The 55458-nt window shown below is 62.6% G+C and carries 57 protein-coding genes (1 of these 57 only partly in view); 16 read left to right on the top strand and 41 right to left on the bottom strand.

All coding sequences use genetic code 11. The annotated features are described in order from the left end of the window. Positions 1–316 precede the first annotated feature (316 nt). The 3 genes from B5520_RS04585 to B5520_RS04595 form a co-directional block, all read right to left on the bottom strand. Positions 317–1462: an ABC transporter permease gene (locus B5520_RS04585; protein ID WP_176156783.1), complete on the bottom strand. Its 1146-nt coding sequence runs from the start codon at positions 1460–1462 to the stop codon at positions 317–319. A gap of 118 nt (positions 1463–1580) precedes the next feature. After that, a complete protein-coding gene (locus B5520_RS04590) occupies positions 1581–3005 on the bottom strand; it encodes an ATP-binding cassette domain-containing protein (RefSeq protein ID WP_139386203.1) in 1425 nt (474 codons plus the stop codon). Next, positions 3005–4108 (bottom strand): sugar ABC transporter substrate-binding protein, encoded by a 1104-nt coding sequence (locus tag B5520_RS04595; protein ID WP_176156784.1) that lies wholly within the window; start codon positions 4106–4108, stop codon positions 3005–3007. The genes B5520_RS04590 and B5520_RS04595 overlap by 1 nt, the downstream gene beginning before the upstream one ends. Before the next feature lie 1549 nt (positions 4109–5657). Here B5520_RS04595 and B5520_RS04600 point away from each other — a divergent pair. Both B5520_RS04600 and B5520_RS04605 read left to right on the top strand, forming a co-directional pair. Continuing rightward, on the top strand, positions 5658–7355 hold the full coding sequence (locus B5520_RS04600; protein WP_079596378.1) for a CocE/NonD family hydrolase: 1698 nt from the start codon (positions 5658–5660) through the stop codon (positions 7353–7355). Between the two features lie 215 nt (positions 7356–7570). Next, positions 7571–8287, top strand: coding sequence for an NADPH-dependent F420 reductase (locus B5520_RS04605; RefSeq protein WP_079595916.1), 717 nt, complete (start codon positions 7571–7573; stop codon positions 8285–8287). 215 nt (positions 8288–8502) lie between these two features. Here B5520_RS04605 and B5520_RS22330 read toward each other — a convergent pair whose 3' ends face one another. Together B5520_RS22330 and B5520_RS04610 are read right to left on the bottom strand one after the other, a co-directional pair. Then, positions 8503–8757, bottom strand: a complete 255-nt coding sequence (locus tag B5520_RS22330) for a DUF4192 family protein (protein WP_139386204.1) — start codon at positions 8755–8757, stop codon at positions 8503–8505. Next, positions 8691–8996 (bottom strand): hypothetical protein, encoded by a 306-nt coding sequence (locus tag B5520_RS04610; protein WP_079595917.1) that lies wholly within the window; start codon positions 8994–8996, stop codon positions 8691–8693. The genes B5520_RS22330 and B5520_RS04610 overlap by 67 nt, the downstream gene beginning before the upstream one ends. Positions 8997–9214: 218 nt before the next feature. Between B5520_RS04610 and B5520_RS04615 the strand changes: the two genes are divergently transcribed. Beyond that, entirely contained in the window at positions 9215–9517 is a 303-nt protein-coding gene (locus B5520_RS04615; protein ID WP_254865469.1) for a hypothetical protein, read from the top strand. Between the two features lie 53 nt (positions 9518–9570). Here the strand turns inward: B5520_RS04615 and B5520_RS04620 are convergent, their stop codons facing one another. From B5520_RS04620 to B5520_RS22965, 9 genes are all read right to left on the bottom strand, one after another. Next, the gene (locus tag B5520_RS04620; RefSeq protein WP_079595918.1) at positions 9571–10026 is read right to left on the bottom strand and encodes a hypothetical protein; all 456 of its coding nucleotides are present in this window, start codon (positions 10024–10026) and stop codon (positions 9571–9573) included. 289 nt (positions 10027–10315) lie between these two features. Next, positions 10316–10735, bottom strand: coding sequence for a hypothetical protein (locus tag B5520_RS04625; RefSeq protein WP_079595919.1), 420 nt, complete (start codon positions 10733–10735; stop codon positions 10316–10318). 317 nt (positions 10736–11052) lie between these two features. Next, complete coding sequence (locus B5520_RS04630) at positions 11053–11658, bottom strand: hypothetical protein (protein ID WP_079595920.1); 606 nt, start codon at positions 11656–11658, stop codon at positions 11053–11055. A gap of 800 nt (positions 11659–12458) precedes the next feature. After that, positions 12459–12656, bottom strand: coding sequence for a hypothetical protein (locus B5520_RS04635; RefSeq protein WP_079595921.1), 198 nt, complete (start codon positions 12654–12656; stop codon positions 12459–12461). After that, complete coding sequence (locus tag B5520_RS04640; RefSeq protein WP_079595922.1) at positions 12656–13027, bottom strand: hypothetical protein; 372 nt, start codon at positions 13025–13027, stop codon at positions 12656–12658. Before B5520_RS04640 ends, B5520_RS04635 begins: the two co-directional genes overlap by 1 nt. Before the next feature lie 10 nt (positions 13028–13037). After that, a complete protein-coding gene (locus B5520_RS04645; protein ID WP_079595923.1) occupies positions 13038–13505 on the bottom strand; it encodes a hypothetical protein in 468 nt (155 codons plus the stop codon). 192 nt (positions 13506–13697) lie between these two features. Further along, the gene (locus tag B5520_RS04650) at positions 13698–14243 is read right to left on the bottom strand and encodes an AMIN-like domain-containing (lipo)protein (RefSeq protein ID WP_079595924.1); all 546 of its coding nucleotides are present in this window, start codon (positions 14241–14243) and stop codon (positions 13698–13700) included. 270 nt (positions 14244–14513) lie between these two features. Next, a complete protein-coding gene (locus B5520_RS23145) occupies positions 14514–14636 on the bottom strand; it encodes a hypothetical protein (RefSeq protein ID WP_303048412.1) in 123 nt (40 codons plus the stop codon). A gap of 45 nt (positions 14637–14681) precedes the next feature. Further along, complete coding sequence (locus B5520_RS22965) at positions 14682–14948, bottom strand: hypothetical protein (RefSeq protein ID WP_254865470.1); 267 nt, start codon at positions 14946–14948, stop codon at positions 14682–14684. Between the two features lie 124 nt (positions 14949–15072). Between B5520_RS22965 and B5520_RS22685 the strand changes: the two genes are divergently transcribed. Next, positions 15073–15228, top strand: coding sequence for a hypothetical protein (locus B5520_RS22685; RefSeq protein WP_176156785.1), 156 nt, complete (start codon positions 15073–15075; stop codon positions 15226–15228). A gap of 44 nt (positions 15229–15272) precedes the next feature. Here the strand turns inward: B5520_RS22685 and B5520_RS04660 are convergent, their stop codons facing one another. Together B5520_RS04660 and B5520_RS04665 are read right to left on the bottom strand one after the other, a co-directional pair. Then, positions 15273–15671 (bottom strand): nuclear transport factor 2 family protein, encoded by a 399-nt coding sequence (locus tag B5520_RS04660; RefSeq protein ID WP_079595925.1) that lies wholly within the window; start codon positions 15669–15671, stop codon positions 15273–15275. Between the two features lie 36 nt (positions 15672–15707). Continuing rightward, complete coding sequence (locus tag B5520_RS04665; RefSeq protein WP_079595926.1) at positions 15708–16199, bottom strand: cupin domain-containing protein; 492 nt, start codon at positions 16197–16199, stop codon at positions 15708–15710. Positions 16200–16302: 103 nt separating this feature from the next. On the opposite strand from B5520_RS04665, the gene B5520_RS04670 reads away from it, so the two are divergent. Then, positions 16303–16701 carry a DUF4259 domain-containing protein gene (locus tag B5520_RS04670; protein WP_079595927.1) on the top strand — a complete coding sequence of 133 codons (399 nt, stop codon included), beginning with the start codon at positions 16303–16305 and terminating at the stop codon, positions 16699–16701. Between the two features lie 27 nt (positions 16702–16728). Here the strand turns inward: B5520_RS04670 and B5520_RS22690 are convergent, their stop codons facing one another. From B5520_RS22690 to B5520_RS04680, 3 genes are all read right to left on the bottom strand, one after another. Further along, complete coding sequence (locus B5520_RS22690) at positions 16729–16899, bottom strand: hypothetical protein (RefSeq protein WP_176156786.1); 171 nt, start codon at positions 16897–16899, stop codon at positions 16729–16731. A gap of 216 nt (positions 16900–17115) precedes the next feature. Then, positions 17116–17532, bottom strand: a complete 417-nt coding sequence (locus B5520_RS04675) for a CBS domain-containing protein (protein WP_079595928.1) — start codon at positions 17530–17532, stop codon at positions 17116–17118. Positions 17533–17623: 91 nt separating this feature from the next. Next, complete coding sequence (locus B5520_RS04680; RefSeq protein WP_079595929.1) at positions 17624–17947, bottom strand: hypothetical protein; 324 nt, start codon at positions 17945–17947, stop codon at positions 17624–17626. Between the two features lie 419 nt (positions 17948–18366). Here B5520_RS04680 and B5520_RS04685 point away from each other — a divergent pair, with 419 nt between their 5' ends. Genes B5520_RS04685 through B5520_RS04695 form a run of 3 tightly spaced genes read left to right on the top strand, consistent with a single transcriptional unit; the run spans position 18367 to position 20806 of the window. Beyond that, positions 18367–18678: a BatC protein gene (locus B5520_RS04685; RefSeq protein WP_079595930.1), complete on the top strand. Its 312-nt coding sequence runs from the start codon at positions 18367–18369 to the stop codon at positions 18676–18678. Between the two features lie 42 nt (positions 18679–18720). Continuing rightward, positions 18721–19887 carry a cupin domain-containing protein gene (locus B5520_RS04690; protein ID WP_217700315.1) on the top strand — a complete coding sequence of 389 codons (1167 nt, stop codon included), beginning with the start codon at positions 18721–18723 and terminating at the stop codon, positions 19885–19887. A gap of 22 nt (positions 19888–19909) precedes the next feature. Beyond that, positions 19910–20806, top strand: coding sequence for a sucrase ferredoxin (locus B5520_RS04695; RefSeq protein ID WP_079596380.1), 897 nt, complete (start codon positions 19910–19912; stop codon positions 20804–20806). 190 nt (positions 20807–20996) lie between these two features. On the opposite strand, the gene B5520_RS04705 is transcribed toward B5520_RS04695, so the two are convergent. From B5520_RS04705 to B5520_RS04715, 3 genes are all read right to left on the bottom strand, one after another. Further along, the gene (locus tag B5520_RS04705) at positions 20997–22331 is read right to left on the bottom strand and encodes an MFS transporter (protein WP_079595933.1); all 1335 of its coding nucleotides are present in this window, start codon (positions 22329–22331) and stop codon (positions 20997–20999) included. A gap of 94 nt (positions 22332–22425) precedes the next feature. Beyond that, positions 22426–23442 (bottom strand): PDR/VanB family oxidoreductase, encoded by a 1017-nt coding sequence (locus tag B5520_RS04710; RefSeq protein ID WP_079595934.1) that lies wholly within the window; start codon positions 23440–23442, stop codon positions 22426–22428. A gap of 27 nt (positions 23443–23469) precedes the next feature. Next, positions 23470–24564, bottom strand: a complete 1095-nt coding sequence (locus B5520_RS04715) for an aromatic ring-hydroxylating dioxygenase subunit alpha (protein WP_079595935.1) — start codon at positions 24562–24564, stop codon at positions 23470–23472. Positions 24565–24724: 160 nt separating this feature from the next. Between B5520_RS04715 and B5520_RS04720 the strand changes: the two genes are divergently transcribed. Then, positions 24725–25324 carry a PadR family transcriptional regulator gene (locus B5520_RS04720; RefSeq protein ID WP_079595936.1) on the top strand — a complete coding sequence of 200 codons (600 nt, stop codon included), beginning with the start codon at positions 24725–24727 and terminating at the stop codon, positions 25322–25324. Positions 25325–25443: 119 nt separating this feature from the next. On the opposite strand, the gene B5520_RS04725 is transcribed toward B5520_RS04720, so the two are convergent. The 3 genes from B5520_RS04725 to B5520_RS04730 all read right to left on the bottom strand — a co-directional run bounded on the left by B5520_RS04725 (position 25444) and on the right by B5520_RS04730 (position 27343). Further along, on the bottom strand, positions 25444–26484 hold the full coding sequence (locus tag B5520_RS04725) for an AAA family ATPase (protein WP_079595937.1): 1041 nt from the start codon (positions 26482–26484) through the stop codon (positions 25444–25446). A gap of 62 nt (positions 26485–26546) precedes the next feature. Beyond that, positions 26547–26702 (bottom strand): hypothetical protein, encoded by a 156-nt coding sequence (locus tag B5520_RS22695; RefSeq protein ID WP_176156787.1) that lies wholly within the window; start codon positions 26700–26702, stop codon positions 26547–26549. Then, a complete protein-coding gene (locus B5520_RS04730) occupies positions 26699–27343 on the bottom strand; it encodes a hypothetical protein (RefSeq protein ID WP_079595938.1) in 645 nt (214 codons plus the stop codon). The genes B5520_RS22695 and B5520_RS04730 overlap by 4 nt, the downstream gene beginning before the upstream one ends. A 972-nt stretch (positions 27344–28315) precedes the next feature. On the opposite strand from B5520_RS04730, the gene B5520_RS04735 reads away from it, so the two are divergent. Further along, positions 28316–28921, top strand: a complete 606-nt coding sequence (locus B5520_RS04735) for a carboxymuconolactone decarboxylase family protein (protein ID WP_079595939.1) — start codon at positions 28316–28318, stop codon at positions 28919–28921. A 227-nt stretch (positions 28922–29148) separates the two neighbouring features. Here B5520_RS04735 and B5520_RS23220 read toward each other — a convergent pair whose 3' ends face one another. After that, entirely contained in the window at positions 29149–29679 is a 531-nt protein-coding gene (locus B5520_RS23220; protein ID WP_368483717.1) for a DM13 domain-containing protein, read from the bottom strand. A gap of 254 nt (positions 29680–29933) precedes the next feature. Here B5520_RS23220 and B5520_RS04745 point away from each other — a divergent pair, with 254 nt between their 5' ends. Further along, complete coding sequence (locus B5520_RS04745; protein WP_217700305.1) at positions 29934–30593, top strand: hypothetical protein; 660 nt, start codon at positions 29934–29936, stop codon at positions 30591–30593. 147 nt (positions 30594–30740) lie between these two features. On the opposite strand, the gene fdhA is transcribed toward B5520_RS04745, so the two are convergent. From fdhA to B5520_RS04760, 3 genes are all read right to left on the bottom strand, one after another. Further along, positions 30741–31961: a formaldehyde dehydrogenase, glutathione-independent gene (gene fdhA, locus B5520_RS04750; RefSeq protein ID WP_079595940.1), complete on the bottom strand. Its 1221-nt coding sequence runs from the start codon at positions 31959–31961 to the stop codon at positions 30741–30743. 118 nt (positions 31962–32079) lie between these two features. Continuing rightward, entirely contained in the window at positions 32080–33474 is a 1395-nt protein-coding gene (locus B5520_RS04755; RefSeq protein ID WP_079595941.1) for a ferredoxin reductase, read from the bottom strand. Beyond that, positions 33471–34775, bottom strand: coding sequence for an aromatic ring-hydroxylating oxygenase subunit alpha (locus B5520_RS04760; RefSeq protein ID WP_079595942.1), 1305 nt, complete (start codon positions 34773–34775; stop codon positions 33471–33473). The genes B5520_RS04755 and B5520_RS04760 overlap by 4 nt, the downstream gene beginning before the upstream one ends. A gap of 156 nt (positions 34776–34931) precedes the next feature. Between B5520_RS04760 and B5520_RS04765 the strand changes: the two genes are divergently transcribed. Beyond that, complete coding sequence (locus B5520_RS04765; RefSeq protein ID WP_079595943.1) at positions 34932–35864, top strand: LysR family transcriptional regulator; 933 nt, start codon at positions 34932–34934, stop codon at positions 35862–35864. Positions 35865–35938: 74 nt separating this feature from the next. On the opposite strand, the gene B5520_RS04770 is transcribed toward B5520_RS04765, so the two are convergent. Further along, positions 35939–36730, bottom strand: a complete 792-nt coding sequence (locus B5520_RS04770; RefSeq protein WP_079595944.1) for a PIG-L deacetylase family protein — start codon at positions 36728–36730, stop codon at positions 35939–35941. 182 nt (positions 36731–36912) lie between these two features. Here B5520_RS04770 and B5520_RS04775 point away from each other — a divergent pair, with 182 nt between their 5' ends. The 4 genes from B5520_RS04775 (at position 36913) to pntB (ending at position 42203) form a co-directional block, all read left to right on the top strand. Then, the gene (locus B5520_RS04775) at positions 36913–38112 is read left to right on the top strand and encodes a pyridoxal phosphate-dependent aminotransferase (RefSeq protein ID WP_079595945.1); all 1200 of its coding nucleotides are present in this window, start codon (positions 36913–36915) and stop codon (positions 38110–38112) included. Next, positions 38109–39068, top strand: a complete 960-nt coding sequence (locus tag B5520_RS04780; RefSeq protein ID WP_079595946.1) for a 2-hydroxyacid dehydrogenase — start codon at positions 38109–38111, stop codon at positions 39066–39068. Before B5520_RS04775 ends, B5520_RS04780 begins: the two co-directional genes overlap by 4 nt. A gap of 106 nt (positions 39069–39174) precedes the next feature. Beyond that, positions 39175–40731, top strand: coding sequence for a Re/Si-specific NAD(P)(+) transhydrogenase subunit alpha (locus B5520_RS04785; protein WP_079595947.1), 1557 nt, complete (start codon positions 39175–39177; stop codon positions 40729–40731). Beyond that, entirely contained in the window at positions 40728–42203 is a 1476-nt protein-coding gene (pntB, locus tag B5520_RS04790; protein WP_254865472.1) for a Re/Si-specific NAD(P)(+) transhydrogenase subunit beta, read from the top strand. Before B5520_RS04785 ends, pntB begins: the two co-directional genes overlap by 4 nt. Before the next feature lie 511 nt (positions 42204–42714). Here pntB and B5520_RS04795 read toward each other — a convergent pair. The 11 genes from B5520_RS04795 to B5520_RS04845 all read right to left on the bottom strand — a co-directional run. Continuing rightward, positions 42715–44139 carry a glycoside hydrolase family 32 protein gene (locus tag B5520_RS04795; protein WP_079595949.1) on the bottom strand — a complete coding sequence of 475 codons (1425 nt, stop codon included), beginning with the start codon at positions 44137–44139 and terminating at the stop codon, positions 42715–42717. A gap of 170 nt (positions 44140–44309) precedes the next feature. Next, positions 44310–45404, bottom strand: a complete 1095-nt coding sequence (locus B5520_RS04800; RefSeq protein WP_079595950.1) for an ATP-binding cassette domain-containing protein — start codon at positions 45402–45404, stop codon at positions 44310–44312. Next, entirely contained in the window at positions 45401–46363 is a 963-nt protein-coding gene (locus B5520_RS04805) for an ABC transporter ATP-binding protein (protein ID WP_079595951.1), read from the bottom strand. The genes B5520_RS04800 and B5520_RS04805 overlap by 4 nt, the downstream gene beginning before the upstream one ends. Continuing rightward, on the bottom strand, positions 46360–47298 hold the full coding sequence (locus B5520_RS04810) for an ABC transporter permease (protein WP_079595952.1): 939 nt from the start codon (positions 47296–47298) through the stop codon (positions 46360–46362). Before B5520_RS04810 ends, B5520_RS04805 begins: the two co-directional genes overlap by 4 nt. A gap of 11 nt (positions 47299–47309) precedes the next feature. After that, positions 47310–48287 carry an ABC transporter permease gene (locus B5520_RS04815; protein WP_079595953.1) on the bottom strand — a complete coding sequence of 326 codons (978 nt, stop codon included), beginning with the start codon at positions 48285–48287 and terminating at the stop codon, positions 47310–47312. Positions 48288–48429: 142 nt separating this feature from the next. Then, positions 48430–50103 carry an ABC transporter substrate-binding protein gene (locus tag B5520_RS04820; protein ID WP_079595954.1) on the bottom strand — a complete coding sequence of 558 codons (1674 nt, stop codon included), beginning with the start codon at positions 50101–50103 and terminating at the stop codon, positions 48430–48432. A 78-nt stretch (positions 50104–50181) separates the two neighbouring features. Next, positions 50182–51252: a LacI family DNA-binding transcriptional regulator gene (locus tag B5520_RS04825; protein ID WP_079595955.1), complete on the bottom strand. Its 1071-nt coding sequence runs from the start codon at positions 51250–51252 to the stop codon at positions 50182–50184. Between the two features lie 164 nt (positions 51253–51416). Continuing rightward, on the bottom strand, positions 51417–52373 hold the full coding sequence (locus tag B5520_RS04830) for a carbohydrate kinase family protein (RefSeq protein ID WP_079595956.1): 957 nt from the start codon (positions 52371–52373) through the stop codon (positions 51417–51419). Between the two features lie 29 nt (positions 52374–52402). Further along, complete coding sequence (locus tag B5520_RS04835) at positions 52403–53917, bottom strand: glycoside hydrolase family 32 protein (protein WP_079595957.1); 1515 nt, start codon at positions 53915–53917, stop codon at positions 52403–52405. Between the two features lie 24 nt (positions 53918–53941). After that, a complete protein-coding gene (locus B5520_RS04840; protein WP_079595958.1) occupies positions 53942–54853 on the bottom strand; it encodes a carbohydrate ABC transporter permease in 912 nt (303 codons plus the stop codon). A gap of 8 nt (positions 54854–54861) precedes the next feature. After that, positions 54862–55458: the 3' portion of a carbohydrate ABC transporter permease gene (locus tag B5520_RS04845; RefSeq protein ID WP_079595959.1), read on the bottom strand. 333 nt of this gene lie beyond the right edge of the window; the window shows 597 of its 930 coding nt (coding positions 334–930); the start codon falls outside the window, past its right edge; its stop codon occupies positions 54862–54864.

Genomic DNA, 55458 nt, shown 5'->3' on the forward strand with positions numbered 1-55458 from the left:
TGGACGGGCAGGCCGAAGTGGACGTCACTGCCATCGGTATGGAGAGTGACGAGCAGGATCCCATCCGCGTCCCGCTCGAGCTTGATGTGCTCGTATTTGTCTTTGTAATCCTCGAAGCGTGTTGCAGGCATGTTCATCTCCTATATTCGTAAGTCGGTGCTGCAGTTGTGAACTGCGGCGGGTAAGGTCATCGTCCCGGCGCCCAAACGGTAAGGCGGGAAGTTCGGTAGAAAGGGCCGACTTGATCACAACGTCAAATCGGTACAGTTGGCCCTATCCGCGGTAGGTGATGCGGTACAGGGTCATGTGCCCCGTCTCAGCGGCTCGCCCTGCGCACTACGCTGCTGAGAGCGACGGCGGCGATAAGTACGGCGCCGTTGAAGACGTCCGCCCAGGTGTAGGGCACGCCGCCCACGACCAGGCCGGATGCAACGTATGTCAGGCAGAGAGCGCCGAGGACCGCGCCCCAAATGTGAAAGCGCCCGCGAGAGATAAGGACAGTCGAGAGGAAAGCCCCAGAGTATGCCGGCAGCAGATAGCCGTCTGCGGCTCCCTGGATAGCCGAACCCTGCGTCGCCGCGAGAATGACGCCGGCCAATCCTGCCAGCAATCCCGCGAGGACAAAGGCTGAAATGGTCTGCCTCGTGACACTTACCCCCGCGTAGCCAGCTGCCCGCGGGTTGGAGCCGACCGCGTAGAGGTTGCGTCCGAAAGTCGTGTACGACATGACAATCCACAACACGACAGCGAGCAACAAGAAGATCACAACGTTCACGCTGACTTTGGCGGCGAGGCCGGAACCCGCGAAGGCCAGCAGCGCCACCACCGCCACCGCGGCGAGGATGCCAAATCTTACGGGCTTGGACACAGTCCCAGGGATGGCTCGACCATTAATTGTAAAGAGCAGCGCCACGGTCAGAATCAGAACGAGAGCTATCACGACAGGCACCGGTGCGGTGTTCTGGAAGTTTCCCAGGTAGTCCCGGAACCAGTCCGGCAAAGGATGGTCAGTGGGCGTGGGATTGATGCCTTGTCCACCGTTGGAGTACGCCTTCGCCAGACCCAGGAGTACGCCACCGGTTCCCAGGGTCGTGATAAAGGCATTGATGCGGAGCTTGGTAATAAGTATGCCGTTGATAAAGCCAATCAAGCTGGCAATCCCCAGCGTGATCAGAATGCTTGCCCACATCGGAACGTCGTTTCGGTAGTTAAGCCCAATGACCAGGTATGCGCACAACGACGCGTTGTAGGCCACGCTCAGGTCGAACTGGCCGACCGAGAGACAGATGACGACGCCTAGAGTGATGACGAGAGCAGGGAGCGCCTGGCTGAACTCCAGCATCCGCTGATCTGAGTTATAGAACGTGTCGCCCAACCAGAAAGCGAACACGAGGAAGATCAACAGGAAGAGAGCTGGACTCCCGAACAGGCTCACCAGCTCCGTTGGGGTGGCCCCGGCCACCTGGAACCTTGGGCGTTTTCGGTCAGGCCCATTTGGTGAGCTGGCGCTTTCACCGGGAGGTGAGGTCGCTACGATCGTGTTATCGGACATTTGGTTCTTTCGTTGTCGATGTGTTTAGTCAGCCGAGCGCCGAGCGAGCGGTGCAGTACTCTGCGACGTCGTCGGACTCAACCCATCTCTCTACCCGGCCGTCGTCGTCAATGACCACGATCCGGTCGGCCAAGGATGCGAGATCTTCCATGTCTGAGGACACCACCATCACTGCACAGCCCTGGTTAGCGAGTTTCTTGACAAATGAATAGATCTCACGGCGTGTGGCCACGTCCACGCCGCGGGTGGGTTCACACAGGACGACACAGTCGGGGTCATCTGCGACGACGCGCCCCAGCAGGGCCTTCTGCTGGTTCCCTCCGGAGAGCGTGGTAATTACGGCCTCGGTGTCGCTGGGAATCACGTTCAGGTCTTTGGCAGCCGTCGCGATGGCACTACGCATCCTCGCAAGGTTGATCAGACCGAACTTGCGCCACCGGTTCGTGTTGCCTACGGACATGTTGAATTCGACCGATTGGTCTGGAAACGTCCCGTCCACGTCACGGTGAGCCGGCAAACATGTGACCTTCGTCCCCGGACGCACCTTCACGGTCCCTTGCTGGGCGCGGGCCACACCTGCGACCAAATATCCTGCGTCGTGGAACCCTGACACCGACGATCCGGACACGCCGGTGATCCATCCTTCGCGCAGCTCGAGGCTCAGCGGGCGGATCTTGTTCACGCTCGCCCCGTTGAGTTCGACCACGATCTCGCCCCTCGGACGGGCGGACACGTCGCGCTTCTCGACCTCCACCTGGTCACGGCCGCTGGACATAACTCGGACAAGCTCGTCTCGCTTGACGCCCTCTGCGGGAGCGTCCATAGCGATTTGGCCATCCACGAAAACCATGTACCGATCCACATTGCCCAGCAGATCTTCCAGACGATGCGACACCATGACCACGGTGGCACCGCTTCGTGCCGCAATCTTTAAGTGCTCCACCAGCCAGGATGCCTCAGCCCGTGGGAGGCTGGCGGTTACCTCGTCAACGATGATGACCCCGGCACCTTGGGACCACAGCTTCGCCGTCGCTACAAGCGCACGCTCACCTAGGGAGAGGTCACGCAGCAGAGTCTGGGGATTGACCCTGGTCAATCCAACGAATTCGAGCAACTCGGCCGAGGCGCGGTACTCATGAGTGGGGGAGATCAGGTGCTTGGATACGTCCCTTCCCATGAAGAGGTTCTCCGCCACGGTCATGTCGTCGAACAAGCCGAGGTCCTGGTGGATTACGCCAGCCGAGACCCCGTCTGCGAATCGAACCGAGCCGCCGTCGGGCGTGAGGACGCCATCGAGCAGCTTAATTAGTGTGGACTTCCCGGCGCCATTGGGACCCAGGAGCGCGATGAACTCGCCTTCACGCATGGCCAGGTCGACGCCGTCCAGCGCAGTGTGTAGTCCGTATCGTTTGGTGAGACCACGGCACTCTACAGTCAGCGCTTGATCGGTCATCAGCTGTTCATCCCCCACACCTTGAAGAACTTCTCCTCAAGCCCTTCGGGTACCCATCGACCGCTCTCGTTCACGAACTTCTCAGCGTTCTGCCGGGTGATCGGCGCGACCGGGAGGGCGTCGTATTCAACGACTGCATCACCGTTGAAGACGCGCCCCAAGATGTCAACGTCCGCGTAGGAAATAAACGCCTGGGAGAGCATGACGTCGCCGAACAGCAGCGGGAAGTGCTGCCCCTCCTTGATCTGTGTTGAAGCGGGTGCATCACCATACGTGTTGATGATCTTGAAATCATCACGGCCGGACTGCTCAGCAAGCCTTATCAGCGGCGTAGCAGCAGCAGTAAACGGGGTGATGACCGCATCGAGCGATCCCTTCGGGTACTGGCGCAGCATGTTTGCGTAGGATGCAGCGACAGGGTTAGCCAAGTCCGCAAGAGTGTAAGTAACCTCCACGACCTTGCAGCCGGAACACATTTCCTTAAGCATCGGAATCTGAACCTTGTTCGCAGCATCGACAATCGCGTTTCCTGAGTCAGTGACGACGGCGATGGTCGCGTCCGGCTTGTCCACAGCGGCCAGCACCAATGGGATCTGCTGCTTCGCCACCGTTTGGACATCAGTCCCGACCATGTGCACACCTTCCGAGGACTCCTCGGGCGCGCACAGATTGCACACGATCGGGATGCCCGCTTTCCGTGCGGAGTCAACAGCAGCCGAAACCTGCGAAGGGAAGATGAAGTCCAGCACAATACCGTCCACACCCTTAAGGACAGCCTGCTGGATCAACGTTGCCTGTGCGCTGGGGGTGAACTCACCATCGAGCGGGCCTTCCACCTTCCACCCCGACTTCTCCAGGATCAGTTTGCGCTCCTGCGCGACCTCGGATGCACCACCGGCCGCAAATCCGCCAATGATGTAGGAGATCTCGCGATCTCCCTTGAGTGTGGTCGGCGCGTCAGGGTAAGGCAACTCGAATTCCTGGTTAAGCACCTCCTCCAGCGCGACGGTTGAGGCAGAGGATGTGGCGGGGCTCCCTGAGGCACCGGCGGCGTTTGAGCCGGCACCTGACGAACCGCACGCGGCCAACACAAACATCGCCATTACAGCAACGCCTCCGGTGAGAGTCTCTGTCCATGGCAGGGGCCTGGCGGATTTCCTCGCGATGTATCTCTTTATAGGGTTCATGTGCCTGTCCTCTCAAGACTTCGTTGTCACGGGAGAGTGCGTCCCGCGTCCGGTTACACACGACTCGGTCACCGCATGGGGGATGAAATGAGCGACGTCGCCCAGTCCACCCGATTCGAAAACCTTCGACCAAGACCATATGGTTCGAAGCCATCGACCGGAAGCTTTTAGCGTGTGACGAACACTGTATTCGTAATATGCGAGTTTTAGCAATGGTGTTTGCTGATGTTCTGCAAGCAACTCGTCCTTCGATGGATCTTGGCTTGCTTGCTTGGTCCCGCCAAGGGTGAACTCAAGCCCTTACCGACAGGCCGACGAAACCAGTGCGACAGTATCCGGCGTTACGATCAGGTTTATCGCGGCTTGCATTGGCGGGGGTGGGGTAGTCCTACGGGCAGTGCGGTACTAGAACTTCTTTGCAATGACCTGCGTGCGGCATGCAATGCTCGCCATGGAACGGACCCGGCACTAGGGCAGTCCCCGTCTCACCGCATCGGGATCGCAACCGCGGGACTTGCGGGGGTTGGGGCTGGATAGCGGGGTCAGGCGCCCAGTCGCGGAGGGGTGCAGACGAAGAACGCGGGTTGTTCTACTGGAGCAAAAGGTATGACTAGCCATTGGCCACCGTAGAATTCAACGTACGAATCCTGCGGGCAAGTGGCGAACGCTTCTTCCCGTGACATTTTTGGCTCCTCTGATCTAGTAAGGGGACTTGTCGGATAGTCCCGTTACGGCCAACCCTAGAAGCCGGATCATTCGGAACGACAGGACAAAGGACGCCAACAGGATGGGAAACTGCGCCACGCTGCCGTCAATCGCATAAACCCGCTCGCCCGGCCCCGGATGGTGCGCTTCGCAGCTTATGGCCTGGTTGTTTGGGCTAGCCAACGAGTTGAGAGCACTGACTGAAGAGTACGAAGAGGACCAGAAGTTGATGGCGGGGAATTTTCCGCCGGTGTTCTCCCACTGGCGTTAGTCCGGGCCGCTGACGCCTTGCGGGATGGCGACAGCCTGAATCTCCCGGTTCTGTAGCGACTCCCACTGGGGCGGCAGCTGACGCATATTGTTGCATGGTTGACGTGCATTGCCATGGCGACTCAAACCTATAACTCTTAGCATTGGCATATGTGAGGGCACGTGACAAGCGGCACGTCTTTATCGAAGTGGATCCTGCTAGCCTCCCGACTCAGACGACGACCTGATCGCCACGAATGGCCCTGGCGAGATGACTGCTTCCGGAGGGGCCGGGAGCACTAGAAGTTCGGGACGCAGTCTGACGTCGCATGTACTTTGGAGGTACATGGCAACATCCGGGCCGGTCCATACGCTGCTGGTTTCACACGCGCTCCCGTAAGGGCGAGACCTGTGCCGAATTCTCGTTGCTCTGGGCAGGTTCAGCGGAAGCAACCCAAGCCAACCGGAGGTACAAGTGAGTTTTCGTGTCGAGACGAATGTCAGGGTTCCCATGCGTGACGGGGAGACGCTTGCCGCGGATGTGTACATACCGGATGGCGGCCCTGTGCCGGCTCTGGTCGTCCGGTTGCCCTATGGCAAGAACAACACGAGCGCTTTGGGGATCGCGGTGAATCCCGACATTCACACCCTCCTCGAGGCTGGGTACGCGGTCGTGCGGCAGGATTGCCGTGGCACTTTCGCGTCGGGCGGGACATTTACGCCCCTTGCTGATGAGCCTAAAGACGGTGTAGACACTATTGGCTGGGTTCGCGAGCAAGCCTGGTGCAACGGGACCGTCGGAAGCTACGGTCCCTCTTACCTCGGCTGGACGCAGTGGGCCTCTGGCTCCCAATCGCCCGATGGGCTGAAAGCAATGGCTCCAGCGATGACCACGCCCGATCTCTACCAGGCCTGGCATAGCCCCGGAGGGGCGGTCTCGTGGCACAACTTCATTTTCTGGAACACCTATATGGCACTCACCGAGGCCCAGCGAGCGATTGACGCCGGCACGGGGGATCCTCAGGCAGTCACGGAATTATCTGAAGCAATTGTCCATCTGGACCGGAGTCTTGATGCAATGCCGGCCGAGCAAAAGCTTTTGGCTAAGTACGTGCCATGGTGGTCAGAGTGGCTCCAGCACCCACACCAAGACGACTTCTGGGCACAGCTCTCGCCCGCCGACCAGCTGGGCGCAGTAACTGTACCCGCGCTGCATATTGGCGGTTGGTTCGACCTGTGGGCCGGGGAGACTGCGCGCAGCTATACCCGCATGAAGGCAGAGGCCGGCACCGCCGAGGCACGATCGGGCCAGCGCCTGATCATGGGGCCGTGGAATCACCTTGACCAGTCGGGCCTGTACCACGACCGGCAGTTTGGTCTTACATCCGATGCTGTCGTCATGAACATTACGGGCGCCTACGTGAGCTTCTTTGACCGGTGGTTACGCGGGCAGATCGATGCTCTTGACGGGGCAGCCCCCGTCCGAATCTTCGTTATGGGTATCGATCAGTGGCGGGATGAGCCCGACTGGCCGCTGCCGGACACCAATTACGTGGACTACTTCCTGCATGGAGCCGGCCGGGCCAACACCTCCGAGGGGGACGGCGTTCTCCGAACCGACCCCCCCTCCGAGGCGGCCGTAGATACCTACACCTATGACCCGAACCGCCCCGTCCCCAGCCTCGGCGGCCGGATCATGCTGCCCGCCGCCCTCAATGCCGTGGGGCCGGTTAACCAGGAATCCGTTGAGGCTCGCGACGACGTTCTGTGCTTCACCACTCCCGCACTAGATGAGTCCATAGAGGTGACCGGGCACGTGTCGTTGGTCCTGCATGTGCTTTCGTCAGCCAGGGACACGGACTTCACAGGCAAACTGGTCGACGTTGCCCCTGACGGGCGGGCAACTTACCTCACCGACGGCATCCTGCGAGCCCGCTACCGGCATTCCCTTGCACATCCTGAGCTCCTGGAGCCGGGTGAGGTCTATGAAGTCACGCTGGACCTTGCCGTGACCTCAAACGTTTTCCTTCCTGGTCACCGCATACGCCTGGAGATCTCCAGCAGCAGCTTCCCCCGCTACGACCGCAACACCAACACTGGAGGAAACATCAACCAGGAGTCCCTGGAAGACGCCGTTATCGCAATCAACAAAATACTCCACGGACCAGAGCACCCCAGTCGGCTCATCCTCCCGGTGATCGCCCGGTAATTTGCTTTACGCTGTTATTCGTTCGGGCGGGGTTCAGTCCCTCCAAGCAAGTCCTGCCACCACCTGGTGCATCTTTTAAGATGACAAGAAGCGCTGCTGTGCCCACTTCCTGGAAACAAATAAGGATTAGGGCTCGCTAGTGCAGTCCGTTCCTCCAAACCCCACCGACCGTTCGGGGTCCCGTCCCATCCACAACTCTCAAATGAGGAACAAATATGTCTACCCTCGGAATCATTGGCAGCGGAAACATTGGTGCTGCCATCGCGCGACTGGCCGTGAGTGCCGGCATCCCTGTAGTACTGTCCAATTCCCGGGGCCCGCAGACCCTTACCGGCCTTGTCTCGGAGCTGGGCCCCTTGGCTTCCGCCGGCTCTATCCAACAGGCGGCAGAGGCTGGAGAAGTTGTCGTGCTGTCCGTACCGCTAGCGGCGCACACGGCCATTCCTGCAGCCCTTCTAAAAGGGAAGGCGGTGCTCGACACCACCAACTACTACCCGTTCCGGGACGGAAGAGTCGCCGAGCTCGATGAGGAACGACTGACCACAAGCGAGCTCGTCCTGCAGCACTTCCAAGGAGCGAGCCTGACGAAGGCTTTTAGTAATATCTTGGCGCACCACATTCCCCAGCTGTCGCGTCCCGCTGGTGCACTTGATCGCACCGCTCTGCCCGTCGCGGGCGATGACGTCGGCGCCAAGGCCACGGTGATGAACCTCGTCGAGCAATTGGGCTTCGATGCCGTAGACGCCGGTACGTTGGCTGACACTTGGCGTTTCGAGCCGGAAACAACCGCCTACACCAGGCTTTACGTGGCGGACCCCTTAACCCCGGATGCACGCCTGCTTCACGCTCCCGCAGCGCCTGTGCCCTCTCGGCGGCTAAGTGAGGCGCTGAAGCGGGCTGTACCGGTGCGGGTTGCTGCACGTAGCTTTTGAAACTCGTTCCCATACCAGGCGACCGCACGGTCAAGCCCTTGATGGTAGCAGTGAGGTGTACAGGGCCGCTTCTCTGAAGATGGAAGCCGGCAATCAATGCCTTCTCCGCCAGCTTCCACGGAGAATCAACTCATTGCTATCCATGGATCCACCGGAAGCCGGATACTCCCGTGTGCGCCTGTGAAAGCGGTGTCCGTGCCAAATACGGAGATTGATCAGTCCAGGGGCAGTGTTTTGTGGGCGGTGCTTTTGTTCATGTTCCAGCCGGCGACGAGGCCGGAACCGATCACTTGGTCGCTGAGCCGGGCGAGGCGGTAGGCGGGGTCGGTCTCGAGTGCGAGTTGGAGGAATTGGTGCGCTTTGCTTCCTCTGCCTTCCCACCAGTTGATGTAGACGATGGCGTTCAGGACCGGTGCTGTGTGTTCGGGCTGGTGCGGGTGTAGGCGTGCAGGCGCAGTTGTTGTGCCCATTCAATGCGTGACCATCTCGGGGCTTGGTCGGTTTGGTCGAACAGGATCTGTCGCATTGGTTCGTCCACTCCGGGGATGTCTGCGCTGAGCCGGTCCCGGATCGCCGGAAACTGCAGGTTCGCCACGAGGGCGTGGCAGTTGTCATCGCTGGGGAGGATTTTGGCGTCGAGCATGCCTGCCCAGAGCTTCCGGCCTTGCTGGAGCGCGATGTCGGTTGGTTGGGAGGCGATGGTGTCCATATGGTGTTCGACGGCGGCCGCTTTAGCTGCTTCCTGGCCGGTGGTTGGGAGGGTGATTTGGTCGGTGGGTTCGATGAAGCTGCCGCGGTAGATGAATTCGGCGTTGATGGCGCTGGTCTGAGTGGAGTTGACTGGCAGGGCGATGGTGGTGCCGGGTTCGCCGTCGTAGGGGGAGAAGGTTCGTCTCCGACGAAGAGTCCGTCCCGAATGGTGATGCCTTGTTCAGCGAGGACGCCTGTAAGCGCGGCGATGGTGCAGTAGCGGGCCGCTGGTGGACTGGAGCCATCGCCTGGGTCCTCCTCGTCTTCGCCTCGATGGTCCTGATCAGTATCGGCCTGGCGCGGACGATGTACTTCGTGTGGGCGCCGGAACTGGCGATGCTTGAGAGAGCGAGGGTCGGTGGCCTCTTCATCGACGCTGGCTGTCTGCTGTCGCTCGCGGCCGCCGTGGTGGTGTTCCCGCTGGTCCTGGCAGGGGTCGCAGAGGTCATCAGCGCGCGGGGCCGCCGGCAGCGGGGTTAGGAAGCGTTGCAAATGCCCAACATGAGCACCGCCCGGAAGAGCAGGAGATTTAGCTAGCGTTTCTTTCGAACCAGTCGCATGATGCCCAGAACGATGTAAGTCGGAATGATCGGAATGAGAGTCAGCAAACCCACCGCGCCGATAGCGATACCGTCAGGGGTTACGCCCCTAATGCAGCGAAGCAGTCCGAAGAACTCAAGTAGGGCTGGAATCAGCCATAGTGTCTTCCATATAACGACAGAGCGCACGCTGTTACCGTCAGCGACAGCCTGACTTTGCGGTGCAGAATGAAGTGCATAGCGGATCACATGTAATACTGCGCCGAAAGTCATCGTTGCAGTACAGAGGACCGCGAATACGATCATCAGATCGGTATTGCCGGCCAGGTTGCTGATGTAGGCACCGAGAAAAGTAATAACGCTGATACCAAAGGAAGTCCAAGACCAGATAAGGCTGTTCCTGGTAACCGGAAGTGGTGTAGGCACGGGCTGGAAATCGTTGTGATTCATCAAAGAATTATGTCGTTTCGTATTAGGAGAAGATGGCCGCGGCGGGAACCTCGAACGTGAGTGTCAGCGGCTGCAGATCCGGGTGGTTATAGACGAACTTGACAGGAGCGCCGGTGGTGTCATTCAGCACCTTGCCAGTATCGGCGAGACGGATAACTCAGCCTTCCTGATGGAAGATGATTGACGGGTCGGGGAGCAGCCAGTCGCCCATGAAGTTCGCCTCGAGCCACTTTTCACCGCGGCACCCAGAACGCGGCAAACGCGAAGTTGTTGTAATCCACTTCAGCGCCTAATCACGCTCCATCTGGATGGTGACCTCATAGAAATCTGAGCCTTCTGAAGACTCTTCGATGCAGAGCGACTCTCCGCTCACTCCGTCAAACTCGGTCCTGATGCAGCCCACATACCGTCCTGAAACAGGGCCGCCCGAATTGGATTTCATGCTGAACCGGTCTGCTGCCTCATCCAGGCTGACCTTGTGATCCACGGACCACCGGGCGGACAAACGCAGGCATGATGTATCGATGGAGAGACATCCGGGATCGACCTTGGGGTCGAAGCGGAAGACCTCAACCCAGTCATCCTCCGGTAGGTTGTCGGCCCGGGCCATCATTTCACTGGCTTTCTCCGCCTGGGTGCCTCCGCCGCCATTGATCTCCCGGGCGAGGGCGGAGCATCCGACAAAACCAAGAATGCTGAGCAAGACCACCGCCAGTGCGATTCCACCGAGTACCCAGCCAAGCCTGCTCTTCTTCCGCGGCGGAGTCCCCTGCCACTCAGGCAGAGGTGGTCCATAGTAGGGGTGTGGGGGATCCTGACCCGGGGGAGAGTACGGCGGTTGAGGTGGATACGGTGGTTGGTTCTGTTGGTACGGGTCCATTCCGTAGCCTTTCTGGTTTGAATTACTTGCGCCTCATGCCGGCAAGAAACTTGGCAGGCTGCCGTCACCCGGGCGGTGGGGAGAGAATCGTGCAGCCATTCTTTCGTGCAGCACGTCGTTCAGGTGATGTTTCGGGCCACTCCCGGTCAGGCCGGGCTTACATGCACGACGATGACCTGGACGTCCTTTTCACCGTCATAGCGGAGGTCGTACTGTACTTGGAGCCCCGTTGATGTGCCTGGTGCCAGGGCGAAGTCGCTCTTGTCCTCCGGCTGGCTTGACGTTGATTCAATCCAGTCTTCAGCGGAATCACGCGGGATGCCGTAGCGGTCAACGCCCCCACGAATCAGGGCGGTGAAGTCCTCCAACGACCCTGCCGTGAGGAAGTACGTGACCTCACTGAACTCGGATCTGTTGTTCATGCCGTTGAGCCGCAGGCGGTCGGTGGTGGCGCTGATGCTCCCATGGGGCCCTTCGATGTCCAAGATCATGGTGCCGTCGTTGATCTTTACGTCCGGCGCCTGGCTTGTACCGTTCTCCAGGCCAACGCTTTCTTTGGTGAGCTGTCCGGAGGTCATGTCCAGCCGCGCGGATTTGGACGCCCTGATTTGTGCGATTCCGGCCTCATCCAGTCGGGCATAGCCGTCGACGGACGCCGTCGCTGTGGTGACAGCGTCAGCGCCTCCATAGGGAACGACGCAGCCAGTGAGCAGCAACGGGACGAGCAGAATCGACGCGGTAAAGCCCTTCAATGTATCCCCCAAATGCGCGTATGCAACCGTCAGGCAAGTAAATCATTTGCAGGCGACGACCAAGGAACTCCGCGGCAGGGTAGTTGTGCCCATCGCCGGGGCCGTATAAGTGTGGAAGCATTCCAAGGAGACTTATCCATGGGGCCATGACAAGACGTGGGTGAAATCGCGCGTCCGACGGCCAGTTCTTGCACTCGCAGCACCGCCCTCCGAGAGAGTAAGGGACATGTCAGCAGCGGCTTTACCGGCGGTGGCCCGACAATAAGTGGAACATCAGCTTTTATCACGGCTGTCAGTGGATTCGACAAGGGAACTGGATGCCAAAGTGGGTGTGTACAGTGTCAGGGGAGCGGCCAGCGACGCCTAACCGCAAGCCTGGTACGAGGGCAGTGCTTCAATCTGGGCACGTCCTCGTGATCGGCCAGAGAGGAATGGGGCCATCATCGGGCGAGTCCCCCAGGAGCCGTTCCGGGAATCGGAAGTTCGTGAACCAGACAGAGTCAAGGTCCACGAAGCGGCGCATACTGTCGCACGTGGGCCGACGGACTTTGCCTGTCAGGGTGATGATAGAGCAGTCACCGGAGCCCAGCCCTCCTTCATAGCCGCCTTTCCCAGCACCACCGTTGCACTCATCAGTTCCCGAAGTCCGTCAGCGCTGATCGCGACCAGATTTGAATGAAGCCACCTGCTTGTACAGCGGCCTGGATGCGGCAGCCGCCCGCGCCGCCGCTGCTTCCGTCATGCTCGTGGTTCCCGTCATGCCGATAAGCTCATCCGGGCGCCAGGCAGCCGGCCGGAGTTCAGTGCCAACCGCTGTACGGATCCGCGCTGTGGTTGGTGGGCGGCGGGTTCTTGTAGACCCGGCCGCGCTGGGACTGGGGTTCACCCTGGTGCCGTGGTGGCCTGGTACGACGGTGCTTGCGTTGCCAGTAGCCGTTTAGCAGCCGCAGGACCACCATGAAGGCCACAAAGCAGCCTAGGAAAACGAGATACTCCATCAGGCCCCCCGACCGTCCGTAGCCTTCTGTGCCTGCAGCCAGCGCTGACGGCGCCCGGCGATAACAAAGGCCCACCAGACCATGACGAAGGTCGCGAGCCCAAGTATGCTGCTCCAGACACCCGTCCATACTTCGCCTGGAAGGGTGAAGCAGTAAAAGCCCATGGTGAGCATGCCAGCGCCCATGAGGGCAAGGAAGCAGGCCGCCACCCTGATTGTGGTCGGGTCCTGGAGAGGCGTGGTGGCGCCCATCGAATACCCCTCAGGTACCCCGCCGGGCCCGTACTGCTCCTCGAACTGGCGTACGTTGAAGCTGCTTGAGTCGTAGTGGGTTCCGTCGGGCCGACGGAACTGCTTGTCCTGGTTGAACATGGGTCGAATCCTATCGGGACGTTCCGTGCTGGCCCGGGCGTTTCTGGCCCAATTCCAGAAGGTTGACGTCAACGCGGGCGGAAGTGCCCGGTTTCGGGGAGTCCCGCAGCTTGCGCAGCTGGCTGGCCCGGTACTCGTCACGGGACAATCCAAAGGTATACAGGGTGCCGAAAGCTCCCAGAACGATAGTAAACAGCGCACCCCATTCTCCCCGGCCCTGCATCAGGGTCACGGTCAACATGACCAATGACCCGAGAAACAGCAGTCCCAGGACGGCGCAGATGATGGCCATGCCCCACCAGGTGCTGACTTGGGCCTGGCCGCGGCCGGGCGTAAACCCGATTTCATCGCCGGGGTAGCTGTGCAGCTCTCCTGTGCTGGTCGTCCGCAAGACTCGATTCTCACCGACAGCGACGGCCTTCTTGTGCTCGGCGTACACCGCGTCATTGCGCCGCTCCTGCTCGCTGTAGAAAATCATGCGGTCCCTTCCCGTCCGGACTGTATGTGTATGGGTCAGTGAACTCCTGACGCAGGCTCTCCCCTTAAAACGCCGCGGCGCTGCCGCACACTTAGCCCTCACCCTAGCGAAGAATGCGGTAGAACCATGTCCGTGAAGGAAAAACGGTGCCGCACCCCGAATCAGCGGGGTGCGGCACCGTTTCTGGCTCCATCACCAGAAATGGGCTACGTCCACGATCAGCCGGGAACCGGACCCTGGCCCGTCGAGGGTGAAGACCCGGAAGGGCAGCCGGGCACGGACGCCCAGACCGATGCTGGTGGAACCTTCGAAGCTGTTCGCGTAGACGACTTGCCGGAAGGTCTGGTAGCCGGCGACGTTGGACAGCTCAGCCTTGGCGGCCGGGTTGTAGGTGACGTTGCCGTTCTGGTCGTAGGAGGGTGCGTTTACGACGACCTGCAGGCGTGCGTTGCCGTAGACCGGGATCGTGAAGCCGGTGCCGTCCTGGATGATCTCGGGGACGTACCGGACTGTGTAGCCCTTGGCGGGGCCGTTGAGGTCGACCACCATGCGGTCGAAGCAGGGTTGCTGCCCGGTCCGGACGTTGGTGACGGATGCTGAGCTCATCTCGGGCGTGGTCTTAGCCCTAGATCCCCATGCGAGCCCGCAATAGGAGGCTGCCGAAGCGGGCCCCGGAGCCAGGATGCCCAGCCCAACGGCCGCCAGAAGCGCCGTGAGCCAGAGTAGGAGTTTTTTCATTGGGGTGCCATTCAGAGAGGTGGTGGGGCTGGATAGCTCAAGACTATGGAGCGTCAAGGCCCGAAACGAGGGTTGTTGCCGCTTCGGGGTGCAACTGTAAGGAAGGCCGCCTCCGGGTCACGCGCCAGTAAATCCCGGGGCTATTTGTCGGCCGTCTTAACCGTTTCGGTGCCGTTTCGCGCACCCGGCCGTAATGCTGGTAACGGCACCAGGACAGGACAAAACCTGCCCGGTGCGCTCTGCGGTCCTCTCATTGGCTGCTTCGAACAATCAGGGGTCCAATTGCTCCATCAAGACCTTGAGGTTGGCTAGCGCCTTCTCGTCGTCCCGCTTGAAGATCAGCTTCAGGAGGGGTACTGCGAACCGCGCCAGCCCAGCCACTTGGAAATCCACTTTGCTGATTAGTCGACAGGTATTAGCACCCGTAGGCTCGACGAGCTAGGAGGCGGCTCCGGTCATCTTGCTCGAGGGTAGCTCGAAGGCGACGAAGCGGCCTGGCTCGTAATCAATAAAGCGGTTACGGGTGACGACTTTCATCCCTGCGAATCGCCGCGCTAGTTCATGCTCCGTGCCAAGGCCGATAGGACTTGGAGTGATGCGCCGTATCTCGTCAATGCCGCTTTGCCGCTGGGGCGCGTTCGTGTGGTCTGCGACGAAGTCGAAGAACTTTGAAGCCGGAGCCTGTAGCTCAGTGATCGTTTCCAACTGGAGCTTCTCACGAGGCTTCTTTTCTCATGGTGGGCACGCGCCGGCAATCACGAGTTTTCACTTTCCAAGTGTCCACATCCGCCCGGCTCTGGGACAACGCTATTGCGGAATCCATGAACTGATGGATCTTGCCTGGAATGTGGTCGCTGACCGTGTCCACTCCCGGGAGGTCGCGGTCCTGTTCCTGGACACCCGGCCGGTGGACGCCATCGCCTTCCGCCACGATCTGCTGGGCGCCGACGGCCCGAAGAGCTACTTCACCAAAGCCTCGAAGTAAGCGATGACGAGGTGGTGGCCAACCCCACGCCCCTTCCCTGGCAATCAGGCGGCAACTGTGTCGCCATGGCGGTGGGCCACCTTCCATTCGCCGCCTTCACGGCGGTATATCTGCGTTGCCCGCAGGATGTAGCTGCGGGGCTCACCGTCTACCGAAGCTGAAGTATGCTCCAGGCCCGCCGTGTAAGCCATGTCTCCCATGACGCCGTAGGCGAGTAGCTCGAACCTGTATGACGTGCAGTCGGAGAACTGCTTGGCGAGACCGCTGAACAAATCAGCGAGCTCCTGCTGCCCAAAGGCGTTGCGCCAGGCGCCCAAAACGCTCACAGATTCCTCGCGGGACCAGATTGCCCGACGTGGGCCGGCGTCGCCGTTATGGATTGCCAGTTCCGCCTCGTACAGCGAGGTCCTCACCCAATCCAGAAAATCGCTTTGATCGCTCATTCCATCTCCCAGCTGACTCATGGAAAATCGCCGGACTTAGAACAAAAGTCCGTGCCGCTCGACAAGCGGCATTGTCGCCTCGAAGTCCACCTCGGCGCCGTACTCCGCCGCGAGAGCTGGAAGCGTGTCGGGGGAGTATTCGCCGCCCGGCTCGGCAAGCCGGCGGAACATTGCCTCGACTCCGCCCGGAACGATGATCTCCAGCACGCGGAGTTCGTCGTCGCCGGCATTCCAGAAGGTGTGCCAACGTCCCCGTGGTTTCGAAACCAAATCTCCTGCCGTGGCAGTAATCTCGATTCCCTCCTCGATCACCGCGAGCGTGCCGGTCAGCACATAAGAATATTCGTCTTCGCGGCTGTGCCGGTGCATTGGCGCTGCCAGCATCTTCGGGCCGAGAACGTGTTCGACCAGCGCAATTCGGCCCGAGGAAGCCGCACTCTCAAGAAGGTACCGGTCTAAAAATCCGGGTTCTCCGGTCACGTCGCCCTCACCTGCGCGGACAACGTGAGGACCAGTTGGTGTGTCCATACGGCCATGATAGGACCGCGGCCTCTGTGTGGGTACGCAAAAATCCCAGCAGTGTCTGCCATATTAGTGCCATCACGTAACCGGCAACCGAAAGGGCGAAGCGATGGGTGCATGGGGCTACATGCCGTTCGAAAACGACGACGCGCTGGGCTGGCTGGACGAACTCGAAGCTGGCGGTGCGAAAGTCGTGCGCGCAGCGCTCGCCAAAGTGGATGACGGCTACGTTGAGGCTCAGGAGGGCAACATTGCCATCGCCGCCGCCGACATCATTGCAGCCTGCCAGGGCAACGCGTCAGGGGACCTGCCGGAAAACGTTGCCGACTGGGTAACCGCCCACGGGGCCGCGCTCACCGCCGAGGACGTGGAGCTGGCACTGGAGGCCGTGGGCCGGGTGGCAGGGGAGGAATCCGAGCTGGCCGAGCTGTGGGACGACGCCGACGAACCGGAATGGCGCGAATCCCTCGAAGACCTCTCCGAAAGGCTGCGCGCGGCCTTGCGGTAGGGCGCAGCGCCGGCGCACCCGTTACGTCTAAGCCGCCCTTTCATCGACGTTTCGGACCTCCACAGTATGGACTGCGCGGGCGACTTCGCCGGGCGGCCGGCGCCGGGCTTTGACCAGAACAACCAGCATGGTCAGGACGGTGACCGTCCAGGCAATCGCGGCGAGGAACACCAGGCCGATTGCCACTAAGGGGTGCATGCTGAAAGTCTAGGACCCTGTGGCTTTGATTCTCGGACGCAACTCCGCAGTATCAAAGCAGGAATTTTCACAAGCAGGGATCCGAAGCCGGCGGACACGCGTGAGGGCACGAAAAAGGTGCGCCCTTCTCGCTGAGCGCACCCTCTTCGACTCCCCAGCCAAATCCCCATTCGACCGGACCCATAATAAGCATGCTTAGGATCCGGCTGGCAAGCCCTAGTAGAACGAGATGAGCTCCACGAGCTCCCCGACCCGGTCTTCCGGGTAGTTCCTGGCGATGTCTGCCTGGGTGAGGATTCCGACTAAATCGTGGCCGTCGATGACCGGCAGCCTGCGGACCTGGTGGTCCTGCATCGTCCTGATGGCTTCTTCGATGGAGTCATCTGCTCCAACGGTCACCGGCTTGCCTTGACCAAAATCGCCCGCCTTGGCTGTGCGTGGGTCACCGCCCTCGGCGAAGCACTTGATGACAATGTCGCGGTCCGTGACCATGCCCTTGAGCCGGTTGTCCTCACCGCAGATGGGCAGTGCCCCAACATCCAGATCCTTCATCTTCCGCGCGGCCGCCTCCAGCGTTTCGTTTTCACCGATGCATTCAACGCCGCCGGTCATGATTTCACGTACTTTGGGCATGACGCTCTCCTATATTGGTTGTTCCGGTCCTCGGGCCAGCGCCAGTCCTGCCCCATTCCAGATGGGCCAACAAGCGCATCAAGGTCACGGATTAAAGGTAAGTATGCTGAGCGTTAGAGTCCAGATCGAATTGAAACTCGAGACTCGGGATGAGCTGGTCGGAGGTCACTCCGACCCCGAGGTGCAGCAGAACTTGGACGGCTGCCCCGTCATTGAGCTTGATTCTGGACCGGTGGCGAGAGGTGCTCCGAGCCCACTGCACCATAATCAATCCTGCCGTTGCTGCCCCGACGGCGGGAACGTGCCGCCGGCCCTCGGCATCGCCCGTGAATTGATCCGGGTTGGTCACCGCGTCCGCTTCCCAGGGGAGCCGCAGCAGGCCGGCGCGATAGAGTCCGCGGGTGCCGAATTCCACGCTTATGACCGTTCGTTCCCGATGCCGGGGACCAGATGTCCGTGCTGCGGCAGATCTCCATGATGGTGTCGGTGTTCACCCGTGCGGAAGGGGCACCTGCCCCCGCAGGCAGCCGCGGCGGCTCTCATGGGATATATCAGAATGACAGGCAGCCATTAGCTTTTGCTTGTTCATTGCCGTACTGAGATCAGGCAGCATCACTTCTGCGGGGTGAGTTATCAGCCCACCAGGAGTTGGCCGGCCGACCGAGGAGGACTGGCCCACTTCTGAAGCCACCTGAGTTGTATAAGAAGGTGTTCCCCAGGGCGGGCCCATGCCGTTAGGGTGATCACGGGCGGTGCCCATGAAGGATCGCCCGGTTGGGTAATCAGGTGCCAGTAACGGAGCTGATTCTAGCGATTCGATTCTCGGGAGGAAGCATGACCAGTCCAGAGCAGGATCCAAACCAGCAGGAAGGGCCCGCGGACGCTGGCGCGGCCGGCGTCCCCGGCATGCATGATGGGGGTGCCGACGGAGGAGCTGACAGCGGTGCCGACGGGGGTGCCGACGGGGGAGCTGACAGCGGAGCCGACGGCGGGGCTGACAGCGGTGCCGATGGTGGGGCTGACAGCGGTGCCGACGGCGGGGCTGACAGCGGTGCCGATGGTGGGGCTGACAGCGGTGCCGATGGTGGAGCTGACAGCGGTGCCGACGGCGGAGCCGATGGGGGAGCCGCAGAACGGGGCATCTGAATCTTGAGCACCACCCGTACGGACTTTCAGGACCCCGACGCCTTGGAAAGCGGCGGGGTCCTGGAGACACGGCTGATTGAGATTGGCCGTAAAAGGTTCGCCGACGACGTTTGGGGGCGCACAGCCCTGCTCACCCGTGGCGCAAGCGACTTCGCCGATCTGTTCTCTGCCGCGGCCGTCGACGAACTGGTCTCGCGCCGTGGACTGCGCACACCCTTTCTCCGCGTCGCCAAGGGCGGCACGACATTTCCCGACTCATCATTCACCTCACCCGCCGGTGTCGGCGCCACTATCTCTGACCAGCTGGACGACACAGCGCTGTGGCGCAAATTCTCGGACGGTGCCACGCTCGTGCTGCAGGCACTGCACCGCACCTGGGAGCCTGTATCGGACTTCAGCAGCAGGCTGAGCACCGAGCTCGGACATCCGGTGCAGGCCAATGCCTACATCACGCCGCCTCAAAACCGTGGGTTTGACGATCACTATGACGTGCACGACGTCTTCGTTCTGCAGATCGAGGGTACAAAGCGCTGGATCATTCACGAGCCGGTTCACACGGACCCGTTGCGTGACCAACCCTGGACTGATCGCCGGTCCGCCGTGGCCGACGCCGCGAAACGGGAGGCCTATATCGATACGGTGCTGGAGCCCGGGGATGTCCTCTACCTGCCGCGTGGCTGGTTGCATGCTGCCCAGGCGCAGGGTGAGGTCTCCATCCACCTCACGCTTGGAATCCACAGCTGGACCCGCTACGCATTGGCCGAACAGCTCGCACAGGCCGCGCTCGCAGCGCTGTGCGACGATCCCGAGATGCGCGGTACATTGCCCCTGGGCGTGGACGGGCCAAACGGGGAGATCGACGTCGTCCGTGGGCGACTGGCGGCTGCCCTCGCTGAGGCTGATACCACTGCGCTGTTCCACCGCACCCGGCGAGGACAGGGACGCCCCGCGCCGCTGGGACCGCTGGCCCAGCTCGCGGCCGTCGAAGGCTTAAGCCCCAAGTCTGCGGTGCGGCTTCGCGATGCACTGGAAGCACGGCTGGAGGGATTGCGCCTGAGCACGCGCGTGGGTTGGCTCGACTTCCCGGAAGCCGATTTGCCGTCTGTGATGTGCGCGCTGGACGGCGAGGTCCACAGCGCGGGTGATCTCGGCGTCGGACTTGTTGAAAGGCTGTTGCGCGCGGGGGTCCTCGTTCCCGTTGAACAGTGACCCAGACAGTGAGTTCGCCGCAGTGGCGGCCACGGAGCGCTTTTTCTGCTCTGATAGCGCCCGGTTGCGCAGCGATCCGATTGCAGGCACAGCGTCGCATGGCGTCGTCTGGGTCCTCATCGAGTACCGGGGCGGGTGGCCTCTGAATGGCTTCGAAGGGCTTGATCTCGAGCCTGGGACCAAAGCTATTGTGCTCTCCGCCGCGAAAGCGGCGCGGGCGCGGGTGCTGCTGGTGAGACGGCCCGGCCCCCGCCGCCGTGAGGGGCTGAGCCATTGGGCAGTACTGCACCATCAGGAATCGGGCGAGTATCGTCAGCGATGGGGAACGTGGGACAAGGATGAGGATCTCGCGGAGATTGCCACAGCCCTCAGCCTCCCCGGAACGCTCGGCCATCCGCCCGTCATCCTGGTCTGCACCCACAGTCAACATGACCAATGCTGTGCCGTATGGGGACGGCCCGTGGGACGTGCGCTGAGTGAGCGGTGGCCGGAGCTGGTGTGGGAATGCTCGCATGTAGGCGGTGACAGGTTCGCAGGCAATGTCGTTGTCGCGCCCGACGGTGTGTACTACGGGAATCTGGACGCTGAGTCGTCCGTCGCCACGATCGAAGAACACCTCGCCGGCCGTATCCACGCCGAATATTTGCGCGGTTATACTGATCTCTTTCCAGCACAGCAGGCCGCTGTCGCGGCCACGCTCGGACGTTTCGGCCCGGCCGGCCGGAATGACTACAGGGTTGTCGAGACCTCCCGCGACGGCGATCGCTGGCGGATCCGCATCACCGGCCGATCGCCTCACCCGGCGCGTGTCGACGTCGAACTGCAGGCCCAGCCCGCCCCGCCGCGCCAACTGACCTGCCGCGGGCCGGCGATGAGCTCGGCCACGGTCTACGAGCTCATTTCGATCCGCGCAGTCTAAAGGCCGGGTTTACCGAAGGCGGTTTCGTTGCTGGGGAAGTCGACGATGGCTGCGCTCGTCGCGGCGACCCAGGCCTCGCTCGTGGTGCGCTGCGAAGCCACAACGGCTGGTAGCGCCGAGCGAAAAGCGCGTTCGGCACGACGAAGAACTGCCGCGCCCCCTGAAGTGAGGGCACGGCAGTCGACCATGCTCAGACTTCCGTGAGCTCCTCAACGGGTGCGCTCGTGACGGGTTTTTTGGACCTGATCATTCCTACGGCGACGGCGCTGATGAGTACGACGACACCGACGGCGAGGTAGAGCTGTACGGCGGACCAGGATGCATCGAGGAGGGCGCCGGTGATCAGCGGGGCAATGATGGCTCCGATTCGTCCGATGCCGATACCCCATCCGACGCCTGTGCTGCGGACCGATGCGGGGTAGAGGGCAGGAGCAAGCGTGTAGAGCCCGGCGATGCAGCCGTTGATCAGCATCCCGACGAGGACCCCTGCACCCAGGGCGAGCAGGATCACTGACGCGGAAGAGATGAAGACGACGATCATGACGGCGGAGAGCACCGTGAAGGCCACGAGGACCATCTTGCTGTTCCACTTGGTGGCGAGGACGCCGTAGAGGACCGAGCCAAAGATGCCGCCCAGGGTCAGCATCAGGCCTCCGGTAATGCCTTGGCTTTCCGTCATGCCTGCGGTGACCAGGAGACGCGGGGTCCAGCTGTTGACGAAGTAGAAACCAAACATGGTGGTGAAAAACGCTACCCAGAGCAGAAGGGTGGAACGCCGGTTGGCGGGGGTCAGCAGGTCGGAAATGGGGTTGGTTTTTGCCTTGACGACGGTTCGGGCGTTTTGGAGGGCGTCGACTTCGGGATGACCGGTCTTGCGTGCGATCCGGTTGAGGCGGTCCAGGACGTTGCGGGGCCGCTTCGTTACGAGGAAGTCAACGGATTCGGGCAGGAGGAACAGCAGGAGAGTCAGGATGCTGAGCGTGCAGATGCCGCCGAAAACAAAGACGGAGCGCCAGCCGTATTGGCTTTGGAGGGAAACTGCTGCGGCGCCTCCAAGCGTCGCTCCGATGCCGTATCCGGCCGTGTAGATGCTGATGGTCAATCCGCGGCGTTTTTTGGAGGAGTATTCGCTGGCAATGACGTTGGTGCAGGCAAGGATGCAACCAACACCCAGTCCTGTCAGGAAACGCCAGATGCCCAGCTGCGCCATGTTGTTCGCCGTTGCTGCCAGCAGCATGCCGGCACCTGCTGCGCCCACTGAGGCGATGATCATCGGGCGCCGTCCGACGATGTCAGCCAGTGGTGCGAGGCAAAGGGAACCAATGGCCATACCCACGAGCCCCGCGCTGAGCAGGACGCCTAGTTCGGAGCCGGTAAGACCAAACTCTTTGGTGACGCCGTTCGCGGTGAAGGCCATTGCGAGTACGTCAAAGCCATCGAGAGCATTGAGCAGGACACACATGCCGATGATGGCCCACTGGTATGGCGACATTTTTGAGTTGTTGATGCGTTCACGCAGATCCATGGCGTCTTCCTTGAAACCTAGGAGGCTCCCTCGGGAGCTGTAGCTGTTATGGCTGCACGAGGTGCGCAGCCCTGTTGGGGAGATCAGAGTGTGTCTAGGACACGTCGATGGTGACAACGGCAGGGGTGGCAGAAGAATTGGCGTCTGTACGGGAACCTCTGGGGGAGCTGACGGCCCGTGAAACGCAGCAGCACATCTTCTCTGCAGCGTGTTGCTGCCGTTCGCTGTAGAAAACGTCGCGGTGGTCGACGGCGCCGCCGTCCAAGTTCAGGATGCGGACCTCGCACAGGCCGCACTCGCCCTTGCGGCAGTCGAACATCATGTCCACGCCGGCGTCCTCGAGTGCTTCGAGCATGGAGCGGCCCTGCCCGACTTTTGCCTCGATGCCAAGCCGTGGAATACGGACGACGAACTCCTCCGGGTCGTACCAGCCGGAGTTTCCGAACGTCTCGTAGCGCAAGTCGGGCAACGCCAGTTCGCGCTCGGTCCAGCTGCGTCGGACTGCATCCATCAGCCGGATAGGTCCGCACATGTAGAGTTCGGTGCCCGGGTCGATTCCCCCCACCAAGGCGTTCACGTCCAAGCTGCTTCCCTCGTCGTCGACGTGGACCTGCAGCCGGGCCCCGTGGATCTCCTGCAGGTCCTGCAGATAGGCCATGGCAGCTCGGGTCCGCCCCGCGTAGACCAGGGTGTAGTCCGCCTTGACGTTGCGAAGCACCGCCGCCATGTTCATGATCGCGGTGATGCCGATGCCGCCGGCCAGCAGAACGTACCGCTCTGCCCCGACCCGCAGCGGGAAGTTTTGCAGGGGCTGCGTGATGCGGAGTGTGTCACCCGGCTTGAGCGTGTGCATGTAGACCGATCCGCCCCGCGAAACGGGTGCCTTGAAGACGCTGATGACCAGGGTCTTCCCGAGGTCCTTGGATTCCACTATTGAGTAGGAGCGTTTCTCCTGCCCGCCGTCGATAGTGGCACGGAGGTCGATGTGGGATCCGGGCTCTGCATGCTTCGGTGCTGAAGGTTCCAGTTCAATGCGCCGGATTCCCGCGGCCACATCCGAGATGGCCACCACCGTTGCGGACTGCCAGACTTCGTTGTTGGTTGCTGCCATAGTCTTTTTCCTTGAGTCCTTGGCTGTTCAGAGGGCCGCTGCCAGGCGGCCCTCTGCCTGGAGCATGCGCTCGATCAGCCGGCGGACCCACATGCCGCCGGCGTCGATGTTCAGGTTGTAAAACTCGTAATCGGGGTTGGCGTCGATGGCTTCCTGCTGGGCCTTCAACATCGCCTCGTCCTCCCCGAACACGCCGTGCACGCCGTTGCGAAGTTGGGTGGTGATGAGCTGGCTGTCCAGCCGATAGTTGCGCATGAAGGCCCAGAAGTAGTGGCAGGTCTTGGCGGTTTCCGGGCTGATCGTGTTCATGACGTAGCCGTTGACACCTTGGCTGCGGTCGCCGTCGGGCGCGCCGGTGCCGGCTTTGGCGACGCCGACGTCAATGCGGATAGTAGAGGGCGCCTCGAAGCGGATAATCTGCCAGCGGTCCACTTTGCCTTCGAACCCGGGGAACTTGTCCCGCATGTTCTTGAGCCAGAACGGAGGGGCGTCGATGTTGAGCATCCACCGGGACACGGTGACTGTTCGGTCATCGTGCGAGACCACGAAGTCGGATTCACTGAGCTCGTCTTGGCCGATGCTGGAGGCGTGAACGAATTCTTCATGCGTAAGGTCCATCAGGTTGTCCAAGACCAACTGGTAATTGCAGGGAGCGAAAATGGTCTCCCCGTCGCCGGCCCATTCCTGGCTGTCCATCTGATGCATGTCGGGGACAAGATCGGGGTCGGCCTGGGTCGGGTCCCCCAGCCACACCCACACAAACCGATGGCGTTCCACTACGGGGAAGGAGGGGACAGTGGCTGAGGGGTTGATGGTCTCCTGCGCCGGCATGGACGCGCAGCGGCCGGCAGAGTTGTAGACGATGCCGTGGTACGGACACTGGATGCCGTCCTTGCCGACTGTTTTCCCCATGGACAATGGCGCCAGACGGTGCCAGCACGCGTCCGCGAGAGCAACGGCCTTGCCGTCCTCTGTGCGGTAAAGCGCCAGCGGCCGGTCAGCAATCGTGCGGGCCATGGGTTTGCGGGTGACCTCGTGGTCCCAAGCAGCGACGTACCACGCATTCAGCGGGTGGCCGAGGACTTTAGCGGTGGTGGAACTACTGGACTGCAGCACAGTCATCTTTGACCTCTTTCCGTACCTGGGGGACATTTGTTGTGCCCGCCGGGCGAATGAAGATTCTTTGGGGAACGCCCGCAACTATCTATGTCCATAGTTGGTGGCTTGGGTCACAGACTATCTATCGATATAGTTATTAGCAAGACCTTGAAGGGAACCCACTGTGAGTCTGCGTTACGCGCTTTTGGCTTTGCTTTCCGTTGAGCCAATGACCGGTTACGACCTGGCAAAACGATTCGAGTCCTCGGTTGCCTTCGTCTGGCATGCGCCTGATTCGCAGATCTATCCTGAGCTGCGGAAGATGGCCAAGGAAGGTCTGCTGCAAGGGGAGGAGGTTTCGTGGGGCCCCCGGGGAAAGAAGACGCAGTACCGCATCACTGAAGAAGGGCGGGCCGCGTTCCGTGCATGGATGCGTGAGCCGGTGGAGTATTCCCGTGAGCGCGATCCCGTGCACCTGAAGGCTGCCTACCTGGAGTGGGCTGAACCCAAGGCGGCACGGGAGCATATGCAGGCCCACATTGACTATCACACGATGCGCCGCGATCAATGGGCGGAGATGATCGACCAGTTGCGGGCAGGAACAAACGAGATGTTGAGCAAACGCCTGGCTGCCACTGCTGAGGCTGACCGCCAGCGGACTGTTGAATACAAGGTCTTCACCTATGAAGGCCTGATTGCCCGGGCGGAGACGGAGATCGAGTGGGGCAAACGGGGACTCAAACTCATCGATGCACTCTCGGGACCCGTAGGGGAGGATAGCTGACTAGACTTCGCTGACAACGCTTTCCTTCCCGGTCCACTCTGTGACGCCAGGGATACTTCGAGGGTCCGGCGCCCTTGGACATGGTGTTCAGCGCCTCCGGAACCGGTGCAGCGGAAGGGTCAGGCCAGCCAGCGCCACCAACGAGACTGGCCCGGTTCCGGCGTCGGTTCCGGCTCCGGCTCCGGTTCCTCGCCCAAGGCCAGCGCGGCCTGGACGATGTCGTCCGCGGTAAGCGTCATGACGGCCTCACGATCGAGCGCGTCGAGACTTTGTTCCTCATCGAGCGACAGCCGCAGCGCCTGGCGGTTGAGCGCCTGCTCGAACAGTGTGCGGGCGAACCGTGCGTTGCCGGAGTCCTCGCCCGCGTGGAGCCCGGTGAGGATGCGGCGCAGCATTTGGTCCGCGCCCGGCTCCAGCATGTACTCGTGCTGGGCCAGCATCTGGTGGAAGATCGTCTGAAGTGCGTCGACGGAATAGTCGGGGAACGTGATCTCGCGGGCGAACCGGGAGCGCAGCCCGGGGTTCGAGAGTAAGAAGGACTCCATCAGCCGCGGGTACCCGGCCACGATCACGACCAGGCGGTGGCGGTGATCCTCCATCCGCTTCAGCAGGACCTCTATCGCCTCGGGGCCGAAGTCCATCCGGCCGTCCTCCGGGGCCAGCGCGTAGGCCTCGTCGATGAACAGGACGCCGTCCAGCGCACGCCGGATCACCCTGTCCGTCTTGATGGCGGTCGCGCCGACGTACTGCCCCACCAGCCCGGAACGGTCGACTTCGACCAGGTGGCCTTTCTGCAGCAGTCCGACCGCGCGGTACATCTCGGCCAGGAGCCGCGCCACTGTGGTTTTGCCCGTGCCCGGGTTTCCGAGGAACACCAGATGCTGTGATGTGGCCACCTCCGGCAGGCCGTGCGCCTTACGGCGGGCCTGGACCTGGAGCAGTGCCACGAGGGCGCGCACCTGTTCCTTCACGGTTTCCAGTCCGACCAGCGCGTCGAGCTCGGCCTGCACTTCGGACAGCGGCCGGGCCGGCCCGGGCCTCGCGCCGATGAGATCGCCGACCAGGTCGTCGACGCGCTCCGAACTGGGCAGCTTGAGCTGATCGGCCAGATGGCCGATGGTTTCGCGCAGGTCGTCAAGCGGATGGCGGCTGGGAGCCATGCATCAACTGTAGTACTAGATTCCCGACCCACGTGGGGTTGGCCTCACCAGTAGCCTGGGAGTCATGGTTCAGCCTTGGCCTCCTCCTCGTGCGTGAGCCGCCGCTCATCGGCCTGCAGGATGCCGTCGCGGACGGCGGCGCGGATGACGCCGTAGAGGACGTAGAAGAAGACCCCCGAGAAGACCACGGTCAGGACAAAGCTGTCAAGGGCCGTCATCCTTGTTCGCCCTCCGCCGGCCAGTATTTTTGGGCGCCTGATGCGGGCGCCCGGAGCTGGCCGCCATCGATCGTGATCGAAGTTTCAGGAATTCCGAGCTCTGCCCATTGGGCCACCAGCCGGAGGTCCCCATCCGGCGGCAACGGCCAAAGCCACAAGGTGCCCTTGCCGGCCATTTCGTCGTCGCCTCCGTTGCCACCGTTGCCTCGCAGGATGAGGATCGGCGGGTCGGGCTGCTTCGCAGTTCCCGGAGGATAGCGGGAGTGCAGCATTGAATCAGCCCGGGCCTTGGTCCCGTCGGCCAGTTGGACACCGAAGAGCAGGGCTGCGAAGGGACGTCGTTCTATGGCCTGCATGCTGTGAGGGTGACCGAAGAATGCCCCATTCAGCTGGGCCCAGGCTTCATCGTCTTCCTCAGCCCGTCGGAGCGTCCATGTCAGATCGAGGGAGCAGCCGGTCGAATAGACCTTTGCGAGCTCGACGGCGAGTACAAAGCTGCGGCTGCGATGCAGGAACTGCCCGATATGAACAACTGCCGGCAGCTCATGGGCTGGTGCACCAGCCCAAGCCGGGGGAACGTACCTGACGGTCCTGCCGCGGCGTGGTTCTTCGGGTATGGGCAGGTCATTGAAGAAGGTCATGGACATCCTTGGTTCGCTGGCGGCGACCGACCAGCGGGACGACGGCGTGAGCCGCCGTGGATCCCCCAATCCGTCCTTACCCGGCTCAGTCTAACTCTGGCTGGTTACCAGCTTGAGGACGCGCCCGCCGCCTTTTCAGCCTTCCCGGGTAGGCGCAGGCTGGTCAGAGTCTTACTGATCGCCTCTTCACCTGGTGCTTCCGTAAGGCCATGATTAGCCTTATGGCCACGTTGTGCGGCCAGCCAAATCACAGCTGGGCAAGCCCCCGGAAAAGACATCACCATGATCCGGAAACTGCTTTGCAGATGGGGAATCGGCCATCACTGGCTGGCCCGAATGAACGACGGCGAGTATCGCCGCCAATGCAGCTACTGCGGGAAGGAAGATTCCCACAGTGCCCGGTGGTCGGGGAGGCTCGCTAATGGGGACCACCCTGAACATCCACACACTCGCGACTACTACTAGGCGCTATCTCGCTGAGCGTAGGCTCCGCAAGCCCCATGTGGGTCCCTCATTCCAGGTACAGAGAGCTGCGATGCGAGGAGGATGCCATGATCCAGGCCCTGTTGTGCAAGCTGAACATTCGGCACGATTGGCACATTGAGCATGCCGAAGACGGGGGCGTATATAAACGCTGTCGCAGATGTGGCAATGACGACGACAGCGGCGGGGGAGGAACAGGAGGCAACTACAGCGCGTGGATAGGTCCGACAGCGGGAGGGTAACGCCACTCAGCCAACCTACAGAGTGCGCCTCCATGAGGCTTCCTGTCACGGAGCCCAACTACCTTGGCCCGTGGACGTCGGCGCCGGTCGCGTTCCATCACGAGCTGCTGGAGGTATGTAAAGAGGGGGACTGACACTGTTTACATCCGCCTGAGCCGGAGATCACAATGAGTCAGAATCAGGGCCTCCGTTCTGGGAAAAGGTGGCACCGGCTGCTCGGCGCGGCCTTCAAAATGGAGGAGATCCCATGACCATCTTAAAAATGACCACTGAAGCTGAAGCAACAGGTCTCACCGCTCAAATTTACGACGACGATCGCCGGTCACTCGGCTACGTTCCGAGCCACACAAAGGCCATGAGCTTGAACCCGGAGGCCTTTTTGGCATGGGAGTCGCTCACCAAGGCCATCAGCAGCTCATTAGGGCTACGTAGGTACGAACTGGTGACCTTGGCCGCCGCTCAAGCCATCGGCTCATCACACTGCAGGTTGGCCCACGGGAAAAAGACGCTCAGCATCATGAGTGAAGAGGAACTGCTTGCCATCGCAAGAGACTTTCACGATGCCGGTCTGTCCGAGGCGGAAGTAGCAATGATGGACTATGCAGTGAAACTCTGCACGGACGCGGCCGCCATGACGGACGCGGACACGCAGCGGCTCCGGGACTTGGGCTACAGCGACCGTGAAATTGTGGACATCACCATGGCGGCCGCAGCACGGAACTTCATCAGCCGATCGGTTCTGGCCATGGCAGTTGACCTCGACGTTCCAAGGGAGATGAGCGAAGAGCTGAAGAGTGCACTACTGACCCCCCTGTTCCCGCTGAAAGTGCCTGGACTCGGCAACATCACGTAGAAGGATTTAGGTACGTATGTTGCCGAACTGACGCCTCAATCAATACGGCGGAGGGCAGTCATGAAGACTCCGGCTCTCGAACAACAAACGATTAGCCGCCTCGTCCAAAAGGCGACGAAGGCAGCGCATGAAGTCGACGTATCTGGCTGGACAATCACGACAATCAGCACGGGAGGGGGAGAAGCGGCCGGCATCTACAGGCTCAGTGGGCATGGTTCAAATTGAACTTAGCCCTTGTTTACAGATGTCGCACGCGGGGAACTCAAAGGGGCGCTGAGGTCGGCAGTGCCGTACGCGGTCTTGGTGGCATAGTTGTAAATCACGACGCTCAAGACCGGCTCCGGCATGGTGTCCCACGCCTGGGGGTCCATCACAAAGCGCTGGGTGGCGCCAGCTCGGAACGGGCCGACCTCCAGCATTTTGGTCGATGACAACACAGACACCCCGCCGGCACCGGGAGTCAGAGTACCGGGACTTAGCATGACGCGGAGATCATCGCCGGGGCCCGGCGCCATATTCTCGAGCTGCAGGATTGCGCCGGACTCGTTTACCTCGATGGTGGCTGTACCAGTGGTAGCGACAGCCTGTGACTGAAATGTCCCCACCAACGTCTTGGACCTAGCTGAGGGAGTGCTAGGAGTCGCGGGGGACTCGGCTTGCCGGAGTTCTTGCTCTTGCCCGGGGTCGGCATACGTACAGCCAGTGAGTCCCGCGGCAAGAATTCCAGCCAGCACCGCAACTGCGATCCGTTTCATCATCCCCCCTGATTCTTGTCCTAGGCACCCTACATGACGCGCTGGAACGGCAGTGCCTTCATTCACCGAAATGGCTGGACGGCTCCTGGCCGGCCGGTACTCCCATGCACAAGTTCCCTTTCCTGGGCGTATCGAAGTGCACCGGGCAGTCCTCAGACCTCGAAAAGAGCTTGCGCTAAACGAGGCGATTATCGAAACTCAAGATCAGGCAGCTTCGGACGGGACCGATATTGGGGGGGGCGAAGTAATCAGTGGATATGAAACCGGAAGTTGGCGAACCCGCTGCGGGACCTTGGCGAGCCGAAGCGCTGGAAGGCTTGGTGCGGCGGCTGCTGCCGGCGGCGGGACTACGTCCGAACCGCCCCTGGATTGTAGCGGTAGATGGAAGGAGCGGGGCAGGGAAGACCCGCTTGGTTGATCGTTTACTGGCTCAAGTGCCGGACTCGGATGTCGTTCACACGGACGATGTAGCGTGGCATCTCTCGTTTTTTGACTGGGCCGATGAGCTCCGTAACGGTGTCCTCGAACCCCTGCTTAGAGGCGAGGCCGTCCACTATCGTCCGCCGGGCTGGGTGGCCCGAGAGCGTCGGGGGGCCATCGCTTTACCCGCCGGGCGTTCCGTGGTGTGGGTGGAGGGGAGCGGATCATCCCGCCAGGCGCTGACGGACCTCATCGACGCTTCGATCTGGGTGCAGTGTGACAACCTTGAAGCCCGACGCCGCCTCAGGGCTCGAGATGGGCAGGAAGAAGAAGAGCTGCACAGGGAGTGGGAAGAACAGGAAATTCCCTTCCTGCTTCAAGACCGGCCATGGGAGCGGGCCACAGCGATCGTGGCCGGAAGGCCGTTGCTGGAGCACGATCCGAATACGCAGGTAGTAACCGCGCAGCCGGCACCAGCACGCGCGGAAGTCATCTAACGCACGAACTTACTACCTCCGCACTCCACTCCGACGAGACAACGGGACAGGTTTAAAGACAACGCGGTTGGTACACCACCTGCATTCATCTTGGTGGTGCACCAACCGCTCTGGCCTGCCTGCAGGGAACCCTGCCTTGCCTGGGACTTAGTTGCTGAGGTAGCCGTTCGGGTCCAGGACATACTTTGTAGCGGCTCCGGCATCGAATTCCGCATACCCCTGCGGAGCATCCTCGAGCTTGATGGCCGTGGCGTTGACCGCCTTGGCGATCTGGATCCTGTCATGCAGGATCGCCATCATCAGCTGCCGGTTGTACTTCATGACCGGGCACTGGCCGGTCGCGAAGGAGAGGGATTTTGCCCAGCCGGTGCCAAGGGACAGGGACAGGCTGCCCTTCTGGGCCGCCTCGTCCACGGCACCCGGATCCCCGGTGACGTACAGGCCGGGAATGCCGACCGAGCCGCCGGCGGCGGTGAGGTCCATCAGCGAATTGAGCACGGTGGCCGGTGCCTCCTGGGCCCCGGCGCCGTGTCCGTGACCGCGGGCCTCGAAACCTACCGCATCGATGCCGGCATCGACTTCCCGGACGCCGAGCAGCTGCTCAATCTGGTCAGCCGGGTCACCGTTGGCCACGTTGACGGTTTCGCAGCCAAAAGAACGTGCCTGGGCCAGGCGATCCTCATTGAGATCCCCCACGATTACCACCGCGGCCCCCAGCAGTTGGGCACTTGCCGCCGCTGCAAGCCCCACTGGACCGGCGCCGGCAACGTAAACGGTGGACCCGACGCCGACACCTGCCGTGACAGCTCCGTGGAAACCGGTGGGGAGGATGTCCGAGAGCATGGTCAGGTCCATGATCTTCTCCAGGGCCTGATCGCGGTCCGGGAACTTCAGAAGGTTCCAGTCTGCGTAGGGGACCAGGACGTACTCGGCCTGGCCGCCGACCCATCCGCCCATGTCAACGTAGCCGTAGGCGGACCCGGGACGGTCCGGGTTCACGTTCAGGCAGATCCCGGTCTTGCGCTCCTTGCAGTTCCGGCAGCGCCCGCAGGAGATGTTGAAGGGGACAGAGACGATGTCCCCGACCTTGATGAACTCGACGTCGGGCCCGGTCTCGATGACTTCCCCGGTGATCTCGTGCCCCAGGACGAGGCCGGCCGGGGCTGTGGTGCGGCCACGAACCATGTGCTGGTCGGAGCCACAGATGTTGGTGCTCACGGTGCGCAGTATGACCCCGTGGGGGACCTTCCGGCCGACATTGACGGGATTAACGCCAGGGCCGGCCTGCAGTTCGAAGGTGGGATACGGAGTGTCGATGATTTCCACGATCCCCGGTTCCTTGTACGCAACGGCTTTGTTACCTGACAATGGATGGCTCCTATGGGTTGTATATCGAACCCTCACGTGATTCTGCTTGCAGCAGAATCACGTGAGGTAGTTTGTTGTCGGTTTTGGTGAAGGAAGTTCCTAGCGAAGCTGGAACCGGCTAGGCGTCGATTACCATGTCGGTCTTCGCGGTGGAGCAGCAGGGTAGGAACTTGCCTGCAGCGATTTCCCGTGCCCGGATGCCGCCCTGGTGGTTCATCTCAACGTCCCCGGAAAGCTTGACGACCTTGCAGGAGCCGCACATGCCTTCCTTGCAGTTCGCGCCGATTCTGACACCGGCCCGTTGTGCCGCCTCGAGGATGTGCTCGGCGGGGTCGATGCGTACGTTAATGCCGGTGCGCATGAAGGACAGGGTGAGGCTTCCCGTTCCGACTGTGTCGAAGCTGGAGGCATCTGGGGTCGCGGCCTCGGGCCGCGCGTCGGGAGAAGGCGCGTCCGGGTCCACGGTTTCCAGCGGCAGCCCCGTGGCCTTCAGGGTTCCCTCGGCGTCGTAGCCGGGCTCGTAGAGCCCGAACGCGGCGGGCTGGCTTTCATAGTAGTCCTCGGCGGAATCGGCGATTTCCTCGGCGATTTCCTCCGCAATGTCCACTGCAAGCGCGAGCTCCGCCTGGTATTCGAGCAGCGTCTGGCGGTCTCCGGAGAAGAATTCCATGTAGATGGAGGTGTCGTCGACGCCCACCTTTTGCAGGAGTTCAGTGGCGGTATTCAAGTAGCCTTCCGGGCCGCAGGCATAGACCTGGCGGCCGTTGGCATCGGGGGCCACCTCGTCGAGCATGGCCGCCGTCAGCCTTCCACTGAGCCCTTCCCAGCCCTCGGGTTTGCTGCGGTCACCCAGGGAGTAGAAGACCTTGATCCGCGAGTCCACGGAGGCGATGTAGGCCAGCTCCTTGTGGAAGGCGAAGCCTCCGGCCTCCGCTCCATGGTAGAGGACCACGACGTCGGCCTGTCCGGGCAGGGAGTGAATGGTCCGCACCATCGACATGATGGGAGTGATGCCTGCGCCGGCTGCCAGCAGGAGGTACCGTGCCCGCCGGTCGGCGTCGGGCAGGTGGAATGCCCCGACCGGGCCCAGCATCTCGAGGACGGTGCCGGGTTTGACGTTCTCGTGCACCCATGGCGAGACCAGACCAGTGGGATCACATTTGACGGTGATGTCGAAAGTCCACGGTTGGGTGGGTGAACTGGACAGCGAGTAGCTGCGGTCCGCCGGGTCCTGGCCCTCGCCGTTTACGGGAAATGCGACGTTCACGTACTGGCCCGGACGGAACGCCAGCGGCGCACCGTCGCAGCGGCGGAATACGAAGGTCATCATGCCGCCGGCCTCGGGCACGGTCTCGACACATTCGGCCATGAACTCCTGCGGATGCCAGGGGCCCAAGGCGCGGGCGGCACTGGCGGGTCCTTCGGTGCTGCCCATGACCCTGTTCCACGGCATCTCAAGACCGCGGATGCGCTGTGGTTCCTGGGTTGCCGTCTCAGTGAGGAGTTCAATCATGCCAAGTGCTCCTGCACGCGCTGCACGTACCAGTTGATGAAGGCCTCCACCTGGTACTCGCTCTTCATGTACGGGCCGGGCTCGTAGGCGGGGCTGCCGGCGCCCGTCTGGCACAGCTCCACGAACGCCTTGTCCTGCAGATTGGTCTGCTTCCAGGTGTAGGTGAGTTTGTCCAGGTCGTAGTCGACGCCTTCCTCGGCGTCGTCAGCTACCAGCCAAGTGGTGCGCACGAGGGTCTGGTGTTCGTTGATGGGGAAGACGCCGAAGGTGATGACGTGGTCTCCCAGGAAGTGGAACCAGCTGTTGGGCTGCAGGTGCATCGAGCAGCGGCCAAGGCGGAAGTCCCGCAAGTCACCGAGCAGTTTCTTGGAAAGCCGGCGCCCGTCGGGCGAGAACGATTCGCCTTCGCCGTCGAGCGATTCCCGTGAGATGCGGATTCCCGCGATACGCGTGTCAAGCTCCTCGACCACCTCGTAGGGGAGGCCATAGCGGCGGCAACGCTCCTCGAGCGAGGACTGTGCTTCCTTGTTGCGGTCCCACACTTCCTCGAGATGGGCCGGGATCAGGCCCTCCGTCAGGCCCCAGGTGGGAAAGAGGGAACAGGCGAGCTCCGGGTGGCCGTCGCAGTGGTAGCACTCACGGTTGTTCTCCATGACGAGCTTCCAGTTGCCTTCCTCAACGATGTTCTGCTGGTAGGCGATTTTCGTCTTCGACAGATCGTGGGGTGCAAGGTAAGGCTCGAAGATCTTAGAGGTTTCGTCAAAGTCGGCCGGCGGCTCGTCCGCAATGCAGACGAAGATGAGTCCGGCAACCTCGCGGCTGTGGGCGCGCTTGAGGCCGAAGCAGCTCTTGTCGAATTTCGTTTCCCCGGGTGCCGAGGCGTGGATCAGATTGCCCTCGGGGGAGTACGTCCAGGAGTGGTAGCCGCAGACCAGGTTTCCTGTTGACCCCGCAGTCTCGGTCAGGACGCGGGCGCCGCGGTGGCGGCATACGTTGTGCAGGACGTTCACGCCGCCGTCGTCGTTGCGCAGCACGATCAGGGAGTAGGGACCATAGTCGACGGTGACGTAGTCGCCCGGCTCCGGGAGTTCGGCAATGCTGGCGGCAAAAATCCAGTGCTGGCCAAAAATGGCTTCCATGTCGATTTTGAAAATCGTGGAATCGGTGTAGAAGGGTGCATCGAGGGAATACCCTGCGCGCCGGAAAGCGAACAACTCGGTGATTTCCGCCAGCTGCTCAGCAGGCAATGATGAGGCGAGTTTTCCGCGTGAATTGAGGGGCAGGTGCACTGGAGCAGTCATGGGTTTCCTCCCGGGAGGCGTGGGTACTTGTGAGATCTGTCGAGACCGCGGATGCGTGGTGCAACCGTTGCCAAAAGTCGTTGTTCCACGAGATTAGGGCGGCGCGGGCTGCAATAAAAGCGCAAGATTCCGGAGATAACAGTGCACAATAGGTGCATGATTGATCAACGCCTCACAACACTTCGGGTGTTTGCCCGATGCGGCACCGTCGGCGCAACCGCAGAGCTCTTGGGTTACTCTCCCTCCGCCGTCTCCGCACAACTGCGGGAGCTCCAGCGCGTCCTTGGAATGCAGCTGCTGACGAAGGACGGCCGGGGTGTGCGGCTGACCGCCACGGGCCGCTTTCTGGTGGAGGGCTCGGACGCCCTTGTTGCTGAATGGGAGAGCCTGCGGGCTGCGGCTATGGAGGCAGGCGACCAGGTGCAGTCCCGTTTTGGCCTCGGCGGATTCTCGACGGCGGCCGCCCAGTTACTCGCGCCCTTGGCCGCTGCCTTGCGCTCAACACGCCCCCTGCTGGAGGTGCAGGTTCTGGAAGCCGACCCGGACCGCTGCTTCGACTTGTTGGTTGCCGAGCGAATCGACCTCGCGGTCATCGTTGCCATGCAGTCCCACACCTATGTCGAGGACGATCCCCGCTTCGAGCAGACCGTTCTGCTTGATGATCCCCTGGACGTGATCATTCCCTCCGACCATCCGCTGGCATCGCGGGAAACGGTGACGCTCGAAGAGCTGGCGTCGGAACCCTGGATCACCGAGGCAGCCGGATCCACCTACCATTCCCTGTTCACCGCGGCGTTCACGGCAGTCGGGGTGACACCCCGTATTGCCCATGAGGCCGTTGAATGGGAAACCCAGATCGCCTTCGTTGGTGCCGGGCTGGGCGTAGGCCTGCTGCCGCGGCTGGCGCCCCTGCGCAGCGCCGAAAACGTGGTTCGACTGCGCATTACGGGCCAGGGGAAGCCCGCGCGCCGGATTGTCGCTGCGGTGCGCAGCGGCAGCATCGCATCGCCCCTGATCCAGGAATCGCTCGGCATTCTTCAGGACAGGGCCCATCGGATCCTCACGGCACGGCCCGAAGACGATCACTGAAGCAGCACGGTCACGGTTAGTTGCTGACGGGCAGGCAGGTCCACCCGCATTGAGGCGGGACGTTGAGGGGCAGCTCAGAGTCCCTCAAACAGGTCGGTCAGCAGCGGACTGTCCGGCAGCCTGGCCGGCCACGCGATGATCGAAGACTCCCGGGAAACGATTCTGGCCCACCGGCGCTCGTTCACGCCGGGGTCGACAATGACATGTCGCTGGGATTTGTGCTCCAAAAGGCCCGCGACGATCCGGTGCGCCAGCGTACTCGTGTCCACGTCAATATCGATCCACTCGTCCGGAACCGGGCGCAGATGGTATTCACGGGCAGGGTCCCAAGGGTCCAGGCCCTGTTGTTGGCGCCTCTGGTTCCAGCGTTCAAAGGTGGACGCGCGCAGGGCGCCGTGAACGAGCCGTTTCAATCCAGGGCCCGGAACCTGGCGTGCCCGTGTGAAGGCCTCGTCCGTGGCCCTGCCTATTGCGATATGGTCGCGGTGCCCTGTGATCCCGTCGGGCCCGAAAGTCGCCACTACCTGCGGGCGCTCCTGGAGCAGGATGGCCAGGATCCTCCTGACCAGCTCCTCGAAGTCCACTTCCGGGACGTGCCCGTCGTGGTAGTCCAGCCATTCGTGCCGGTCCGGAATGGTGCCGTGGGCCCGCCAGGCATTGACGCTTTCCTTTCGCCGCCACGTCCCTAGCTCCTGCGGCGTAGTGGGGACGCCCTCCGCGATCTGCCCGGCCCCGCCGTCGGTCGCAAGGACCAGGCAGAACCGGAACCCGGGGTCGTTCTCGTGCAGGGCGATGGAGCCCGCGCAACCATAGGCATCATCGTCGGGATGCGCAACCACCACCGCCAGCGAACGGGCTTCGTCCATAGGACAGAGGCTAAACCCCGCGCATCGAGAAATACAGACCACCCAGGGGTGCTCGACGACGACCTGCCGCCTTTACGGAAAGCGTTGCTCTTATATCTTTTTTCGGCTATTGATATATGAGTCCTATACTAGGGCTGCATCTGCGAAAGATGGATCGTCAACTCAATGAGGAGTGGAACAGCATGCAGCAACTCGCGCACCGGCTCGAACGTCTGGGCACCGAAACTGCCTTCAGCGTCGCCCAAGCCGCGGCCGCCTGGAAGGCGAAGGGTAATCCCGTGTTCCCCTTCCATCTTGGGGACATCAACATCCCCACGGCCCCGCATATCGTTGAAGCAATGAACCGGGCCATCGCCGACGGCCATACGGGTTACTGCCCCGGCCCCGGCATCCCGCAGCTTCGCGAAGCCCTCGCCGAGGATATCGGCGCCCGCCGGGGAATCCAGTTCTCGCCCGACAACGTCGTGGTGATGACGGGCGGCAAACCCGTCATCACCAAGTTCCTGCAGGCGGTCATGAACCCCGGCCAGGAAGTGCTCTATCCCAACCCCGGCTTCCCGATCTACGAATCGCAAATCGAATACCTCGGCGGCACGGCCGTGCCGTACCGCTACGTGCCCACAAGCCAGGGCTTCGCCATCGACCTCGACCAGGTGCGTGCATCGATCACCCCGAACACTGTCGCAATCATCTACAACGACCTGCAGAACCCCATCTCGGCCGAGTCGACGAGTGCGGAGCGGGAGGCAATCGCACAGCTCGCGCAGGAGCACGACCTCTGGGTCCTCTCCGATGAGGCGTACTTCGAGACGCGCTATGAGGGTGTCTCGAGCTCCATCGCGTCGCTTCCCGGCATGGCCGAGCGCACCGTGATCCTCTACACCTTCAGCAAGAAGTTCGCCATGACCGGATCCCGACTGGGCTGCGCCGTCGCCCCGGTCCAGGTTGCCAAAATCCTCAGCACACTCAACACCAATGACGAGTCGTGCACCACGCACTACGTGCAATGGGCCGGCATCGAAGCGCTCCGGGGCACCCAGGAGCCTGTACGGGAGATGCTCGACATCCTGCGAGGGCGCAGGGACGCCGCCTGCGAACTCGTGAACGACATTTCCGGCGTGCATGTCGCTGTCCCGCAGTCCACGTTCTACCTGTTCCCTGACGTCACCGACGCCATGCAGCGCATGGGTTACACAGCAGTGGGCGATTTCGCCTCAGCAGCCCTGTACGAGACCGGCGTCTCCTTCTGCACCCGGGAGCACTTCGGCCGCCGCCAGCCCGGTGAAGAGCGGCAGTACATCCGGCTCGCCTACTCGGGCATTGACGTCGCCGATATCCGCGACGGCCTCGGACGCCTCCGCAAGTGGATCGAGACCGCATGAGCCGGGTGGTCGTTACGGGACGTGTACCCGAAACCGCACTCGAGAAACTGCGCGCAGAGCACGACGTCGATGACTGGTCCGGTCCGGAGTCCATTGGCCGCGAGGAGCTCCTGCGCCGGGTAGCCGGGGCCGATGCCGTGGTGAGCCTGCTCACCGAACGCATCGACGCCGAGCTGCTGGACGCTGCGGGCCCGCAGCTCAAAGTGGTGGCGAACGTCGCCGTCGGTTATGACAACATCGACGTGCCGGCCTGCACCGCACGGGGCATCGTGGCCACCAACACGCCGGGCGTGCTCACGGAGGCCACCGCCGACATCGCGTTTGGCCTCATCCTCTCGGCAACGCGTCGGCTGGGCGAGGGGGAACGGCTCATCCGCTCCGGCCAGGCCTGGAAGTGGGGCATGTTCTTCCTGCTCGGCAGCAGCCTGCAAGGCAAGACCCTCGGCATCGTCGGGATGGGCGGCATCGGCCAGGCCACCGCACGCCGTGCCAAGGCCTTCGGCATGGAGATCGTCTACCAGTCGCGCAGTGAGATCGATCCAAGGGTGGCAGCCGAGCTGGGCGCCCGGCGGCTCGAGCTCGATGAGTTGCTGGCCACCTCGGACATCGTCTCGCTGCACTGCCCCTACGGGCCTGCCACCCATCACCTGATCGGCGCGGGGCAATTTGCGGCGATGAAGGATTCGGCATACCTCATCAATACTGCGCGGGGCCCGATTGTCGATGAAGCAGCACTCGTCGCTGCCCTTCGCGACGGGCAGATTGCAGGCGCCGGGCTCGACGTTTTCGAAAAAGAGCCCAGCGTGCACCCAGGATTGCTCGAGCTCGACAATGTGGTGCTCGTGCCGCACCTGGGCTCCGCCACTGTGGAGACGCGAACCGCAATGGCCATGCTTGCCGCCGACAATGCCCTCGCCGTGCTCTCAGGTGAACGGCCGCCTGCACCTATCGCCTAGGACAAACCAGCTGCCCCGAGCGACACAACAACGCGGCCAAGTAAGGCCCCTGTCCATTGGACGGCGGCAGCAATGACCGGGCATCACATCTTAGAGAGAAGAAATAGTGACACGTATTGGCATTGTGGCCGAGTTGGGCCGCGAAACACGGGTGGCGGCGACGCCTGTCACCGTGAAGCAGTTGTTGGGGTTGGGCTACGAGGTTGTGGTCGAGAAGGGTGCGGGGGAGTCAGCATCCTTCCGTGATGAGGCTTATGCCGAAGCGGGTGCCCTGGTTGTGGGTGCTGATGAGGCGTGGGGCAGCGAGGTGGTGTTGCGGATTAATCCGCCTACTGAGGATGAGATCGCCCGTCTCACCGTGGGTGCCACGCTGATCGGGTCGTTGAGCCCCGGATTGCGGCCGGAGTTGGTGGAAGCGTTGGCGGCGCGCCCGATCACGGCGCTGGCGTTGGATGCGGTGCCGCGGATCTCCCGCGCCCAGTCAATGGACGTGCTCAGCTCCATGGCAAACATTGCCGGGTACCGTGCCGTGATCGAGGCGGCGCATGAGTTCGGCCGGTTTTTCACCGGTCAGGTGACGGCGGCGGGCAAGGTCCCGCCCGCGAAGGTGCTGGTTGCCGGGGCCGGTGTCGCCGGGTTGGCGGCGATCGGCGCTGCGAGCAGCCTGGGCGCTATTGTCCGGGCGACGGATCCGCGGCCGGAGGTTGCCGATCAGGTGAAATCCATCGGCGGAACCTATCTAAAGGTCGAGGTCGCCGAAGAGATGAAGTCCACGGACGGGTACGCCAAGGCCACATCCGAGGCGTATAACGCCAGGGCTGCGGAAATTTACTCCGAGCAGGCAGCGGATGTGGACATCATCATCACCACTGCCCTGATCCCGGGACGCCCGGCGCCGAAGCTCCTCACCGCCGAGGACGTGGCAAGCATGAAGGCCGGCAGCGTGATCGTGGACATGGCAGCGGGCCAGGGCGGAAACGTCGAAGGCTCCGTCGCCGGGGAACGGATCGTGACGGACAACGGGGTGGTGATCCTCGGCTACACGGATCTGCCGGCCCGTTTGCCGGCCCAGGCGTCCCAGCTGTACGGGACGAACATGGTGAATCTGCTCAAGCTCCTGACCCCGGACAAGGACGGTCAGCTTCGGATCGATTTCGACGACGTGGTGCAGCGTTCGGTGACGGTGGTGCGTGAGGGTGAGAAGACGTGGCCGCCGCCCCCGGTCCAGGTCTCCGCCGCACCTGCGGTGAAGACCGACGCCGGAACGGCCGCCGAAAGTCAGGCACCGGAGAAGAAACAGGGCCTCAGCACAGCCGGCAAGGCAGGACTCTTCGCCGCGGGCATCGCGGTGCTGTTCGGGATCAACGCGGTGGCTCCGGCGCCGCTGCCGCAGCACTTCACGGTCCTGATGCTCTCCATCGTGGTCGGCTTCTACGTCATCGGGAAAGTCCACCACGCCCTGCACACGCCGCTGATGTCCGTCACCAACGCGATCTCTGGAATCATCGTCGTCGGGGCCCTGCTGCAGGTCACCTCCGAGAACATCGTGATGCAGGTCCTCGCCGCCGTCGCGGTCCTGCTGGCCAGCATCAACATTTTCGGCGGCTTCGCTGTCACCCGACGCATGCTCGCCATGTTCTCCGCCGGAAAGGTCCGTTCATGAGCGCCATCACCGATGCAGCAGCAACACTTACAAGGAGCTCTACCGTGACCGACGCCGTCTCCGGTCCATTGACCGCCGACTCCATCGCGGGGGCGGCCTACATCGTCGCGGCCCTGCTGTTCATCCTGTCCCTCGCCGGGCTCAGCAAGCACGAAAAAGCCCGCGCCGGGGTCGCCTACGGCATCACCGGCATGATAATCGCCCTCGCCGCCACCATCTGGCTGACACTCCAGGACGCCTGGGGCACCGGCCACGCCCTCACCGGCCTGGGCCTGCTGGTCGCCGCGGTCGCCGTCGGCGGTGCCATCGGACTCTGGCGCGCCCGGGTGGTCGAAATGACCGGCATGCCCGAGCTCATCGCCCTGCTGCACAGCTTCGTGGGCCTCGCCGCGGTCCTCGTGGGCTGGAACGGACACCTCGAAGCCCCCGCCCTGTCTTCGGACCTGATGGCGATCCACCACGCCGAGGTCTTCATCGGCGTGTTCATCGGTGCCGTGACCTTCACCGGCTCGATCGTGGCGTTCCTGAAACTCTCGGCACGGATGAAATCCTCACCCCTGATGCTGCCGGGCAAAAACGGGATCAACCTCGGGGCGCTGGCCGCGTTCATCGCCCTGACCGTCTGGTACGTCAACGACTCCCAGCTCTGGCTCCTCATCGTCGTCACCGTCCTGGCCCTGGGGCTGGGCTGGCACCTGGTCGCCTCCATCGGCGGCGGCGACATGCCCGTCGTCGTGTCCATGCTCAACAGCTACTCCGGCTGGGCCGCCGCCGCGGCGGGCTTCCTGCTCAACAACGACCTGCTCATCATCACCGGTGCCCTGGTCGGCTCATCCGGCGCGTACCTCTCCTACATCATGTGCAAGGCCATGAACCGGTCCTTCATCTCCGTGATCGCCGGCGGGTTCGGCATCGCCGCCCCCGCCAGCAAAGGAGACACGGACCACGGCGAACACCGCGAAATCACCGCCGAGGCCACAGCGGAAATGCTCACCAACGCCTCGTCCGTTGTCATCACCCCCGGCTACGGCATGGCCGTCGCCCAAGCCCAGTACCCCGTGGCCGAACTCGCCCACCAGCTCCGTGAAAAGGGCGTAAACGTCCGGTTCGGGATCCACCCCGTCGCCGGGCGCCTTCCGGGGCATATGAACGTCCTGCTTGCCGAAGCCAAAGTCCCCTACGACATCGTCCTGGAAATGGACGAAATCAACGACGACCTCGGCGACACCTCCGTGGTCCTGGTCATCGGCGCGAACGACACCGTCAACCCCGCCGCCGCCGAAGACCCCGGAAGCCCCATCGCGGGCATGCCCGTCCTCAAAGTCTGGGAAGCCGAAAATGTTGTGGTGTTCAAACGCTCCATGGCCGCCGGCTACGCAGGAGTCCAAAATCCGCTCTTTTTCAGGGACAACTCCCAAATGCTCTTCGGCGACGCCAAAACCCGCGTCGAAGACATCCTCAAAGCGTTCTGATTACGAGACGAGAGACCATGACCCTGTCCCGAATATTTCGTAACAGCACTCCCAGCATGGCGACGCGGCTCCGTGAACCGGAGCCAATCACCGAACAAGCACAAGCACCAGCGCAGCTTGTCAGTTTCATCGACGAATTCCATGCATCAGCGTGGGTAGGACTCCACCACAGACACGAGTTTTTGCTCCATTACAAGCACGAGCTTTTGGAGCACCAGCATCCAGTGGCCGGTGGGCGTTGGTGACCTGACAGGTCACACTTAGGAGCAACTGGCTGCCCGAGCGATGCAACAAAAACGAGTACGAGCCCCGTCCCGGAGGGACAGGGCTCGTACCCGTTAAGTAGCGGGGCCGGCGGCGGCTGGGGGAGGTGCACGTGGTCTCAGCCGTACACCTTCGCCGCCGGCTCCGCTGTCAACAGTACGGATGCGACCCGAGGGTTACCCGGGTAACGGGTACCCGATTCCCGTGGAAGCCTTACTTGCCCGAGCCTGCCGGGACCGTGCCCGGACTAATGCGTCGCCTTGATTTCGTGGATGGTCAGGTCACGGAAAGTGGCGGCTCCTTCGTGGGCGTACAGGCGGATCCCGCTGTCGCCTTCAAGAGGGAAGACCCGGTGCGAGTGCACCACCCGTCCGTCTCCGACGAACATCTCCACGCTCGTGCGGTCGACGAGGATGCGGATGGTGAGCCTTCCCGTCGAGGGGTCAATCGGCGTCCGGGTTTCACCGCCGGTTGGGTTGATAGTTGGGCGCCTGTTCACGTAAACGAAGGGACCCCGCAGGAATGCGCCGGCGGCGACATGCCGGCCGCCGCCCGGTGCACGGCATACTTCCAGACCCACGTTGGCAGGCGGGGAAGCGGGGTCCCACATTAGCTCGCAGGTAAGGTCGTAAGCGGCTGTGCGAACGTCGAGGTCCCGGGTGCCCCGTACAACGACGTCGCCCAGGAGATGCGTGCGCTTCACATGGTTTTGCAGCGCCGACGTGGGGGCGGAAACGAGGTGGTACACACCGTTCGTGTGTTTGAGGCGGACGTCGCGCACGATCATGTCATCGCCGTTGTAGCCGTCGGTCTCGAGGGTGGGTGTGTTGTGGGGGTAGTCCCAGAAGTTCGCCCACCCGATCGCCCGGCGGAGGGTCTGATCTTCCGCACCCGAGGCGTCGTGATGCGGATAGGTGACTGCTCCATAAAAGTCGTAGCCATAGTCGAGCCATTCGGGCTCGGCATGATCAGGCGTGAAAGACGTGCCGTCGAAGGTGCCGGTCCAGTACGCGTAGGTGGCGGGCAGGCCGCGGCCTTTGCCGTTGGCGCTCGTGCCGAGGATCCAGTGCGTGCTGCCGTCGTCGGCGGTCATCCGGAAGATATCAGGGCATTCCAGCAGCCCAAGATCGGTACGCACGAATTCGCCGACGCGCTTCCAGGACCGCAGGTCGGCCGATGTGTAGAAGCCGAGCTTTTGCCCCTCGGCGTTCATCATGAACCATCGCCCGCGGTCAGCGTCCCAGATCACCTTGGGATCACGGAAGTCATGCACTCCGGGGTTCGGCAACACGGGGGCTGTACCCCCGGGCTGGAACGAGCGTCCCCGGTCGGTTGAGTACCACAGGTACTGAGCCTGGCGGCCATTCGGCGCCTGCGTGACGAGGGCTATTACCGCACCCTCGCCATACCCGGCGGTATTCCGCTCGTCGACCACAAGGGATCCTGACCAGCAGTCGCCGTTGCCGTCGCTGAATTTGGGGATCGCGACGCCGCGGTCGGTGAATGCCACGTGATCCGTGGTGGTGGCGCGGCGCCACGACGTGCCTCCGCCGCCCTGCAGGTAGTCGGCGTTGTACAGGTAGTAGTAGTGGTATTCCCCGTCCAGGTAGATGGGGCGCTGGGGGTCGTTCTTCCAGTTGTCGGGGACGCTGAAGTGATAGGTCGGGCGCATCCGGCGTGATCCTTTTGACAGTGAGCCCTTTGATCCGGGGTCAGGCGTCTTCGCCGGCGCGGCTGCAGCGGGTTCGGCGAAGGAGGCTGAAAGTGCAAGCGATCCGCTGAGTGCAGCCACCCCGCTTCCCCTAAGGATTGCACGGCGGGAGACCGGGGGTGGCAGTTCAGTCATGCGGATGCCTTTTCTTGAACGTTCGACGGCGGGACGTTGGGTTGGGCCGGTTCGCCCGCCAGGGCGTGGCCGCCGGCACCAGCCCAGGGCCGGTAGAGGTGGCAGCGCACCCAGTGGCGGTTTGCAGGGTCACCAACCTGATGGCGCACGGGTTCCTCGGCCGAACAGGCCTGGTTCGTGTCGCCGTCGTAAGCGCACGTCGTTGAAGCCATGACCGCTTGCCGCAGTTCGGCCCGGCGGACGGGATCGTATGAGCCTGCCCGCGCGGGGTCCGGGACAGCCGACACCAGGAGTTGCGTGTAGGGGTGCGCGGGGTTTGCCAGCAGGTCCAGGGACTCGCCCTCCTCAACAACTTCACCCGCGAACATCACGGCCGTCCGGTCCGCCAGGTAGCGGGCGGACGCGAGGTCGTGGGTGATGTAGAGCATCGAGATTCCCTGCTCGTCGCGGAGCTTGCGCATCAGGTTCAGCACGCCGATGCGGACGGACACATCCAGCATCGAGGTGGGCTCGTCAGCCAGGATGACTTGTGGTTCGACGGCGAGGGCCCGGGCAATCGCAACGCGTTGGCGCTGGCCGCCGGAGAGCTCGTGCGGATACGAGTTCAGCATGTCAGCCTGCAGGCCAACAGTGGTCATGAGGTCTTCGAGACGCCGCCGGGTCTCCTCCTCGGTGCCGCCACTTTTCCCGTGGATCGCCAGCGAACGCCGCAGGAAATGCTCGATTCTGTGGGCAGGGTTCAACGAACCGAAGGGGTCCTGGAAGACCATCTGCAGCTGGGACCGAAACGCACGCGACGCCTGGAAACGATCGCGTTTGAGGATGTCGACGCCGTCGATCAGGATCGCGCCGGAGTTCGGCTTCTCGAGCCGGGCCACACAGCGGGCCAGGGTGCTCTTGCCAGAACCGGACTCGCCGACAAGCGCCACGATTTCGCCGCGGCCGATGGTCAGGTCCACGCCGTGCAGGGCGCGGACCGACGAGCGGGTGAACAGTCCTCCAATGGGGAACGACTTACCCAGGCCACGAATTTCAAGGGCGGGTGTGCTGGTGGTGGACCCAGCCGCCGGCAACGTCAGGGAGTGGCTCATCGTGCGGCTCCTTCCAGGTTTGCGGAATCAATGACTGAAGCGTCGGCACCAAACGGGGCCACCAAATGGCCCGGCGCAGCCTCGCCCAGGTCCGGAATGTTCCGGAACTTCACGCCGTCGGGCAGTCCCGTCAGCGGAACCCGCGGGCCGGTGAGCGGCGGGAACGCGCCCATCAGCGCCTGCGTGTAGGGGTGAAGGGGGTTGGCGTAAACGTCCTGTGCTTTCGCGGTCTCCACGATCCTGCCGCCGTACATCACGGCCATGCGGTGCGAGAGTTCCACCATGAGCGACATGTCGTGCGTGATAAAGAGGACAGAGAAGCCGAGCTCGCGCTGGAGGTCCTTGATCTGCGCCATGATCTCCTGCTGCACCACCACGTCCAGCGCGGTGGTGGGTTCGTCGAGGATCAACAGCGACGGCTTGAGTGCCACCGCCATCGCTATGACAGCGCGTTGACGCATGCCGCCCGAGAGCTGATGTGGGTAAGACTTGAGGCGCGCCGGGTCTATCCTCACGAGTTCCAGCAGTTCAGCGGCGCGCCGCAGGGATTCCTTGCGGGAGTAACCGGCGTGGGTAGTAAAGATGTCCACGATCTGTTCGCCGATGGTCAGCACCGGGTTGAGCGAGTTCATGGCCGACTGGAAGACCATGGCCACGTCCTGCCAGCGGAAGCGCCGCAGCTCCTCCGGGCTCATGGCCAGGACGTCCTTGCCGCCGAAGGAAATGCTGCCGCCTGCGATCTTCGCAGGATCCTTCAGGAGCCGCATGATCGAATTGGCGATGGTTGACTTCCCGCAGCCGGATTCGCCCGCCAGCCCGAAGACCTCACCGGTGCCGATGCTGAAGGAAACACGGTCCACGGCGGTGGTGGAGCGGGTGTCGCCGATGTACTTGACGGTGAGGTCCTTGACGTCCAGGACAGGTTCGTGGGAGCCGAAGGAAACTTGGGAGATGGTCATTTGGCCGCGCTCCTTTCGGTGTCTTTCGGGGTTTTGATCTTCCGCAGCCGCGGGTTGGTGACCTCGTCCACGGCATAGTTGATGAGGGCAAGGGCGAAGGCGACCAGCGCGATGCAGACGCCCGAGGGAACGAACACCCACCAGCTGCCGGTCAGCAGGGCGCCTTCGTTGCCTGCCCAGAAGAGGTTGTTGCCCCACGAGACCGTGCTGGCATCGCCCAGGCCCAGGAACTCCAGGCCTGCTTGGGCACCGATGCCGTAGATGACGCAGGCCAGCAGCGTGCCCATCACGATCGAGGCCATGTTGGGCAGGATTTCGCGGAACATGATCCGGCCGGCCCGTTCACCGGACACCACGGCCGCGGCCACAAAGTCCTTCGAGCGGATGGACAGGGCCTGCGAGCGCAGGACGCGCGCTGAGCCTGCCCAGCCGGTGACCACCAGGACAAGAATCACTGTGCCCAGTCCCGGAGGGAGGAACGCGGCCAGGATGACCAGCAGCGGCAGGCCGGGAAGGAGCAGGAAGACGTTGGTTACCAGGGACAGCGCTTCGTCGATGAACTTGCCGAAGTACGCCGAGGCAAGTCCCACCAGGATGCCGACGAAGGTGGACGCGAAGCCCACGGTGAGTCCCACGAACAGCGAACTCCGGGAGCCGTGGACCGTCAGCGCGAGCACGTCCTGACCCTTGGCTGTAGTTCCCAGCCAGTGCTCGGCTGATGGTTCCATGGATGCCATGGCGGTGATCCGCGACGGGTCGCCGGGGAAGAGTACCGGTGCCAGCAGGGCCAGTGCGATGAAGACGAGCATCACGGCCATGCCTGTGAGGGCTTTTTTGTTGGTGAGGATGCCGTGAACGAAGCTGCGGTTGGGCTTGCGGGCCGCCGGGGTTTTGGCGGCCGTTGTGCCGGGTTGCTTCAGGATTGCGGTTGTCATGATCGCTCCCTCTAGTTACTGCGCACGCGCGGGTCGAGGCGGACGTAGAGGATGTCCACCAGGAAGTTGGCCAGCAGCACGGCGGCGGTGATTGTCAGGAACAGGCCCTGCATGAGCGGGTAGTCGAGGCCCTGGACGGCGTTGAGGAGCTGGTAGCCGACGCCGGGGTAGGCGAACACCACCTCGGTGAGCAGCGCGCCGCCCACCACGAATCCCAGCCCCATGCCGAAGCTTGTGACGGACGGGAGCATGGCGTTGCGGGCTGCGTAGCGGAGCATGATGCGGCCCGGGCGGAGTCCCTTGGCCTCGGCCATGGTGATGTAGTCCTCGGAGTTGGTGGCGATCATGGTGTTCCGCATGCCCAGCATCCAGCCCCCGATGGAGACCAGCACGATGGTCAATGCCGGAAGCACCAGGTGGGCGCCGACGTCGCCAATGAACTCCCACGTGAACCCTGGCTCCAAACCGGCAGTGAAGGCGTGCCGGATGGGGAACCAGTTCAGGACCACCCCGAACAGGTACAGTGCACCCATCGCGAGCCAGAAGTAGGGGAACGAGCCGATGAACACGAGCAGCGGCGGAAGCGCGGAGTCGACCGCGCCGCCGCGGCGCCAGGCTGCAAGGACACCCAGCAGGTTACCCACGACGGCGGCAATCACCAGGGCGGTTCCGCCGAGCAGGAGGGTCCACCCGATCTGGGACGAGATGACCTCGGTGACCGGGGTGGGGAACCGGGAGATGGAAACGCCCATTTGCCCTGTGAAGATGTTGGTCATGTAGCCGATGTACTGCTCCCAGAGGGGCCGGTCATCGACACCCAGCAGCTTTCGCAGGGCCTCAATCTGTTCGGGCTGCATTCTGTCCTGGGAGCGGGCGAACATACGGGAGACGGGGTCTCCCGGCATGAAGCGGGGGAGCAGGAAATTCAGGGTGATGGATGCCCAGAAGGCAATCAGGTAGAAACCCAGGCGGCGCAGGATGAAGCGCACGGTTTCCCTCCATTCGGGAATTACGGAAAGTTTGGGGGCTGGCCGCCGGATGATCCGGCGGCCAGCTAATGCGGGCGGCATGGGCCCACACCGCCCGGGTTCCCTGGCCGAAGCGAAGCGAGGCCAGGGAGGCGGTGGGGTGTTATTTGCGCGGTTCCAGCGTGGTCAGCACCAGCACAGTAGAAGGTGAGCGGACTGAAAGGGTTGCGTAAGGGTTGTCCTCGGTGGGCCAGCCGGTGAAGCGGGTGTCATTGAACGCGCCCCACTCCGGACCGGAGAACAGCGGCACCAGCGGTGCGGCGTCGTCGTATTCTTCCTGCAGCTTGTTGGCGATGTCCTTCTGTTTGGACTCGTCGGCCTCGGCAGCGAACTCCGCCAGCAGGGCGTCGGCTGTGGTGTCGCCGAAGCGGTGGTAGTTGTCGAACGTCTTGGTGCCCACGGGCTTGACCGTCGCAGTGCCCATGGCGGCGTTGAAGTACTTGTACGGGCTGGGATCGTTGGCGCTCCAGACGATGCCGGAGTCGAAGTCGCCCGTCTCGTAGCCGGCAACCACGGCAGCCCAGTCCGGTGACTCCACCTTTGCCGTGACGCCGACTTCTGCCAGGTTCTGCGCGATCACATTGGCCACGGACAGCCAGTCGGAAGAAGACGCTCCCACAGAGATCTTGAATTCGAACGGCTTGCCGTCCTTGAGCGTCCGCTTGCCGTCGGCACCCTTCGGGTAGCCCGCCTTGTCCAGCAGCTCATTGGCCTTCTGGACGTCCAGCTTGGTCCAGGTGCAGTTCTCCTTGACCTCGTTGTTCTTCCAGGTCTCGTAGTTACCGGACAATCCGGTGCAGTCTGCAGGCTCGGCGTAACCGCCCATCCCGATCGTGGTGACCTGCTCCCGGTCCACGGCCATGCTCAGGGCCTTACGGACATCAACATCGTTGAAGGGGGCCTTGGTGGTGTTGAGCTGCCAGTTGATCATGGCGCCTGTGGCCGGGAACCAGTAGTGGCGGTGTTCCTTGTCCTTGGAAACGAACGTCTTTTCGATGTTCGGGATGTACTGCGGGGCCCAGTCCACGTCGCCGTTCGCGGCGGCGAGGTTGGCGCCGTCGTTCCCTGCAAAAGCGAGCATCTTGATACCGGCAATCTTCTGCTTGTCCGGCTGCCAGTAGTTGGGGTTCTTCTTGAGCACAAACGACTGGGCCTGGAAACTGTCAACCTCGGTGTAAGGGCCTGTGCCGACGGGCTTGGCATTGGCGTCCTTCTCCGGATCGGCAAGGGCGGACCATACGTGCTTGGGCAGGATGGTGAGGTGCCCGACGTCGTAGAGGGCCGGCGACCAGGGCTTGTTGAAGGTGAACGTGACCTTATTGCCTTCGGCGCTCACGGTGTCAAGGTACTCGAAGCCGCCCTTGATCTTTTTCTGGAGCTCGAAGGTGTAAGCGACGTCCTCGGCCACGAAGGGCTGGCCGTCGGACCACTTAACGCCGTCGCGCAGGGTGAAGGTGATCGACTTGCCGTCGTCGGCGGCCTTCCATTCAGTGGCCAGCCACGGCACAGTGTCACCCTTGGCCGGGTTGAAGATCAGCAGCGATTCGTAGATGGACTGCTGGACCATTGGGTTGACGGTGGGAGCGAACGGGTTGAAGTTCTGCACGAACGTGCCCATGTCCTCACGCGGAATGGTGAGGAAGGCGCTGGCGTTCGCCGCGGCATCGGTGCCGGCAGACTTGTTGCCGCTGGCTGCACAGCCGGTCAGCAGCAGTGCGCCTGCCGCCAGGCCGGCCGCCGTGATGCGGGCAGCCCTCAGGAATCGGGGTTGTGTCATGATGGTTGTCTCTTTCCTATCTTCATCTGCAAGGTGAAGGGGTGGGGGAGGGGTTGCTCTTCGAAAGTGATTTCGCGGTCAGACCGAAGAGCGTTCTAGCAGCGGACAGCCGACTAATTGCTGGTCGGCAATTATCGGCTGTCCTGCTGTAAGGGCTGCGAGCGTCTGGACTCCCAGGGCGCCCATTTTTTCGAACGGCAACGCAACCGTGGTCAGCTTGGGCCTGAGGTAGGCCGCAATCAGTTCCTGGTTGTCGAAGCCGATCACGGCGATGTCTCCGGGGATGGTCAGGCCCCGTTCCTTGATGGCGTCGTAAGCGCCCATCGCCATGCGGTCGTTGAGGCAGAACAGCGCGCTTGGCCTGTCCTCCTGTGGGTAGCGGTCCAGGATGCGGCACGCGGCCTCATACCCGCCGTCCGCCGTTGCGTATCCGGGCACCACGAGCTCGGGATCCAGCTCGAGTCCGGCTTCGGCGAGTGCTTCGCGTGCACCCGCCAAACGCCCGACTGCAGCTGGAATGACCGGGTCAAGGTTGATGACTCCGATCCGGGTGTGGCCCGCCTGGAGCAAACGTTCGACGGCGACGCGTCCGCCCGCACGCTCGTCGGGGACGATCGAGGGCAGCTTTCCATCCGCGTCGAAGCAGTTGATCAAGACGGTGGGTACTTCATTGGCGCTCTCCGGAACGTGGACGCCGCGGTGAAAAGTTGCTGCGTACAGAAGTCCTTCCACCCGCTGCTCCAGCAGCTTTTCGGTTGCGGCATCTTCCAGGCCCTGGTTGGGTCCCACGGCATCGGCCTGGTCGGAGGGCGCGATGAGCAGGAACTTGCGGTCGAGCCAGGCTTGGTCTTGTGCACCCTTGATGATGTCGACGGCGAATGGGGCCGTCACGATCTCGGTGACAATCCCGTACCAATCACTTCGCTGCGATGCCAGTGCCCGTGCTCCGGCATTCGGGCGGTAGCCCAGCGCCTGAACAGCTTCGATGATCCGGGAGCGGGTTTCCTCGGAGATGCTGGCATTTTCGCGGTTGCTCAACACGAACGAGACGGCAGTCCGGGAAACGCCGGCGTGCTTGGCCACATCATTCATGGTGACACCCCGCTGCCGCGCAGCCGCAGCATGATTTGAGGTGGTGGTCTTCGCCATTGAATGCTCCGGAGATCGTGGTGATGTTGCCTGCGAGTAACGCGCGTTACTAGTGCGTGTGATAGAGGTTACGCGCGTTACTCTCGCACTGTCAAGGGGTATTTTTCTTGGCTGTGGGGTCAGTGCCGCGCGCCTGTCCCATGGCGCCGCGGGGAGGGTGGGTGCTACGGGTGGGACTGCAGCTGGGGCTGATGCTGGAGGCTGGCGCGAAGTTCATCTTCAGTTGGAAGCCGGGCGCCGGCCCGGGATACGGTGATCGCGGCCGCAGCGGCCGCCATGCATCCCAGCTGGTCAAGGACTGCAGGCGCCAGGCCCCCGGCACCGCGGGTGACGAGTCCCAGGATCAGGGCCGCCATGTATGAGTCACCGGCGCCGATGGTGTCAACAACGGACGTCTTCACTGCAGGGACGGTAAGGGACGCGGCGGGTGTGGCGAGCAATGAACCTGATGGACCCGCGGTGATGACGGCCAGGTCCGCCCCCAGGCCCAGGATGTGCGTCGCGGTTTCCTCGAGGCCCTTTTCCGGGTACAGCCATCCGGCGTCCTCATCGCTGAGTTTGACGACGCCGGTGAGGTGCACCAGTTCCTCGAACGTGCGCCGTGCTTCGGCATGGGTTCCGAGCAGGGCTGGCCTGATGTTGGGGTCGTAGGTGATGATGCACTGGCTGCGGAGCTCCTGGAGGATGGCCTTGACTCCACCTGCGCCCGGTGGCAGGAAACTTGCGATCGAACCGGTGTGGAGGACCTTGGGTGGGGTGAGAGCAAGGTCCGGCGCTTTCACATCCCAGGTGATGTCGAAGGCGTAGCCCGCCGAGCCGTCGCCGGCGATGGTGGCAGTTGCCGTCGACGTTCTCTCCTGGGAGCGGGAGCCGGGCAAGAGCGCCACCCCGGCGCCGGTGAGGTGCTCCTCGAGAGCATCACCGCGGCGGTCAGCGCCCATGGAGGTGAGCAGCCCGGTACTGACTCCCAGCCGGGCCAGGCCGTAGGCGACATTCGCCGGCGACCCGCCGGGGTGTTCGTTGGTGCCCCCTGGCGTGGTGACGACGTCGATGAGGGCTTCCCCGATAACGACGACGTCCAGCACCTGCCGCGGAGAGAGCGGCTTGCCGTTGTTGTGCATGTTTGTTTTTCCTTGCTGTGGGTGCCGCCCTACGCGAGCTGCGTGACCTGAAGGCTGTTGATGGTTGCCCCGCCGCCGACGGCGTAAACGGCGAGGTCGGTGCTGGTCTCGGCCGGGAAGATCAGTTCGGTCATGGTGACCTGGCCGCCTTGGGCAAAGACTTCAACGGAGCAGCGGTCAACGTAGATGGTGAGGTCGTAGGACCCGTGCTTCGGCAGGACAGGAGCGGTGTCGATGGAGAGGAAGGATGCGTGGAAGTCTGTCTTTCCGGATTCCCGCCGGTCCACGAACAATTGGGCTTGGCCGGGCCGGATGCCCACACGGGTTCCCTTCGTGCCGTCCCCGCGCAGGATGAGCCCGAATTCCTCTGCACTTCCCGGCGTGAAGCTGGCGTCAATGCGCTGGACGGTGCCGGCCGCGCCGGCCAGAACCTGCACGCCGTCGTGGATGGTGGTTTCGGAAAGGCGGAAAGACTCCGGCTGGGCCAGGGCAGCCAGGTCACCCGCGGGGTGCTGGACCAGGCACAGTTTTCCATCGCTGGTCACGAGTGAGATTTCGCGGGCGAGGCTCATCGGGCTGCGCCAGGGTGTGGTGGGGATGTGGTTGGCGTAGTCCCAGTTGTTCATCCAGGCGATCATGAGGCGGCGGTTGTCCGGGGCGTCGCTGAAGGAGACGGCGGCGTAGTAGTCCCGGCCCCAGTCCAGCCACCGGTATTCGCCAAGCCGGTCAGCGTCCTGGAGGCCTTCGGTGATGGTGCTGGTGGAGGTGAAGGTGGTTCCGTCGAAGTCTCCGATGAAGTATTGGCCGGCTGAGCCGTTGTTGGGCCCGCCGGGGTTGAGGTTGACGGTAAGGACCCACTTGAGGTTGGCCGGGTCACCGTTCACGGGGAGGGGGAACAGGTCCGGGCATTCCCAGACGCCGCCGGTGGCGTTTGCGGGGCCGAAAGTGCTCAGCAGTGACCAGTTTTGCAAGTCGTCGGATTTGTAGAGGACCACCTGGAAGTCTTTGGCTTCGACGGCGACCATCACCCAGTAGCTGCCTGCGTCGCCGTCGTACCGGATGACTTTGGGATCACGGAACTCGGCGGACCCGCGGTTCAGGACGGGGTTGTCTGTGTGTTTTGTCCAGGTGTAGCCCCCGTCCAGGCTGTAGGCCAGGGACTGGGCCTGGACGCCCTCATGCATGGAGCCCGGTTTGTAGGCGCTGGTGTAGATCGCGACGAGGGGGGCAACGGACCCGTTGCCGAATCCGCTGGTGTTCTGACGGTCATAGACGATGCTGCCGGAAAAGATGTCTTCGTTCTCGTCGCAGGCGATGGCTACGGGGTGTTCGGTCCAGGCCAGCAGGTCGGTAGAGGTGGCGTGGCCCCAGGACATGTTGCCCCACACGTTTCCCACCGGGTTGTTTTGGTAGTAGAGGTGATAGACGCCGTCGTGAAAAATCAGGCCGTTGGGGTCATTGAGCCAGGTGTCTTTTGCGGTGTAGTGCAGGGCCGGGCGGTAGGAGTCTGTAGTGGCCGTGCTGATCGGGGTGAGTGTATCCATGGGGGTTCCTTTCGAAAGTGTGTGCTATTTGCTCGCGCCGGCCGTGAGGCCTTCGCGCAGGGTGCGTTGGCCGAAGATAAAGACGACCAGTGCGGGCAGCATGGACAGGATCACGCCGGCGAGGACCACCGAAATGCTCCCGGTGCCAAGGTTGCCCTGGAGCGTGACCAGGCCGAGGGGAAGCGTGAAGTTCTGCTCGCTGATGGTGAGGATCAGGGGCCGGAAGAACTCGTTCCAGTGGAAGTTGAAGGCAAGGATCCCGACGATGGCCATGCCCGGGACCGCCAACGGAGCGTAAACGGAACGGAAGATCCGCCACGGCCCGGCACCATCCAGGGCGGCCGCTTCCGCGAAATCATTGGGCAGGCCCAGGAAGTATTGGCGCATCAGGAAAGTGCCGAAGGCGGTGGGAATGGCCGGCAGGATCAGGGCCAGCAGCGTATCGGACAGGCCCATCCCACGGATGAGCATGAACACCGGGACGATGGTGACCTGCACCGGGACCATCATGGTGGCCAGCACCAACGAAAAGATGGCCTTCTTGCCGCGGAAGTCCAGGCGTGCGAACGCGTAGCCGGCCAGGGTGGCCGAGGCCATCTGGCCAAGCGCGATCAGCCCGGTCACCAGGGCGCTGTTCAGGACCAGGAGGCCAACGTTGATCTGCCTGAACACCTCCTGATAGGCGGTGAAGTCAGGATTGATGGGCAGGAAGGACGGCGGCAGGTTGAATGATTCCGACGGCGCCCGCAGCGACGTGGACAGGGTCCACAGGACCGGGCCGAGGGTCAGCGCGGCCGCCACGGCCAAAGCGGTGTACCGGCCCACGGTTCCGGCAGCGGGCCGGCCGCGCCTGCGGGAGCGCCTGTGGGTGGCCGGCGTGCCGGTAGTGGAACCGGAATCCTTGTCTGTCCCGGTGTGCAGGGTCTGGCTGGACATGAGGGACCTCACTGGTAGAAGACGAAGCGGCGGCTGAGGCGGAACTGCAGGGCGGTGACGGCAAGGATCAGCACGGTGAGGACCAGGCCGATGGCCGAGGCTTCGCCGAACTCCAGTTGCTGGAAGGCGGATTCAAAGATCACCAAGACGGCAGTGCGGGTGGAATCCCCGGGGCCGCCGTTGGTCAGGACGTAGGGCTGGTCGAAGACCTGCAGGGCACTGATGATGGCCATGACGGAGGCGACGAGCACCGTGGGACTGATCAGCGGAAGGGTGACATTGCTGAACTGTTTCCAGCCCGTGGCGCCGTCCAGGTTCGCTGCCTCGTGCAGTTCCTTGGGAATGTTCGTCAGGGCGCCGAGGAAGAGCAGAAACGAGAACCCGAAGTTCTGCCACACATAGACCAGAACCACCACGGTTGCCGATGCCACGGGACTGGTCAGCCATGGCACAGCGGGAATGCCGATCAGGGACAGGAGCCAGTTCACCACGCCGAACTGTTCGTTGAACATGTACCGCATGAAGATGGACACTGACGCGGCGGAGAGGACCAGGGGAAAGAAGAAGGTGGAACGGAGGAACACCCTCAGCCAGGACGGCATCCT

The organism is Arthrobacter sp. P2b (genome assembly GCF_900168295.1).
Classification (GTDB): domain Bacteria; phylum Actinomycetota; class Actinomycetes; order Actinomycetales; family Micrococcaceae; genus Arthrobacter.

Excerpts from the sequence above, each read along its gene's own strand:
- B5520_RS04670 (WP_079595927.1), top strand. The coding sequence starts at position 16,303 with ATGGGTGCATGGGGCTACATGCCGTTCGAAAACGACGACGCGCTGGGC.
- B5520_RS22685 (WP_176156785.1), top strand. The coding sequence starts at position 15,073 with ATGGATCTTGCCTGGAATGTGGTCGCTGACCGTGTCCACTCCCGGGAG.
- B5520_RS04795 (WP_079595949.1), bottom strand. The coding sequence starts at position 44,139 with ATGCGCCCGACCTATCACTTCAGCGTCCCCGACAACTGGAAGAACGAC.
- B5520_RS04660 (WP_079595925.1), bottom strand. The coding sequence starts at position 15,671 with ATGAGCGATCAAAGCGATTTTCTGGATTGGGTGAGGACCTCGCTGTAC.
- B5520_RS04770 (WP_079595944.1), bottom strand. The coding sequence starts at position 36,730 with ATGGACGAAGCCCGTTCGCTGGCGGTGGTGGTTGCGCATCCCGACGAT.
- B5520_RS04820 (WP_079595954.1), bottom strand. The coding sequence starts at position 50,103 with ATGACACAACCCCGATTCCTGAGGGCTGCCCGCATCACGGCGGCCGGC.
- B5520_RS04830 (WP_079595956.1), bottom strand. The coding sequence starts at position 52,373 with ATGCACAACAACGGCAAGCCGCTCTCTCCGCGGCAGGTGCTGGACGTC.
- B5520_RS04735 (WP_079595939.1), top strand. The coding sequence starts at position 28,316 with ATGACCATCTTAAAAATGACCACTGAAGCTGAAGCAACAGGTCTCACC.
- B5520_RS04835 (WP_079595957.1), bottom strand. The coding sequence starts at position 53,917 with ATGGATACACTCACCCCGATCAGCACGGCCACTACAGACTCCTACCGC.
- B5520_RS04760 (WP_079595942.1), bottom strand. The coding sequence starts at position 34,775 with ATGACTGCTCCAGTGCACCTGCCCCTCAATTCACGCGGAAAACTCGCC.
- B5520_RS04755 (WP_079595941.1), bottom strand. The coding sequence starts at position 33,474 with ATGATTGAACTCCTCACTGAGACGGCAACCCAGGAACCACAGCGCATC.
- B5520_RS04825 (WP_079595955.1), bottom strand. The coding sequence starts at position 51,252 with ATGGCGAAGACCACCACCTCAAATCATGCTGCGGCTGCGCGGCAGCGG.
- B5520_RS04685 (WP_079595930.1), top strand. The coding sequence starts at position 18,367 with ATGACCAGTCCAGAGCAGGATCCAAACCAGCAGGAAGGGCCCGCGGAC.
- B5520_RS04810 (WP_079595952.1), bottom strand. The coding sequence starts at position 47,298 with ATGACAACCGCAATCCTGAAGCAACCCGGCACAACGGCCGCCAAAACC.
- B5520_RS04745 (WP_217700305.1), top strand. The coding sequence starts at position 29,934 with ATGAAACCGGAAGTTGGCGAACCCGCTGCGGGACCTTGGCGAGCCGAA.
- B5520_RS04650 (WP_079595924.1), bottom strand. The coding sequence starts at position 14,243 with ATGAAAAAACTCCTACTCTGGCTCACGGCGCTTCTGGCGGCCGTTGGG.
- B5520_RS04635 (WP_079595921.1), bottom strand. The coding sequence starts at position 12,656 with ATGGAGTATCTCGTTTTCCTAGGCTGCTTTGTGGCCTTCATGGTGGTC.
- pntB (WP_254865472.1), top strand. The coding sequence starts at position 40,728 with ATGAGCGCCATCACCGATGCAGCAGCAACACTTACAAGGAGCTCTACC.
- B5520_RS04730 (WP_079595938.1), bottom strand. The coding sequence starts at position 27,343 with ATGACCTTCTTCAATGACCTGCCCATACCCGAAGAACCACGCCGCGGC.
- B5520_RS04840 (WP_079595958.1), bottom strand. The coding sequence starts at position 54,853 with ATGTCCAGCCAGACCCTGCACACCGGGACAGACAAGGATTCCGGTTCC.
- B5520_RS04710 (WP_079595934.1), bottom strand. The coding sequence starts at position 23,442 with ATGGCAGCAACCAACAACGAAGTCTGGCAGTCCGCAACGGTGGTGGCC.
- B5520_RS22690 (WP_176156786.1), bottom strand. The coding sequence starts at position 16,899 with ATGCACCCCTTAGTGGCAATCGGCCTGGTGTTCCTCGCCGCGATTGCC.
- B5520_RS04605 (WP_079595916.1), top strand. The coding sequence starts at position 7,571 with ATGTCTACCCTCGGAATCATTGGCAGCGGAAACATTGGTGCTGCCATC.
- B5520_RS04725 (WP_079595937.1), bottom strand. The coding sequence starts at position 26,484 with ATGGCTCCCAGCCGCCATCCGCTTGACGACCTGCGCGAAACCATCGGC.
- B5520_RS04590 (WP_139386203.1), bottom strand. The coding sequence starts at position 3,005 with ATGACCGATCAAGCGCTGACTGTAGAGTGCCGTGGTCTCACCAAACGA.
- B5520_RS22330 (WP_139386204.1), bottom strand. The coding sequence starts at position 8,757 with ATGGGCACAACAACTGCGCCTGCACGCCTACACCCGCACCAGCCCGAA.
- B5520_RS22695 (WP_176156787.1), bottom strand. The coding sequence starts at position 26,702 with ATGACGGCCCTTGACAGCTTTGTCCTGACCGTGGTCTTCTCGGGGGTC.
- B5520_RS04640 (WP_079595922.1), bottom strand. The coding sequence starts at position 13,027 with ATGTTCAACCAGGACAAGCAGTTCCGTCGGCCCGACGGAACCCACTAC.
- B5520_RS04620 (WP_079595918.1), bottom strand. The coding sequence starts at position 10,026 with ATGAATCACAACGATTTCCAGCCCGTGCCTACACCACTTCCGGTTACC.
- B5520_RS04600 (WP_079596378.1), top strand. The coding sequence starts at position 5,658 with ATGCGTGACGGGGAGACGCTTGCCGCGGATGTGTACATACCGGATGGC.
- B5520_RS04800 (WP_079595950.1), bottom strand. The coding sequence starts at position 45,404 with ATGAGCCACTCCCTGACGTTGCCGGCGGCTGGGTCCACCACCAGCACA.
- B5520_RS04805 (WP_079595951.1), bottom strand. The coding sequence starts at position 46,363 with ATGACCATCTCCCAAGTTTCCTTCGGCTCCCACGAACCTGTCCTGGAC.
- B5520_RS04705 (WP_079595933.1), bottom strand. The coding sequence starts at position 22,331 with ATGGATCTGCGTGAACGCATCAACAACTCAAAAATGTCGCCATACCAG.
- B5520_RS04715 (WP_079595935.1), bottom strand. The coding sequence starts at position 24,564 with ATGACTGTGCTGCAGTCCAGTAGTTCCACCACCGCTAAAGTCCTCGGC.
- B5520_RS04665 (WP_079595926.1), bottom strand. The coding sequence starts at position 16,199 with ATGGACACACCAACTGGTCCTCACGTTGTCCGCGCAGGTGAGGGCGAC.
- B5520_RS04780 (WP_079595946.1), top strand. The coding sequence starts at position 38,109 with ATGAGCCGGGTGGTCGTTACGGGACGTGTACCCGAAACCGCACTCGAG.
- B5520_RS04775 (WP_079595945.1), top strand. The coding sequence starts at position 36,913 with ATGCAGCAACTCGCGCACCGGCTCGAACGTCTGGGCACCGAAACTGCC.
- B5520_RS04765 (WP_079595943.1), top strand. The coding sequence starts at position 34,932 with ATGATTGATCAACGCCTCACAACACTTCGGGTGTTTGCCCGATGCGGC.
- B5520_RS23220 (WP_368483717.1), bottom strand. The coding sequence starts at position 29,679 with ATGATGAAACGGATCGCAGTTGCGGTGCTGGCTGGAATTCTTGCCGCG.
- B5520_RS04675 (WP_079595928.1), bottom strand. The coding sequence starts at position 17,532 with ATGCCCAAAGTACGTGAAATCATGACCGGCGGCGTTGAATGCATCGGT.
- B5520_RS04595 (WP_176156784.1), bottom strand. The coding sequence starts at position 4,108 with ATGGCGATGTTTGTGTTGGCCGCGTGCGGTTCGTCAGGTGCCGGCTCA.
- B5520_RS04645 (WP_079595923.1), bottom strand. The coding sequence starts at position 13,505 with ATGATTTTCTACAGCGAGCAGGAGCGGCGCAATGACGCGGTGTACGCC.
- B5520_RS04610 (WP_079595917.1), bottom strand. The coding sequence starts at position 8,996 with ATGGACACCATCGCCTCCCAACCAACCGACATCGCGCTCCAGCAAGGC.